48 protein-coding genes (2 of these 48 cut by a window edge) are annotated in these 57,671 nt (G+C 43.5%); 37 read left to right on the top strand and 11 right to left on the bottom strand.

The genetic code is table 11. The features are described from left to right. The 20 genes from U0035_RS00145 to U0035_RS00240 form a co-directional block, all read left to right on the top strand. Window positions 1-201: the final stretch of an alpha-L-rhamnosidase gene (locus U0035_RS00145; RefSeq protein ID WP_114791300.1), read on the top strand. It extends 2,520 nt beyond the left edge of the window; only the last 201 of its 2,721 coding nucleotides appear in the window; the start codon falls outside the window, past its left edge; the stop codon is at window positions 199-201. Between the two features lie 4 nt (window positions 202-205). After that, window positions 206-1,996 (top strand): glycoside hydrolase family 71/99 protein, encoded by a 1,791-nt coding sequence (locus U0035_RS00150; protein ID WP_114791301.1) that lies wholly within the window; start codon window positions 206-208, stop codon window positions 1,994-1,996. Window positions 1,997-2,013: 17 nt separating this feature from the next. After that, complete coding sequence (locus U0035_RS00155; protein ID WP_211316445.1) at window positions 2,014-2,982, top strand: DUF4886 domain-containing protein; 969 nt, start codon at window positions 2,014-2,016, stop codon at window positions 2,980-2,982. Window positions 2,983-3,072: 90 nt separating this feature from the next. Beyond that, on the top strand, window positions 3,073-5,868 hold the full coding sequence (locus U0035_RS00160) for an alpha-L-rhamnosidase (RefSeq protein WP_162817892.1): 2,796 nt from the start codon (window positions 3,073-3,075) through the stop codon (window positions 5,866-5,868). Between the two features lie 9 nt (window positions 5,869-5,877). After that, window positions 5,878-6,936: an L-rhamnose/proton symporter RhaT gene (gene rhaT / locus U0035_RS00165; RefSeq protein WP_114791303.1), complete on the top strand. Its 1,059-nt coding sequence runs from the start codon at window positions 5,878-5,880 to the stop codon at window positions 6,934-6,936. A gap of 26 nt (window positions 6,937-6,962) precedes the next feature. Further along, window positions 6,963-8,381 (top strand): FGGY-family carbohydrate kinase, encoded by a 1,419-nt coding sequence (locus U0035_RS00170; protein ID WP_114791304.1) that lies wholly within the window; start codon window positions 6,963-6,965, stop codon window positions 8,379-8,381. Window positions 8,382-8,639: 258 nt separating this feature from the next. Then, on the top strand, window positions 8,640-10,205 hold the full coding sequence (locus tag U0035_RS00175) for a sodium:solute symporter family protein (protein WP_114791305.1): 1,566 nt from the start codon (window positions 8,640-8,642) through the stop codon (window positions 10,203-10,205). Window positions 10,206-10,245: 40 nt separating this feature from the next. Beyond that, window positions 10,246-11,172, top strand: coding sequence for a dihydrodipicolinate synthase family protein (locus U0035_RS00180; RefSeq protein WP_114791306.1), 927 nt, complete (start codon window positions 10,246-10,248; stop codon window positions 11,170-11,172). 133 nt (window positions 11,173-11,305) lie between these two features. Then, entirely contained in the window at window positions 11,306-12,352 is a 1,047-nt protein-coding gene (locus tag U0035_RS00185; protein WP_162817893.1) for a LacI family DNA-binding transcriptional regulator, read from the top strand. A 176-nt stretch (window positions 12,353-12,528) separates the two neighbouring features. Continuing rightward, window positions 12,529-13,431, top strand: a complete 903-nt coding sequence (gene rbsK, locus U0035_RS00190; RefSeq protein WP_114791308.1) for a ribokinase — start codon at window positions 12,529-12,531, stop codon at window positions 13,429-13,431. A 42-nt stretch (window positions 13,432-13,473) separates the two neighbouring features. Beyond that, window positions 13,474-14,472: a GRP family sugar transporter gene (locus U0035_RS00195; protein ID WP_114791309.1), complete on the top strand. Its 999-nt coding sequence runs from the start codon at window positions 13,474-13,476 to the stop codon at window positions 14,470-14,472. Window positions 14,473-14,515: 43 nt separating this feature from the next. After that, complete coding sequence (locus tag U0035_RS00200; RefSeq protein ID WP_114791310.1) at window positions 14,516-16,630, top strand: exo-alpha-sialidase; 2,115 nt, start codon at window positions 14,516-14,518, stop codon at window positions 16,628-16,630. A gap of 14 nt (window positions 16,631-16,644) precedes the next feature. Further along, window positions 16,645-19,611, top strand: coding sequence for a SusC/RagA family TonB-linked outer membrane protein (locus U0035_RS00205; RefSeq protein WP_114791311.1), 2,967 nt, complete (start codon window positions 16,645-16,647; stop codon window positions 19,609-19,611). Window positions 19,612-19,622: 11 nt separating this feature from the next. Further along, window positions 19,623-21,245 carry a RagB/SusD family nutrient uptake outer membrane protein gene (locus U0035_RS00210; RefSeq protein WP_114791312.1) on the top strand — a complete coding sequence of 541 codons (1,623 nt, stop codon included), beginning with the start codon at window positions 19,623-19,625 and terminating at the stop codon, window positions 21,243-21,245. Window positions 21,246-21,257: 12 nt separating this feature from the next. After that, window positions 21,258-22,307, top strand: coding sequence for a sialidase family protein (locus U0035_RS00215; protein WP_170138308.1), 1,050 nt, complete (start codon window positions 21,258-21,260; stop codon window positions 22,305-22,307). After that, window positions 22,304-23,287 (top strand): nucleoside hydrolase, encoded by a 984-nt coding sequence (locus tag U0035_RS00220; RefSeq protein WP_114791313.1) that lies wholly within the window; start codon window positions 22,304-22,306, stop codon window positions 23,285-23,287. The genes U0035_RS00215 and U0035_RS00220 overlap by 4 nt, the downstream gene beginning before the upstream one ends. Before the next feature lie 33 nt (window positions 23,288-23,320). Continuing rightward, window positions 23,321-24,184, top strand: coding sequence for an AraC family transcriptional regulator (locus U0035_RS00225; protein ID WP_114791314.1), 864 nt, complete (start codon window positions 23,321-23,323; stop codon window positions 24,182-24,184). Between the two features lie 207 nt (window positions 24,185-24,391). Continuing rightward, the gene (locus U0035_RS00230; RefSeq protein WP_114791315.1) at window positions 24,392-25,414 is read left to right on the top strand and encodes a GntR family transcriptional regulator; all 1,023 of its coding nucleotides are present in this window, start codon (window positions 24,392-24,394) and stop codon (window positions 25,412-25,414) included. A gap of 200 nt (window positions 25,415-25,614) precedes the next feature. Beyond that, window positions 25,615-26,124, top strand: coding sequence for a hypothetical protein (locus tag U0035_RS00235; RefSeq protein WP_114791316.1), 510 nt, complete (start codon window positions 25,615-25,617; stop codon window positions 26,122-26,124). Between the two features lie 707 nt (window positions 26,125-26,831). Continuing rightward, window positions 26,832-27,161: a hypothetical protein gene (locus U0035_RS00240; protein ID WP_114791317.1), complete on the top strand. Its 330-nt coding sequence runs from the start codon at window positions 26,832-26,834 to the stop codon at window positions 27,159-27,161. Window positions 27,162-27,178: 17 nt separating this feature from the next. On the opposite strand, the gene U0035_RS00245 is transcribed toward U0035_RS00240, so the two are convergent. Further along, a complete protein-coding gene (locus tag U0035_RS00245; RefSeq protein ID WP_114791318.1) occupies window positions 27,179-27,427 on the bottom strand; it encodes a hypothetical protein in 249 nt (82 codons plus the stop codon). Between the two features lie 122 nt (window positions 27,428-27,549). Here U0035_RS00245 and U0035_RS00250 point away from each other — a divergent pair, with 122 nt between their 5' ends. Beyond that, complete coding sequence (locus tag U0035_RS00250; protein ID WP_114791319.1) at window positions 27,550-27,846, top strand: hypothetical protein; 297 nt, start codon at window positions 27,550-27,552, stop codon at window positions 27,844-27,846. A 43-nt stretch (window positions 27,847-27,889) separates the two neighbouring features. After that, a complete protein-coding gene (locus U0035_RS00255) occupies window positions 27,890-28,072 on the top strand; it encodes a hypothetical protein (protein WP_114791320.1) in 183 nt (60 codons plus the stop codon). Between the two features lie 48 nt (window positions 28,073-28,120). Here the strand turns inward: U0035_RS00255 and U0035_RS00260 are convergent, their stop codons facing one another. Beyond that, window positions 28,121-28,444: a transporter gene (locus tag U0035_RS00260; protein ID WP_114791321.1), complete on the bottom strand. Its 324-nt coding sequence runs from the start codon at window positions 28,442-28,444 to the stop codon at window positions 28,121-28,123. 160 nt (window positions 28,445-28,604) lie between these two features. Here U0035_RS00260 and U0035_RS00265 point away from each other — a divergent pair, with 160 nt between their 5' ends. The 3 genes from U0035_RS00265 (at window position 28,605) to U0035_RS00275 (ending at window position 30,794) form a co-directional block, all read left to right on the top strand. Then, window positions 28,605-28,826: a hypothetical protein gene (locus U0035_RS00265; RefSeq protein ID WP_114791322.1), complete on the top strand. Its 222-nt coding sequence runs from the start codon at window positions 28,605-28,607 to the stop codon at window positions 28,824-28,826. Window positions 28,827-28,916: 90 nt separating this feature from the next. Then, window positions 28,917-29,507, top strand: coding sequence for a hypothetical protein (locus tag U0035_RS00270; protein WP_114791323.1), 591 nt, complete (start codon window positions 28,917-28,919; stop codon window positions 29,505-29,507). A 36-nt stretch (window positions 29,508-29,543) separates the two neighbouring features. Next, window positions 29,544-30,794 (top strand): YeiH family protein, encoded by a 1,251-nt coding sequence (locus U0035_RS00275; protein WP_211316446.1) that lies wholly within the window; start codon window positions 29,544-29,546, stop codon window positions 30,792-30,794. A gap of 66 nt (window positions 30,795-30,860) precedes the next feature. Here U0035_RS00275 and U0035_RS00280 read toward each other — a convergent pair whose 3' ends face one another. Then, a complete protein-coding gene (locus U0035_RS00280) occupies window positions 30,861-32,312 on the bottom strand; it encodes a serine hydrolase (protein WP_114791325.1) in 1,452 nt (483 codons plus the stop codon). Window positions 32,313-32,599: 287 nt separating this feature from the next. Here U0035_RS00280 and U0035_RS00285 point away from each other — a divergent pair, with 287 nt between their 5' ends. The 3 genes from U0035_RS00285 to U0035_RS00295 all read left to right on the top strand — a co-directional run bounded on the left by U0035_RS00285 (window position 32,600) and on the right by U0035_RS00295 (window position 34,648). After that, complete coding sequence (locus tag U0035_RS00285) at window positions 32,600-33,445, top strand: TapB family protein (RefSeq protein ID WP_114791326.1); 846 nt, start codon at window positions 32,600-32,602, stop codon at window positions 33,443-33,445. Between the two features lie 16 nt (window positions 33,446-33,461). Beyond that, on the top strand, window positions 33,462-33,929 hold the full coding sequence (locus U0035_RS00290; protein ID WP_114791327.1) for a GNAT family N-acetyltransferase: 468 nt from the start codon (window positions 33,462-33,464) through the stop codon (window positions 33,927-33,929). 173 nt (window positions 33,930-34,102) lie between these two features. Next, window positions 34,103-34,648, top strand: a complete 546-nt coding sequence (locus U0035_RS00295; protein ID WP_162817894.1) for a cupin domain-containing protein — start codon at window positions 34,103-34,105, stop codon at window positions 34,646-34,648. A gap of 143 nt (window positions 34,649-34,791) precedes the next feature. Here U0035_RS00295 and U0035_RS00300 read toward each other — a convergent pair whose 3' ends face one another. The 5 genes from U0035_RS00300 to U0035_RS00320 form a co-directional block, all read right to left on the bottom strand. Next, complete coding sequence (locus tag U0035_RS00300; protein ID WP_114791329.1) at window positions 34,792-36,045, bottom strand: hypothetical protein; 1,254 nt, start codon at window positions 36,043-36,045, stop codon at window positions 34,792-34,794. A gap of 97 nt (window positions 36,046-36,142) precedes the next feature. Then, window positions 36,143-36,751 (bottom strand): YceI family protein, encoded by a 609-nt coding sequence (locus tag U0035_RS00305; RefSeq protein ID WP_114791330.1) that lies wholly within the window; start codon window positions 36,749-36,751, stop codon window positions 36,143-36,145. Window positions 36,752-36,769: 18 nt separating this feature from the next. Further along, a complete protein-coding gene (locus tag U0035_RS00310) occupies window positions 36,770-37,228 on the bottom strand; it encodes a cupin domain-containing protein (protein WP_114791331.1) in 459 nt (152 codons plus the stop codon). Window positions 37,229-37,621: 393 nt separating this feature from the next. Then, on the bottom strand, window positions 37,622-38,380 hold the full coding sequence (locus U0035_RS00315) for a LytR/AlgR family response regulator transcription factor (RefSeq protein ID WP_170138309.1): 759 nt from the start codon (window positions 38,378-38,380) through the stop codon (window positions 37,622-37,624). Then, window positions 38,380-39,456 (bottom strand): sensor histidine kinase, encoded by a 1,077-nt coding sequence (locus tag U0035_RS00320; RefSeq protein ID WP_211316447.1) that lies wholly within the window; start codon window positions 39,454-39,456, stop codon window positions 38,380-38,382. Before U0035_RS00320 ends, U0035_RS00315 begins: the two co-directional genes overlap by 1 nt. Window positions 39,457-39,609: 153 nt before the next feature. Between U0035_RS00320 and U0035_RS00325 the strand changes: the two genes are divergently transcribed. Beyond that, complete coding sequence (locus tag U0035_RS00325; protein WP_245957738.1) at window positions 39,610-41,472, top strand: UbiD family decarboxylase; 1,863 nt, start codon at window positions 39,610-39,612, stop codon at window positions 41,470-41,472. A 199-nt stretch (window positions 41,473-41,671) separates the two neighbouring features. On the opposite strand, the gene U0035_RS00330 is transcribed toward U0035_RS00325, so the two are convergent. Both U0035_RS00330 and U0035_RS00335 read right to left on the bottom strand, forming a co-directional pair. Beyond that, window positions 41,672-42,058: a VOC family protein gene (locus U0035_RS00330; protein WP_114791334.1), complete on the bottom strand. Its 387-nt coding sequence runs from the start codon at window positions 42,056-42,058 to the stop codon at window positions 41,672-41,674. Window positions 42,059-42,366: 308 nt separating this feature from the next. Further along, complete coding sequence (locus U0035_RS00335; RefSeq protein ID WP_114791335.1) at window positions 42,367-43,131, bottom strand: hypothetical protein; 765 nt, start codon at window positions 43,129-43,131, stop codon at window positions 42,367-42,369. A 252-nt stretch (window positions 43,132-43,383) separates the two neighbouring features. Here U0035_RS00335 and U0035_RS00340 point away from each other — a divergent pair, with 252 nt between their 5' ends. The 4 genes from U0035_RS00340 to U0035_RS00355 all read left to right on the top strand — a co-directional run bounded on the left by U0035_RS00340 (window position 43,384) and on the right by U0035_RS00355 (window position 49,710). Beyond that, a complete protein-coding gene (locus U0035_RS00340) occupies window positions 43,384-44,250 on the top strand; it encodes an alpha/beta hydrolase (protein ID WP_114791336.1) in 867 nt (288 codons plus the stop codon). A gap of 483 nt (window positions 44,251-44,733) precedes the next feature. Beyond that, window positions 44,734-46,095, top strand: coding sequence for a 3-keto-disaccharide hydrolase (locus tag U0035_RS00345; protein ID WP_114791337.1), 1,362 nt, complete (start codon window positions 44,734-44,736; stop codon window positions 46,093-46,095). A gap of 148 nt (window positions 46,096-46,243) precedes the next feature. Continuing rightward, entirely contained in the window at window positions 46,244-48,136 is a 1,893-nt protein-coding gene (locus tag U0035_RS00350) for a beta-L-arabinofuranosidase domain-containing protein (RefSeq protein ID WP_114791338.1), read from the top strand. A 140-nt stretch (window positions 48,137-48,276) separates the two neighbouring features. Further along, on the top strand, window positions 48,277-49,710 hold the full coding sequence (locus tag U0035_RS00355) for a Gfo/Idh/MocA family oxidoreductase (protein ID WP_114791339.1): 1,434 nt from the start codon (window positions 48,277-48,279) through the stop codon (window positions 49,708-49,710). Between the two features lie 168 nt (window positions 49,711-49,878). Here U0035_RS00355 and U0035_RS00360 read toward each other — a convergent pair whose 3' ends face one another. Then, entirely contained in the window at window positions 49,879-50,754 is an 876-nt protein-coding gene (locus tag U0035_RS00360; protein ID WP_245957739.1) for a helix-turn-helix domain-containing protein, read from the bottom strand. A gap of 249 nt (window positions 50,755-51,003) precedes the next feature. Between U0035_RS00360 and U0035_RS00365 the strand changes: the two genes are divergently transcribed. The 4 genes in view from U0035_RS00365 to U0035_RS00380 are tightly spaced (at most 30 nt apart) and all read left to right on the top strand, a layout consistent with a single transcriptional unit that may run on beyond the window. Continuing rightward, the gene (locus U0035_RS00365) at window positions 51,004-54,195 is read left to right on the top strand and encodes a SusC/RagA family TonB-linked outer membrane protein (RefSeq protein ID WP_245957740.1); all 3,192 of its coding nucleotides are present in this window, start codon (window positions 51,004-51,006) and stop codon (window positions 54,193-54,195) included. 23 nt (window positions 54,196-54,218) lie between these two features. Continuing rightward, on the top strand, window positions 54,219-56,114 hold the full coding sequence (locus U0035_RS00370) for a RagB/SusD family nutrient uptake outer membrane protein (protein ID WP_114791340.1): 1,896 nt from the start codon (window positions 54,219-54,221) through the stop codon (window positions 56,112-56,114). Between the two features lie 30 nt (window positions 56,115-56,144). Continuing rightward, window positions 56,145-57,338 (top strand): DUF5000 domain-containing lipoprotein, encoded by a 1,194-nt coding sequence (locus tag U0035_RS00375; RefSeq protein WP_114791341.1) that lies wholly within the window; start codon window positions 56,145-56,147, stop codon window positions 57,336-57,338. Between the two features lie 10 nt (window positions 57,339-57,348). Further along, on the top strand, window positions 57,349-57,671 hold the 5' end (the start) of the coding sequence (locus U0035_RS00380) for a DUF4998 domain-containing protein (RefSeq protein WP_114791342.1). 925 nt of this gene lie beyond the right edge of the window; 323 of the gene's 1,248 nt are visible here — the first part of the coding sequence; its start codon is at window positions 57,349-57,351; its stop codon lies off the right edge, out of view.

Below are 57,671 nucleotides of genomic sequence, written 5' to 3' on the forward strand. Positions count from 1 at the left end.
AAGGCCGCGATCGAATACCAGGTAACCATACCACCCAATGCTGTGGCAACGGTTTATATACCTACCAAAGATGTAAAGTCTGTAACAGAGGGCGGCCGCCCGATAAGCAAAATAGAGGGTATCCGCTTTGTCAGGATGGAAGCCGCCGCAGCTGTTTATGAAATAGGTTCCGGTAATTATGTATTCAGATCAAAATGGTAATATAATGAGAGCTTGGTTGATATGCTTTTCAATATTAGTGTTCCCGCCGGCTATCCGTGCGCAGGAGGCTTCTTCTGGTAGGCATCCCTATACTTCCAACGATGTAGTAGCGGTAGATCAGTTCGGCAGAAGCTTTGCAGCCATTGAAGGCTACAGGCCCGGTAAACAGGTGGGCATATTTTACTGGCCCTGGATAGGACATCCGTATGCTACTGGTATTTACGATGCAACAGTTATCAGCGCCATGCCCAACGGGCTTAAGTTATTGTACGATTTTAAGCATTTGAACGATTCTATTAGTCCAACCGGGCAGGCACATTTTTGGGGCCAGCCCATATGGGGGTATTATAATTCGGCTGATGAATGGGTCATCCGCCGGCAGATGGCGATGCTTGCAACAGCGGGCGTTGACTTTATCGTTTTTGATCTGACCAACAGGGTTACTTATAAATCGGTGTACGAAAAAGTATTACGTATTATAGAAGAATTGCAATCAGATGGCTGGGCTGTTCCCAAAGCTGTATTTTATACCCACTCCAAGTCCTTCGAAACCACATGGCAGCTATACAACGATCTGTACAAACCCAACCTTTATCCCAATGCATGGTATAGGGTTGGAGGTAAGCCTATGATCATAGCCTACACCCATGAAGCAGATGATATAGCCGAAGCGGTGTCCCGAAGGGACTCCAGTTATCGCCCGGTTGCTTATTCACAGGCAATAAAAGATTTTTTTTACTTTAAGAAACCGCAATGGCCCGGGGACTCCGTTTACCAGGATGGATTTCCCTGGATCGAATGGAAATATCCGCAGCCGCTGCATGGCAACACCATGAGCGTTTCTGTGGCCAGTCATCCCAAAGTGCCTATGTCGCGTTCCATTACATCGGGCTGGACCAACTGGGGGCGTGGTTGGGATCCCGGCAGTCAAAAAAACAAAAAAGAAGACATTCTAACAGGTGGCTTTTTTCAAAAACAATGGGATCATGCACTGACAGTTGACCCCGACACCGTTTTTGTAGGAGGATGGAACGAATGGGTCGCCTATAAACAACCCTACGGCGATGAGTATATGCTTTGCGATGCTGCCAACCTGGAATTTTCCAGGGATATTGAACCCATGCGGGGTGGATATGCCGATGCTTTTTATATACAAATGATAAAAAATATAAGGGCGTATAAGGGAATAACGGATAAGCATCAGGGGTACGCCCCTCTTACCATCGATATATCAGGTCATGCGGCGCAATGGGCAGCTGTAAAAGCCATCTATAGAAATATAAATATAAAAACGGGAGGCCGGGATCATTATGGAGCCTCCATGAAGATAGCTTATGCTGCGCCAGCTCCCGTTAATAATCTGCAGGAAATAAGGGTAGCACATGATGCTCACAATTTCTATTTTTTGATAAAGGCCGACAAACCTTTTGTACAAGTGCAGGATAGCACCGGTTTACTTCAGTTGTTAATAGGAAAAGATGCTCCCGCTACCAAAGGCTGGAATGGTTACGAATATATTGTCGAAACGGATTTAAGAAAGGGAGCAGCCCGCCTCAGTATGTTAGATAAAAACCGGAAGAAAAAGGAAACAGGGAGTGTGAGAATTGCCGTTCAGGAAAATCTTATACAAATGGAGATACCCAGGAAACTAATGGCAGCGAACCACAAAACTACCCAGATTTATTTTAAAGTTGCAGATGGTGTAGCAAAGCCTTCTGATATAATGGAATATTATATTTCGGGAAGTGTAATGCCCCTTGGACGACTGAGCTTTGTGTATCAACTTAACCAATAAAAATAAACAGGTCCGTTATGAAAAAAGTACAGTCTGTTTTGAGTACCGTTTTAAGTATCGCTTTTCTTATCACTGCTTTTCTAAATGAAACGCAAGCCAGGAAAACAGGAACGCAGGAGCTATTAATGAATAATAGCGGGGTAAATGACCCCGGTCTTCTAAAAAAGAAGGAAGCGCGTCAATTGAACAGGGAAGGTGTTGTACGGGTGCTGGCCATAGGTAACAGCTTTTCAGCCGATGCGTTGGAAAACTATCTGTATGATCTGGCTGAAGCCTCCGGTAAAAAAATAATAATAGGAAATTTAGCGATAGCCGGAGGCTCTCTGGCAGACCATATAGCGAATCTGAAACATCAGTCAGCTCCCTATATCTTCACAAAAATTGATTCAAGCGGGAAGAAAACAGTAACATTTAATAATGCCATTGGGCCCATTGTTAAAAGTGAATCCTGGGATTATATTAGTTTGCAGCAAGTGAGCCACCATTCGGGTAGGTATGAAACATTTGTTGAAACGCTCCCTGCTTTGTATGAATATGTAAAAGAAAATGCAAGCAATCCGCATGTAAAACTGGTATTACATCAAACCTGGGCTTACGCCCGAAATTCAGGTCATACAGGCTTTGCGAATTATCAGAATAACCAGCAGCTCATGTATGAATCCATCGTGAATACTTATAAAAAAGCCCGGAAACTCATAAATGCATATCATATTATACCTGCAGGTACCGCTATACAGAATGCCAGAACAAGCTTTATAGGTGACCGGTTTACAAGAGACGGCTTTCACCTGGAAGAAACCTATGCACGTTATACAGTAGCCTGCACCTGGTTTGAGCAGATCTTTGGTATATCAGTATTAGGGAATTTGTACAAGCCTGCTACTCTTTCAGACGAGTATAAAGAAATTGCGCAACATGCAGCTCATTTCGCAGTGAAACGGCCCGGTAAAGTCACCCCACTAAAGCATTATCAAAAAGAAAGGTAATAAATATCAAAAAGAAAATATTTATAAAAGGGTTCAATCATCATGCTCTTAAAGTTGGGCCTTAAAAAATGAACAAAAATGATGTCTATAATGAATAGCAAAAAAGCATTTCAACTCTTTCCTGCCTGGGTATGCCTGGCTTTTGCTGCGCTTTTTCACGGTTGTGCGTCAGGTCCTCAGGACCTCAGGGTAAACAATTTGTTGGTAGAAGGACGGGACAGTTTACTGGGCTCTGATATGCTGGCTCCGCGGTTTAGCTGGAAAATTCATTCAGGTAAACAGGACGTGAAGCAAGTGGCCTATCAGCTACTGGTGGCCAGTTCAAAAGAAGCACTGGACAAGGACAATGCAGACGTCTGGAACAGCGGTAAAATAGAGGCCGACTCATCATTGAATGTCGTTTATCAAGGCAAGCCACTTCAGTCTCACCAATCACTTTATTGGAAAGTGAAAGTCTGGACAAATCATAAAGAAGAAATTTTCAGCGCACCTTCCCTCTGGACGATGGGCTTATTGCAACCTGCCGAATGGCAGGCTCATTGGATTGGTTTGAACAGTTATAATAAAAGCGATCAGCCCGATAGTACCCTGACCCGCCTGGCGGCACGCTACCTGCGTAAAGAGTTTAGTTCGGATAAAAAAATTAAAGCTGCCACGGTTTATATAAGTGGAATGGGATTATATGAGCTCTTTCTCAATGGCAGGAAAGTGGGCAATGATGTATTGGCTCCCACTGTATCTGAATACAACAAAAAAATATTCTACAATACTTATGACGTAACACCTCTGGTAGCGCAGGGAACTAATTGTTTGGGTGTTACCCTGGGTAATGGACGCTTCTTTGCTGTACGTAATTTTCATGGAAAACCCAACCCGCTTACACAGATACCTCAGTCTCAATATGGACTGCCACAACTGCTGCTCCAGCTGCGTATCCGGTACGAAGATGGCTCTGTTGCCTGGGTACATTCAGACCAGAGTTGGAAGGTTACTGATAACGGGCCGATATTAGCCAATAATGAATTTGACGGCGAGGATTACAATGCCAATAAAGAATTGACGGGGTGGAGTAACGCAGGGTATAATGATCAGGCATGGAAGGCTGTGGATTTGATGTCTCCGGGAAAGAATGTGAGTATAGCAGCACAACCTAATGAAAACATCAGGATCAAGGAAGTATTACATCCGGTGTCGGTACACAAAACTCCGCGGGGAACATATATCCTGGATATGGGCCAGAATATGGTAGGTTGGGTGGCCATTAATGTAAGAGGTGAGAAGGGTGATAGCGTTCGGTTGCGGTTTGCCGAAACGATGAAGGGAAAAGACTCGCTATACGTGGATAACCTCAGGGATGCTAAAGCTACGGATACTTATATATTGAGAGGCGGGGGAACGGAAAGCTGGGAGCCGAAATTTACTTATCATGGTTTTCGTTTTGTAGAAGTATCGGGTTTGCGAACACAACCTGATGTAAAAGATTTTTCGGGAAAAGTCGTCTATGATGACATACCTACTATCGGAACCTTTGAAACGTCTAATGAAACGATCAACGCCGTTTTTAAAAACGCCTATTGGACGATCCGCGGTAACTACAGGGGCATGCCTACCGATTGTCCGCAACGCGATGAAAGAGTAGCCTGGCTGGGTGACAGGGTTATTAGCTCCTATGGCGAAAGTTTTATGTTCGACAACTCGCGCCTGTATGCAAAATGGCTGGAAGATATAGAAGACTCACAAAAAGAAAACGGCAGCATCCCTGATATTGCTCCCAGTTTCTGGGACCGCTATGCAGACAACGTAACGTACCCGAGTGCTTTTATTTTGATTCCTGAAATGTTACGCAGGCAGTTTGGCGACGAACGGAGTTTCGTGAAGCTATATCCCGCCATGAAAAAATGGACATTATATATGTGGGATACTTATCGTGATAATGATCTTGTTTTGAAAGATAATTATGGAGACTGGTGTGTGCCTCCCGAGTCATTAGAAATGATATGGACCCAGGATCCCAAGCGCATTACGGATGGCGGATTATTAGCATCGGCTTACTATTACCACTGCCTGGGTTTGATGAAGCAGTATGCAGAAAGGCTGGGCTATACATCAGATGTACGAAACTTTGATGATATAGCGCAAAGAGTATTAACGGCTTTTAATAAAAAGTTTTATAATGCAGGTTCCAAATCCTATGCTAATAATACCGTTACCGCCAACCTGTTACCTTTAAGTTTTGGAATGGTGCCTGAGGAAGATAAGGCAGCCGTTTTTGCTAATATTCGTGCCCGCCTCAAAGATTTTAACGACCATGTTAATTCGGGTATCATCGGGGGTATGTGGTTGATGAGAGGTCTTAGTGATAATGGAGCCGCAGATCTGGCTTACAAGCTGGCTACCAATACTACCTATCCCAGCTGGGGATATATGGTAAAACAAGGGGCTACTACCATCTGGGAGTTGTGGAATGGTGATGCTGCCAATCCTATGATGAATTCAGGCAACCACCAGATGTTGCTGGGAGATCTGATCGTATGGTACTATGAATATCTGGCGGGTATCAAAACCGATGACAAAGAGGTCGCTTTCAAAAAAATCATTATGAACCCGGTATTTCCGGAAGGGCTTGATTTTGTAAAAGCCTCGTTGAATACAAAGTATGGAGAAGTGAAAAGTCATTGGAAGAAAACTGCCGGTGCCCTGGAGTGGGAAATTACCATTCCTGCAAATACAACTGCCGAAGTAATACTACCGGGAAATAAAACAGCTATTACAGAATCGGGCAAAGCTTTGTCAGGATCAGTATTGGAGAGGGCCAAAGAGGCAGCGACTGGTAAAACAGTGCTTACTTTAGGTTCCGGAACCTACAGTTTCGTAGTAAAAAGATAAAAATATTATATGCAGGCAATTTTAGGAGTCGTATTTCATTTTTTGGGTGGATTTGCTTCAGGCAGCTTTTATATCCCGTATAAAAAGGTTAAGGGATGGGCCTGGGAATCGTACTGGATTACCGGGGGCATGTTTTCATGGCTCATAGTACCATTGGTGGCCGCGTATTTAACGGTACCCGGGTTTATGGATATTATTTTCAATACACCGGGAGATACTTTGTTCTGGACGTATTTCCTGGGAGCATTATGGGGCATCGGCGGTTTGACTTTCGGTCTGGCTATGCGTTATCTCGGTGTCTCATTAGGAATGTCGGTGGCGCTGGGTTTCTGTTCCGCCTTTGGTGCATTAATTCCCCCGATTTACCTGGACATGACTTCATCTGATGAAGCAGGTTCTTTCTCAGCCATGCTGAATAGTACAGGTGGTTTGATAGTACTGCTTGGGGTAGTCGTATGCTTATTAGGAATTGCTATTTGCGGAAAAGCAGGTATGCGGAAAGAAAAGGAGCTGTCGACCGATCAAAAGCAGGATGCTATTCAGGAATTTGATATTAAGAAAGGATTACTGGTTGCTGTGTTTTCGGGTATTTTAAGCGCTTGTATGAGTTTTGCCATTACCGCCGGTAAAGATATGGCCGTTGTGGCCGAGGCTGCAGGCGCCAACCCGCTCTTCCGGAATAATGTGATTTTCGTAGTAGTTATGTTGGGCGGCCTTACTACCAATTTTATATGGTGCATGATTCTCAACGCACGAAACAAAACTTTTACTGATTATAGAAATAAAAAGACACCGCTTCTGGGAAACTATATTTTTTCTGCTCTTGCAGGTACCACCTGGTTTTTACAGTATTTTTTTTACGGAATGGGAGAAAGCAAACTAGGTAATGGCGCCAGTTCATGGATTTTACACATGGCTTTTATTATATTAGTGGCCAATGCCTGGGGAGTTGCTTTGAAAGAATGGAAAGGGGTAAGTAAAAGGACAAGGTATACCATTATAGCGGGTATTGCGGCGATTATTCTGTCCGTTGTTATAGTCGGATACGGTAACTCCCTTAATAACTAAGCCGCGTTTTTTAAAAGAGTGTCAGTATGAGAAAGAGAATTCCAGTTGTCGCCGTTTTTGATATCGGTAAAACGAATAAAAAATTATTGGTTTTCGACGGTGATTATAATGTGTTAATGGAGGAAGTTACCTGTTTTAATGAAATAACAGATGATGAGGGCTTTCCCTGTGAGGATATCGGCGCTCTTTCCAAATGGATACTTCGTGAGTTCCAACAATTAAAGCGGTCTGAAGAATATCAGTTAAAGGCGGTTAATTTCTCCACTTACGGCGCCTCGCTGGTATATATTAACGAAGATGGAGAAAGGGTAGGCTACCTATATAATTATTTAAAACCTTACCCAAAGGAGCTCATGGATCATTTCCTCTCGGCCAGGGGCGGTATGGCACGCTTTTCCGAGGATACCAGTTCCCCGGTGATGGGACATTTAAACGCCGGACTCCAGTTATACTGGCTGAAGCACCAGAAAGCTGAACTATACAATAGCGTAGCCACTGCGCTCCATTTACCGCAGTATCTTAGTTACTTAATCACTGGTCAACGCAAAGCGGAATTAACCAGCCTGGGCTGTCATTCGGTGATGTGGGACTTTGATAAGATGAGCTATCATAGCTGGTTGCAGGAGGAAGAGCTATGTCCCCGGCTCGCTGCAGTTGCAAAGGGTAGTGAAGTGATTAGTTGCCTTAACGAGTTTACAGGGGAAGACATATGGGTTGGAACAGGTTTGCATGATAGTTCTGCTGCTGTTAACCCCTATTTGAGCAGGTTTAAAGATCCTTTCATGATCATTTCTACCGGCACCTGGGTCATTTGCATGAACCCTTTTAACAGTGAGCTACCCGAATCCGATGAATTGGAAAAGGGCTGTTTAAGTTATCTCACCTACCAGGGTGCCCCCATTAAAACCACTATGTTATTTGCCGGGAATGATCATGACACCCAGGTGAAAAGGATAACACAGCACTTTTCTATCGATGAAGCTTATCCGAAGACGATGATCTATGATGCCGGCGTTATAGAACAGTTAGAAAAGAAAGGCTTTCACCTGGCCTCAAAGCATGGAGAAGCAGATCTGGTAAGTGCAACTACGCCCTGCCTTTTTAACAGGAGAGATTTGTTTTCTTTTGATTCTCCTGAGCAGGCCTATCACCAATTGCTTATCGATTTAGTAATACAACAAAAGGCTTCAGCTGATATGGTTCTGCAAAATAGTGAGCTTGATAATATATATGTCGATGGAGGATTTTGTAAGAATAAAATTTATATGCAATTGCTGGCTAATATGTTTTCAACCAAAAATGTATTTGCAACATCCATGACGCAGGGTACAGCCCTGGGCGCCGCCCTGGCAATACATGAAAGCTGGAACGGCAATCAGTTGGCTGAAAACCTGATAAGCCTGAAAAGATGGATTGCAAACACCGATAGGTTAGTGAACCGATAGTGTCTTTGTTCCATGTGATAAGTACAGTACAGGCACCTCTATATCCTTGAATATGGCAGATTATTTAGCGCTGCCAACAATAAAAGTAATTCAGCGAAAACTCAACAAAGTGACTGTCCGGTAAAGGACGGTCATTTTTTATTAACGCCTGTGACCAACCAGGACAATATTCTACACCAATGTGAAAATATACTATAACGAATGCGACGGTTGTATAAGTAGGTTTGCTTTGTTCGATTGCTGATTTAAATGACCGATATGCAAACCTTGCCTGTTATAGATATAGTTGTAATCCTTATATACCTGGCGGCCATGGTATATGTAGGATATTTTTTTTCAAGAAAGAATAAAAGCCAGGACCAGTTTACCAAGGCATCCGGCCATATTCCCGGGTGGGCCATCGGTCTGTCCATCTATGCCACTTTCCTCAGTAGTAATACCTTCCTTGGTGTGCCCGGTAAAGCTTTTGGCGCTAACTGGAATGCCTTTGCGTTTAGTCTTTCCATGCCATTGGCAGCCTGGGTTGCCGTAAAATATTTTATACCATTTTACCGCAGGACGGGCGAAATATCTGCTTATACGAATCTCGAAAAGCGGTTCGGTCCCTGGGCAAGAACTTATGCCGTGGTGTGTTTTATATTTACGCAGATCGCGCGCATGGGATCTATTTTCTTTGGCCTTTCCCTGACTTTGCAGGCCCTGACCGGCTATGATATGAAAATGATCATGCTGATTGTTGGGATATGTATCATTCTTTACACAGTAATGGGCGGTATCGAAGCCGTAATATGGACAGAAGTGGTACAGGGTATTCTAAAAACGATAGGGGCCATACTCATTGTTTATCTCGTCGTGTCCCATGTAGATGGTGGCTTTGGAAAGATATGGGATCTGGGTAAGGCTGATGAAAAGTTTAGCCTGGGTAATTTATCTCCGGACTTTACTTCGTCTTCCTTTTGGGTAGTTCTGCTTTATGGCTTTTTTATGAACCTGAACAATTTTGGTATGGATCAGAACTATGTGCAGCGCTATCATACAGCTACCTCTCAGAAAGAAGCCGCTAAGTCAATATGGCTCTGTGTATGGATCTATATACCAGCCTCTCTTTTATTCTTTGTTATTGGCTCCTGCCTGTATGCTTACTACCAGCTTAACCCCGACTTGTTAGAACCTATACGTATGCAAACTGCTATAGAGCGGCTGGGAGCGGACGCTGGAGAGCACCAGGTAAGGGCACTTGCCGCAACACTGCAACCAGCGGACTTCGGCGATAAGGTGATGCCGAATTTTATGGTAACGATGATCCCTGCCGGTTTATTAGGACTGATCATTTCTGCGATACTTTCTGCCGGTATGAGTACCATCAGTTCAGGTATGAACGCCTCTGCTACCGTATTTGCTGAAGATGTTTACAAAAGATATATCAACAGGAATGTTACCGAAAAACAGGGACTTCGTTTGCTGCATACCGGTACGGTTGTTTTTGGTTTATTAGGAATGATTGCCGGCGTGCTGATGATTGGAGTAAAAAGTGTTCTGGATATCTGGTGGCAACTGTCAGGAATATTTGCAGGGGGCATGCTGGGACTTTTTTTACTGGGTATTGTCTCCAAACGTACTGGTAATCATGCAGCGCTGATTGCTACCATTACAGGTATACTGGTGATTCTCTGGATGACTTTTTCTTACCTGCTTCCCGATAGCTACGCTTCGCTACGTAACCCGCTTCATGCCAATATGATCATGGTGGTAGGTACGCTGGTGATTTTCCTGGTTGGCCTCCTGTTTACGCGGAAGAAGAAAGCCCCGGTTAAGGTTAGTTAAATCCCTGGCTATTTGTAATTATTTACTTTAATCTATTAAAATGATAACAGAAAAAAAATTTGTTCCTGTAATGCTCACGCCGTTCGATGAAAGCGGGGCTATCGATTATGACGCGTTGACATCAATTACTCTTTATTATCTGGATGCGGGTGCGAAAGGACTATTTGCCAACTGCCAGTCAAGTGAGATGTTTGACCTCAGCCCGAAGGAACGACTTCAGGTGATTGCTCATGTGGTTCGCATTACAGAGGGCAGGCTGCCGGTGGTAGCAGCCGGTAATTTTGGAGCAACTCTTAGCGAGCAGGCAGAATTTATAAAGCAGGTTTATAGCTTGGGCGTACAGGCCGTGATATTGCTGACCAACCAATTGGTAAAGGCAAATGAGCCGGAAGAAGTACTGGAAGCGAATATTATGGAGTTATTTTCCCTTACAGGGGCGATCCCTGTTGGCTTTTATGAATGCCCCGTACCGTATAAGATAATATTGTCCCCCGCATTACTGGCCCGGTTGGCCGGTACAGGCAGGGTGACCTATCATAAAGATACCTGTCTGGATTTAGCTGAAGTGGAAAAGAAAAATGAGTTGACCCAAACCCAGCCAGATTTTGGATTGTATGATGCTTATATGGCACATGCAGTGGATTCTTTAAAAGCAGGCTCAGCAGGGCTTTCCTGTATACAGGGAAATTATTTCCCCGAACTGGTTGTATGGTTATGTAACAATTACAACAACCGGGAGCTAACCGGCGATGTAAAGAGGGTACAGCAGTTTTTTATCGATGAAATGCAGGTCATGCATGAAGATTATCCCATAGCGGCGAAATATTTTCTGCAAAAACGAGGGCTGCCTATGAGCACTTACGTACGGAAGAAAGGGAATACGGCGGTGTCAGAAACTACCGTAGAACGTATGGATCAATTGTATAACAGGTATCATGCACTCGCCCGGAACCTCTCTATCCTTTAACCCCGCCTCTTATTTTTGAATATAGCACAGTCCACGCAGGGGCTGTGCTTTTTTGTTAAAAATAAGCGGACGGGGGATGCTTTTAGCGCAATATTTACTTTACCCGTATTTTTGCACAAACGATATCGCAATTTTGAAAAATACAACCATTAAAACGATTGCCCAAGTAACCAGTTTGTCGCTTACCACGGTATCGAGGGTATTAAATGGCTCAGCAAAAAAATACAGGATCAGCGAGGAAACGCAAAAGCTGGTGCTGAAGGCGGCAGCGAAACTCAACTACGCACCTAACCGGGCAGCAGTAAGCCTTCGGCTGAAGCGAAGCTTTTCGGTAGGGTTGGTCATACCCACGCTCTCCAATCCCTATTTTGCAGATGTTGCCAGCATGGTTAGTCATGCCTTAAGAGCTAAAGGCTATTCAGTGGTATTGATGGACTGTGATGAAGATGAAAACTCAGAGGTAGAAGCGGTAAGGCTATTGGTTGCGCAAAATATAGAAGGCGTTATCATTATCCCATCGGGGGCAGCAAGTGCCCATATAGATACGCTGCTTCAGAGAAAGATACCCGTAATAAGTATTGACCGTTATCATGAAGATATACCGGTATCATATGTGGCAACTCATCATTATGAGGGGGCTTATGATATAACGAAGTACCTGTTACAGGCAGGCCATAAAAGAATTGCATGCCTGCAGGGAAGCAATTCGGTGGTGTCGAATAATTTAAGGGTGAAAGGATACACAGATGCCATGAAAGCTGCGGGCTGTTCTGTTTTCAGCGTTGCGGGTAACAGTTTTACCAGCGAAAGCGGATATATTGAAACCAAGTTGCTACTGCAAAAAAAAGACCGGCCCACTGCAATTTTCGCGTTAAGCGATACCATCCTGCTGGGGGCATTAAAAGCATTGGAAGAGGATGATGTCCGTGTACCGGAAGATATGTCTGTGGTGACATTTGATAATTCCTCCTATCTTGATTTCCTGGCCTGCCCTATTACCAGTGTTGCGCAACCGGTAAATGATATTGCCAACATTTCCATCAAGATTTTATTGGAGCAGATTGAAGCCCATTTAAAAGGCACAGAAGTGCAACAGATGAAGCTGTTGATCAATCCCTCGGTGGTCTACCGGAAATCAGTAAAAAAAATAGGCAAAGGGCGCCCGGGCAGGCTTGTATAAAATTTTCATTTCTGTATACTATTTTATCATGTTTATTTTTAAATACACTGATATTCAATTGTTTGAAAGTTACTTGTTTCTTTCAGTCCGACGCTGGCGCCTGCCAATGGAAAAATTTTCATAATTTGCGCTAACGTTATCGCAAAAAGCCCGAACGATTTCTAAATGCTTAAAATATGAATAAGACGATTGTAATTATTGGTAGCTCCAACACAGATATGGTGATCAGGACGCCTTATTTCCCAACCAGGGGTGAAACCATTATCGGAGCCGATTTTTTAATGAATGCAGGTGGCAAAGGAGCGAACCAGGCGGTTACAGTGGCTCGGCTTGCAGGCAACGCCAGTTTTATATGCCGCGTTGGTAATGACCTTTTTGGTAATAACGCCCTCGCGCTTTTTCAAAAGGAAGGCATTGACACAACTTATATTTCCCGCGATGCAAGCGCGCCTTCGGGCATTGCGATCATCACTGTAAATGACGCGGCTGAAAATACAATAGTAGTAGCGCCCGGAGCCAATGCGCTTCTGGACACCGCCCAGGTAGATGAAGCATCAGAAAAGATACAATCGGCAGCTTATCTGCTGATGCAACTGGAGATACCCCTGGAGACCGTGATGCATGCAGCCCGGATGGGTTTTGATCATAAAGTACCCATTATATTGAATCCGGCCCCGGCGCGGACGCTTCCGGATGAACTGTACCAGTGGATATCTATTATAACGCCCAACGAAAAGGAAGCTTCATTGCTTACCGGGGTGGAAGTAGAAGATGAAGTGAGTGCGAGAAGGGCTGCGAAAATTCTGGCTGATAAAGGCGTGGCTATCATCATCATTACAATGGGTAGCCATGGTGCGCTATTGTATGATGGTTCCATATTCACGCATATTGCTACGCCGGTGGTTGACGCCATAGATACCACCGCTGCGGGAGATGTATTCAATGGGGCCCTGGTAGTGGCATTGAGCGAGGGCAAAGACCTTGCTGATGCCGTTTCGTTTGCCTGCGATGTATCAGCTATCTCAGTCACCAGGCGAGGTGCACAAAGCTCGGTTCCTTACCGAAGCGAAGTCTCTTAGCCCGTATTGCTTTTTTTTTCGCCATATAAAAATTGTGCTGCTATGTTTATTGTAGATAGTTATCCGCTTGCCGTGCTGCTATGTTTTGTTACGATGCTCTGCTGGGGGTCCTGGGGAAATACCCAAAAGCTGGCGGGCCGCTCATGGAGATATGAGCTATTTTATTGGGACTATGTAATCGGGGTACTCCTCTTTTCTGTTTTATCTGCCTTTACATTAGGAAGTATCGGAACCGGTGGCCGTAGTTTTGTAGCCGACCTGCTGCAGGCCGATACCAGGAACATCATGAGCGCCTTTATCGGCGGTGTGGTTTTTAATGCATCCAATATTTTGCTTTCTGCTGCTATTGCCATTGCTGGTATGTCGGTGGCTTTTCCACTTGGTGTCGGTATCGCTTTAGTGTTGGGTGTCATAGTTAATTATGCAGCTTCGCAAAAAGGAAATTCAACATTGTTATTCCTGGGTGTAGTGCTGGTGGTGATCGCTATTATATTAAATGCCGTGGCCTATAAGACCAAAGATAGCAATCAGAAAAGTTCGGCCAGGGGCATTCTTATATCGTTGATAGCGGGGATATTGATGGCTTTCTTTTACAGGTTTATTGCCGCCTCAATGGATCTCGATAATTTTTATGCGCCGCAGGCCGGTAAAATGACGCCGTATACGGCAGTGTTTATTTTCTCAACCGGTATTTTCATCAGTAATTTTCTGTTCAATACCCTGCTTATGCGGAAACCTTTTACAGGAGCTCCCTTAAGTTACCGGGATTATTTCAAGGGCGGCCTGGCTACCCATTTCACAGGTGTGTTGGGAGGGCTGATCTGGGGGTTGGGTAATTCTTTAAACCTTATAGCTGCGGGAAAGGCAGGCGCTGCCGTTTCTTATGGCCTGGGGCAGGGCGCTACCATGGTGGCTGCATTCTGGGGCGTGTTCATCTGGAAGGAGTTCAAAAACAGTCCCCCAACTGTAAGTATCAAACTGAGATGGATGTTCCTGTTATTCATCGTCGGCCTGGCATGTATTGTTATGTCCGGTCGCTGATTCCGGTATCAGTCTATATAATCACTAATAAATCATTTCACGTATGAAAGTAATAACGATTGCCTTGTTTATTGTCATACACCTTCAGGTGAATGCTCAACTGTTTTCCAATAACTATATGGCGCAACCATTTAATGCACCTAAAATTAATACTCAAAAAGCAACTGTTTATACGCCTGGCTCTGGCGACTACCAATATTCACATCATCCGTCAATAGCATTTTTTAAAGGAAAATTCTTTTGCATATTCAGTAATGGCCTGGTAGGAGAAGATGAGCCTGGGCAAAGGGTTGCTATAGCTACTTCAACTGATTTCTTTAACTGGAGCACAGTAACTGCATTAAGAGACCTCGGCATTGCTTATGAGCTTACACCCGGCGGACTACTGGTGGCCAATAATAATTTACTGGTAGCTTACTATACGCAACACGATTCTACAGCCGATTTCTCTCATCCTAATTCAAGGTTGTATGCGGTGAGTACCACAGACGGGGTGAACTGGTCGGCACCGGTTAATTTAGGCGTATCCATATTCCCCTGTCATCGACCCAGTATACTGGCTTCAGGCCGCTTGCTGTTAACCGGTAACCGTAATTTTTATTATAGTGACGATCCGACAGGATTATCCGGCTGGACACTGGCTTCGAATGCAGCTTTTTTACCGGGCCAGACAGCCAGGCTGGTAGAAGGTGCCATCCTTGAACATACTGATAGTATTTACACCTTATTCAGAGATGCCGGCAAAAGATGGATGTGGCAGGAGTCCAGCAAGAATGGATCCTCCTGGTCTACGCCTGTGAGGTCGGCCTTTACTAACGACGACACCAAAGCTCATTTTGGCAAACTACCCAATGGAAAATCTTACTATGTCGGCACGCCGGATACCCTGGCTTTTGGCAACCGCACCCCACTGGTATTATCCATATCGGATGATGGGTTTAATTTCAATGAGAATTATATCATTGCAGACGATTTTTACCAGATACAGTATAGTGCCGGCCGCGCCAAAGGAGGCCAGTTTGGTTATCCCTATTCTTTTATAAAGGATGATACCATGTATGTTATTGCCTCCCGGCGCAAAGAAAAGGTCGAGATCATACGGTTTGCACTTTCAGAGCTGGATAGCGCTGTTTCCATGCTCTCCAAAGATCTGTCTTTAAATCCGCAGCTGGATGGTACCCAATTGCCACTTGATGCCGGTTGGCTGGCTGGCACTATTACAAGCCCTGCTTCGGGAAGCCTTACGCCGAATGGTGAAATATTGATTAACTGCACTTCAGGTCAGTCTTATTCTTTCCAGGCGACACCATCAAGTGGAGCTGTTTTTAACCCCACGGGTGATTACACTATTGAGTTTCGATTGCGGGTAACACAGAATAATGGCCGTGGAATAGATATCTACACAAGGGATGGTCTGTCTACTCACACACTATTGTGCATTGATACCAACAGGGTATTTTTAAATGGCAGTGCCGCTTTTCATTACCTGGATGCTACGCAGTATCACACATATAGGTTAGTGGTAAAGCGCGATCAGAAGCAGATGTACTTTTTTATAGATGGTGAATTTATCCGAACCGTCAGCCGAAGTAACAATACCGGTACTCCACAGCTCTTGTTCGGAAAAACCAATGCGATAGCCATCACACAGGCTTATATCGATTATTTGTCCTATGATCTTACAGGCGCTTATCAGCCGCCCGCTCCGCCTGCTCTTGAATTAACCCTGGCCCAGGCTTATCTTCAAAACAAGCATTTACGCGTTAACTGGGGAACAAGCTTCGAACAAAATTGTGCTTATTATGAAATAGCGTTGTCTGCTGATGGCAAGAACTTTAAAAAAGTGGGGAAAGTAGATAGCAAGGCTGTTAATGGCTTCTCCAACAATCAGCTTGATTATGAGTTTGTACTTCCCCTCCATAACATGCCCGTCCTCGGGGCTTCCTTCCTGATGTTTTTAATGGCTGTTGCCCGCATCGGCAAGAGGCGAATGATTATGGGGTTGGCATTGCTGCTGCTAACAGGCTTCATGATGGTATCCTGCAAAAAGAATAAGGACCGTTTTGATGATCCGGCAGGTAACCTGTTCCTGAAAATTATACAGGTGGATAACCAGGGACGGCCATCGGCTTCAAAAGTGATTATGATAACCCAATAAACAACGAAAGCTATATGAAAAGAAATTATTGTTTGATGATATTAATGCTACTACTGTATGGGATACAGTTGTATGCACAGCAGGGTGGGCCCGCGATAAAAGGAACGGTTACGAACCAGTTGGGAGAGCCATTGCCGGGAACTACCATAGCCATTGCGGGTAAAAATAACTCAGCCATAGCCGACAATAACGGGGTTTATACCCTGAATGCGATTGCCGGGGATACATTGATCTTTTCGGCTGCCGGGTATGAGGAAAAGCGGATACAGGTTGGTTCCGGTTCCATAGTCGATATTAGCCTGGTTCCTGTGAATAATAGCCTCGATGGTGTGGTGGTGATTGGTTATGGTAAACAGTCCCGCAAATTTGTAACCGGCGCTGTTTCCAAAACAGAGATCGTAAAAGACGTACCGAATACCAGTATTACACAGTCGTTACGCGGAAGGGTGGCTGGAGTACAGTTTACTGATAACGGAAGGCCGGGTCAAAACGGAACCATTTTGATCAGGGGGCCGCGCTCCTTAAGCGCCGGTAATAACCCGCTGATCGTTGTCGATGGAATTATATACAACGGGGTGCTGTCAGATATAAATCCTAATGATATAGAATCAATGGAAGTGCTCAAAGATGCCAGCGCCTCGGCTATATATGGGTCAAGAGCCGCAAACGGTGTGATCCTTATTTCTTCGCGCCGGGGTACAACAGAAAAGCCGACGATCAACGTAAATACCTTTACAAGTATTTCATCGCCCGGGTATAAAATAAAACTACTGACACCCGAACGCTATGTTCAAAAGATACTTGATGCCCGAAAGGAGCTGGGACAGGAAGCAGACCCCGCTAAAATAGCCAGCTACCTGGCGCCTAACGAAGCCGAAAATTATTTGGCTGGCCGTACAGTTGACCCCTATGATGTTGCCACACAGGATGGAGCGGGCATTCGTTCAATAGATCTTAATATGGCGGGTAAAACACAAAGAACCAATTATTTTATCTCGGCCTCCTTTAACGATGAAAAAGGGATCATCCTGAATGATCGCCAAAAGAGAACCACGTTCAGGGTGAACCTCGAAAATAAGATTACTAACTGGTTTACGGTAGGAACCAATACTATGTATGGCCGCAGGGATTTTTCGGGTGTGCTGCCCAATATGGATGCCTTCTACCAGTTAAGCCCTTACGGCAGTATTTATAATGAAGATGGCTCAGCCAGGCAGTTTGTGGTTGATGGGGAGACCGTGGCTGGTAACCCGCTTTATGCACCTTATTTCAGAAGTAACCAGAGAATACAAAACAACCTGTTTGCTAATTTCTACGGGATCGTTCAACTGCCTTTTGTTCAGGGTTTGTCTTACCGGATTAATATAAGCCCCAATATTCGTTGGGTAAACGCCTATGATGCAGCGAGACAGGATACTTCACTAGCCAATAACACCAAGTCTGCCAGTAAATCCAATACCAATTATTACGATTGGATGATTGAGAATATATTGACTTACAATAAAAAGATCAATAAAGCCAACCATATTGATGTTACCTTGCTTTACTCAAGGAACTCCCAGTTCGTAGAGGCTACCGGTGCCAATGCGACCTTACTTTCATCTGATGTATTGGGCTGGAATAACCTGGGACTGGGTGAGACGCAAACCGTCAGCTCATCATCTTCTAAAATACAGGGTGTATCTTATATGGCGAGGATCAATTACCGGTTAATGGATAAGTACCTGGCTACTTTTACGATCAGGAGAGATGGTAGCTCTGTATTCTCCGAAAACCATAAATACGCCGTGCTTCCGTCCGGTGCCTTAAGCTGGATTGTTTCCGAAGAAGGATTTTTAAAGAATAGCCCGGTGGTGGACCTGCTAAAGCTGAGGTTGTCTTATGGTGCTGTGGGTAACCAGGCTATCAGCGCCTACCAGTCGCTTAGCAAAATCGGAACGCAGCGGTATGTATATGGAGATGGGGGCACTACCAGCCTGGCTTATTATCCCATGAATATGGCCAACAGTGATTTGAAGTGGGAAACCACTTACAGTACCAACATAGGTTTAGACTTTGAGTTATTGAAAGGAAGAATAGGAGGAACGATAGAATATTACCATATGAAGACGAAGGACCTGCTGGTAACAAGAGATCTGCCGAGGATGACGGGTTTTACCAGTGTATGGACCAATCTGGGGCAGGTAGATAACAGTGGTATAGAAATTACATTAAATACCAGCAATATCCGGACAAAAGACTTTGAATGGCGCTCATCTGTTACCTTCTCCAATAATAAAAATCGCATCGTACATCTGTATGGCTCTGATACCGATGGTGATGGTAAAGAAGACGATGATATCGGTAACCGCTGGTTTATTGGTCAGCCTATATATTCTTATTTCGATTATGTCTTTGATGGTATTTACCAGGAAGGCGATACGGATATACCATCAGGATACAAACCTGGATACGTGCGGGTGAAAGATATTAATGGCGATGGCGTAATTAATGCGGATGATCGCACTATTATCGGTCAGGGACAGCAGCCAAAGATTCGCTGGGGCTTGTTAAATGATTTTTCCTATAAGGGGCTGACGCTTTCTGTATTCCTGAATGGCATGAGTGGCTGGATTTCCGATTTTGGATTGATAGGCAGGGGACCGGTAGAACGCTCGCTGAACTTTATAGATTATGGCTGGTGGACGCCTGAAAATAAGTCCTCTACCAGGCCCTCATTGTTTCATGAAAACAAATACGGGCATAACTATTACCTGAGCCGCAATTTTGTTCGTATACAGGATGTAGCATTATCTTATAATTTTTCACGGGGCTTCCTTGATCGCGTAAAAGTTAGCAATCTCAAGGTCTTTGTAGCGGCTAAAAACCTGTACACTTTCACCAACTGGATCGGGGCTGATCCGGAAAGTGGCCAGACATCCAGGGATAACCTGTATCCTATGCCGCGTACCATTTCAGTTGGTCTTAATCTTGGATTTTAAATTTAGAAAATATGAGAACCTATATAATTATATTTTTAACATGGTGTGTGCTATCGTCCTGTAATAAAGATGCTTTTCTGAACGAGACACCGCTTTCGGACCTGAGCCCTGAAAATGTTTTGAAAGATGTGAATGGTTATGAAAATCTGATCACATCCTTACATTACTATACCCGTGAAGAGTTGACTGGCGATGATTTGTACCGTTACTTTGATATGTTTACAGGTACCGACCTTTGCACTTCCGGACAGCTGTCTGTTACGCAGTTCGTGAATTATGAAACTTATCTGACGCCCGCCACTGCTGCTGCATCAAGAACCTATAACTGGTGTTATACTTCCATTCTGCCTTATGCCAACCTGATCATTGAGGAGGCATCCAAACCGGAGAATGCCGGTGTGTTTTCTTCTGAAGCGCAGAAGAATGCGATCATTGCAGAAGCCAGGTTTTTCAGGGCTTATGGTCATAATATCCTGGCTAATTTGTATGGGGATATCTGTATCATGGACCGATTTTATAAGGAGCCTAAAACCGATTTCGTGCGTTCGTCAAGAGCAGATGCTTATAAGCTGATTGCCGAAGACCTCGAATTTGCTTCTCAATGGTTACCTGTTACAGTAGCAAAAAATAAGGAGGGCAGGATCGTTAAAGGAGCCGCTGATCATTTACTGGCAGAAGCGTATATCAGCCTGGGCCAATATGATAAAGCCATTGCAGCGGCCGATAGAGTGATTAATTCGGGAACCTACAGGCTCATGAAAGAACGCTTTGGTGTGAATAAGGACAAGCCGGGCGATGCCTTCTCCGATTTGTTTATACAGGGAAATCAAAACCGTAGTACCGGCAACATGGAATCCATCTGGGTATGGCAATTTGAAGAATTTACACCTGGAGGTGGTGGTAGCCTCGGTGGTAACCACTCGCCAAGAGGTTGGTTGCCCTTTATGGTGCAGTTTACCGATCCGGCTGGCCGTTTAGGATTCGCGCTGAACGCTGATAGCTTATTGAGAGGCGTGGCTATTATGCGGCCGAATCCCTACTTTCTTTACGATCTGTGGCTGAGCGATTGGAATAATGATATGAGAAATTCTGCTTATAATATTAAGAGAGAGTTTTGGTATAATAATCCGGCTTCTACTTATTTTGGCAAAAAGGTAGAACCTCGTAATACGCCGTTAGATACCATGCAGCGTTTATATCCTTATGTGAGAAAAGTAGAGGGCAAGTCCTGGCAGGGAGTGCTCACCAATGGCCGTAGCGGGAAAGATATGATCATTTACCGCCTGGCAGAAACTTATTTGCTTAAAGCAGAGGCTTATCTTAGAAAGGGTGATCAGGCAAATGCTGCGGCCAGCATTAATGTGGTGCGGGCAAGAGCCAACGCCAAACCGGTATCAGCATCTGACGTAACATTAGATTATATTCTTGACGAGAGGGGAAGGGAACTGATGGCTGAAGAACCCAGGAAGCGTACTTTATGCCGGATGGGCATGTTGGTGGAAAGAGTTAAAAAATACAATATGAAAGCAGAAACCAGGAACAGCATTGCAGAGAAGCATAATTTATATCCCATCCCTCAAGGTGCTATTGACGCAAACTTTTCAGTAAAACTTACACAAAATACCGGTTATTAAATTCAAACTAATATGATACGTTTACCTATTATTTTAATGCTACTACACTTTTCCGGTATAGCTGCATGGGCTCAGCAAAGCGCTGTATTACAATCAGAATTTTTATATGAGAAGGCGCCGTTTATTGAATGCCATGCCTCTACCATTGAACAAACGCCCGGAGGCTTGGTAGCTGCTTATTTTGGTGGCACCAAGGAACAAAACCCCGACGTAGAAATCTGGGTATCGCGCCGGGTAAAAGGCAAATGGGTGGCTCCTGTTTCTGTGGCTAATGGTATACAACATAGTGCCAAGCGCTATCCCTGCTGGAACCCGGTATTATACCAGGTACCTAACGGGCCACTCTTATTGTTTTACAAAGTAGGGCCCAGTCCACAAACCTGGTGGGGAGAGCTGATTACTTCAAAAGATAATGGCAAAACCTGGTCCGAACCGCGCAGACTACCGGAAGATATATTGGGACCCGTTAAGAATAAACCGGTACTGTTAAAGGATGGTGTATTGCTTTGCCCTTCCAGCACAGAAGTTACATCGGGTGGAGGATGGCGTATGCATTTTGAAATGACAAAGGATTGGGGTAAGACCTGGTCTAAAACTGCAAGTATTGATACCACATCAGCAATCAATGCCATTCAACCCAGTGTATTGTTTTATCCAGGTAACCGGCTGCAGTTGCTGGCGCGTAGCAAAGATGACGGAGTTGTAAGCAGTTGGTCAGATGATGGAGGCCGGACCTGGTCTGCGCTACAGGCCAATGTGCTACCTAATCCTAATTCAGGAACGGATGCGGTTACGCTAAAGAATGGAGTTCAATTACTCATTTATAATCATATTGGTAAAACAGGTAATCAATGGGGTGGCAAAAGATCTCCCTTAAACCTGGCAATTAGTAAAGATGGTACAAACTGGAAAAATGTGGTTACGTTAGAAAGCGAACGTGGTGAGTTTTCTTATCCGGCCATCATACAGGGTAAGGACGGGCTGGTGTATATCACGTATACCTGGAACCGCCGTAAAGTGAAATTTGCGATTGTTGATCCTCAAAAACTCGAAAATTTATGATAATAAGAAATTTGATACAAAGAGCCGCCTGCCTGGTACTGTTCGCAGGTGCTCTCTTTCATACAAATGCACAGCAACCGGCGAAGGTTATTCTGGACACAGATATCGGACCGGATTATGACGATGTAGGCGCCATGGCGGTACTGCATAGCCTGGCTGATAAAGGTGAAGCCGAGATACTCGCTACCATATCCTGCAATCATCATTATCTTACGGGGCCAACCCTCCAGTTATTCAATACTTATTTTAAAAGGCCCGGAATTCCTGTGGGAGTTCCTAAATCCATGGCCTTAAGCATGGGCGCTTCTCAAAAATGGCCACAGGAGCTGATGACAAAATATCCGCATCGGAACAAAGCCAATGATGAGTTTCCGGATGCGGTGAAAGTTTACCGGGAACTATTAGCTAAAGCAGCTGATACGAGCATCACCGTGATAGCGGTAGGTTTTCTTACTAACCTTTCCGATCTGCTGCATTCACCTGCCGATAAGATCAGTCCTCTAACAGGTAAGGAGCTGGTTGAAAAGAAAGTAAGACACCTGGTGTCTATGGCCGGGCGGTTCCCTTCGGGTAGAGAGTTTAATGTTTACAAGGATACGGTATCGGCTGCTTATGCAATTCAAAACTGGCCTACACCGGTTTATTTTAGTGGCTGGGAGATTGGAAACGAAGTTCATACCGGTTTAAAGCTGTCGCAGAACAAAAAGATATCTAAGAGCCCGGTGAAAGACGTGTATGCCAGGTGTATCCCTATGGCACCGATAGATTCATCGGGCAGAATGAGCTGGGATCAAACGGCCGTGCTGGCAGGGGTGAGGGGCGCTGCAAATTATTTTAATACAGTGCGGGGAAGGTTCGTATTGCTCGATAATGGGAAGAATGTCTGGGAAAATGACCCCGCCGGAAAGCATTATTATTATACCTTTAAAATGTCTCCTGCCGGGTTGAGCGATATTATTGAAGAATTAATGACCAGGTAATCCTCATTTTTACTAATCCATTAAATCATCATCATGAAAGCTTATTTTCATAAAGTAACCCAACCTTTTCAAAGTAGCTTCCTGGTGCGTCACGATGTTGCGCCCAACTTTGGTCGTGCGGTTCATTACCATACCGACCTCGAGCTTCATTTAACACTAAAGGGTGAAGGCGTACGTTTTATTGGTGATAAGGTGGCCAGCTTTGAAGCAGGTGATATATTATTATTGGGTGAAAACCTGCCACATGCCTGGCGGGCCAGGGAGAAAGAAGGAACAGGTGTTGAAGCGGTCATCATACAGTTTAAAAAGGATTGCTTTGGACGAGATTTTTTTTCTATTCCTGAGCTCGCGCATATCCGCAATCTATATGATATATCCAAAAAAGGACTGCAATTAAACGGCAACTGCAGGCAACAGGTGGAGACATTGATGATGCAGGCCCTAACGGCTGAGCATTTCAAGCGGGTGCTTATTCTATTAGAGATCCTGCACCTGATTGCAGACTCCAAAGAATACGGACTCATCGCCAGTACAGAGGCGGAGTACAACGTAGACCAGGAAGATGCATGCCGGCTGGACAGGGTACATGCGTACACGCTCGAACATTTTAAAAGAGAGATTAGCCTGGCGGAGATAGCAGAGGTCTGCAACTTAAGCATTACTTCATTTTGCAGGTATTTTAAAACAACCACCAAAACAACCTATTTCGATTTCCTTATACAGGTTCGCGTAAACTTTGCGTGCCGGATGATCATTGAAGACCGGTATTCAATAGCAACTATTTGTTTTGAGTGTGGGTTTAATAATGTTGCTAATTTTTACCGCCATTTTAAAAAGCTAATGCTCATGACACCGATAGAATATAAAAGAAAGTATGCTAAACAACTGGTGGCTTAGGAAAAGTGATAGCATCCTCAGGATAATAGCTTGCATTACATGGCAGCACTTCCGGATGAATCCTATATGATTATTGCCGCCTCAGACAATGCGTTTCTTTGCTTGAATGTTAAGGGATGGATAATCTTCCCTGCTTAAACATTTAAGGATCGCTTAATACTATTAATTTTGCCTGCTATCACAGCGATTGTCAGCAAATGAAATAATATGGGAACCAGAACCGAAAAAAAGTTGAGCATAACAAAGGATTGGCATCTGTCGAAAGTACAGCAGGTAGCCGATACCATCAGGAAGGAAATTGTAAAGGGAGGCCTGAAGAGAGACGATCAGCTGCCTTCCATCAATGATTTTAGCAGAACTTATAGTGTAGCACGCGATACGGTAGAGAAAGCCTACCAGATATTGAAGGACGAACGATATATTGTTTCTATTAAGGGCAGGGGATACTTCGTTAAAGGAATTCCTGCTAAGAAACTCAGGGTGTTATTGGTGATGAACAAGATCAGCGCCTATAAAAAAATTGTCTATAATAGTTTCGTTAAAACATTAGGCGACAAGGCGGTTGTGGATTTGCAGATACATCATTACCGTTTGGATATACTGAAGGATATCGTGGAAACCCGGATGAATCAATACGATCACTTTGTGATCATGCCACATTTTACACATGACACAGACCCCAGGAAGGTACTTGCTTTATTAAAAAGCATTCCTTCAGGAAAGCTGACAATTCTTGATAAAAAGGTAACAGGACTGGATAATCCTGTAGAGGTTTACCAGGATTTTGAAAATGATATTTTTGAAGCCCTGATATCCCAACCGGAATTAATAAATAAATATGATAACCTCGTGGTAATTTTACGAAGCGATGAGTTTCATCCCCGCGAGATTATAAAAGGGATCAGGCGATTTTGCAGGAAGTATAAGAAAAGCTTTACAGTAGCCTCCGGTGCTGAAGATTTAGAGCTGCACCCTGCGACGCTCTATATAGAAACTTCGGAGTCTGATCTGGCTCACCTAATGAAAAAGGCGAAAGAACGAAGGTTCAAACTCGCAAAAGATATCGGCATCATATCCTTCAACGAAACGGTTTTAAAAGACCTGCTTCAGGTTACTGTTGTAACTACCAATTTTGATAAGATGGGCGAAGCTGCAGCAATAACTCTCTTAAACAGGTATCCGCAGCGAACGAAAGTGCCTTTTAATTTCATCAAAAGAAAAACCGTGTAGCAACGCTGCAGGATGGGCACACAGCCGGCCTGATCTGCTTATTAAAGGACTTAGACTATTGCCATCTGTTTCGAACGCCTCTTAAAATAAAAAATGGGGTTAAAATTCCACAATCGCAAAGCTAATCTTGCATAGTCTTTGTTATACATGCGATATAGCAGATCTTTTAATTTGCAGCCCTTAACCTTTAAATTTAATACATGCCTATTCTTACCTTACCCAGCGGACACAGCGTTGCCTGCGATATCTCCTTTCTTTCAGAAGGCAATAAAAATGTTTTACTCACGTATTCGTCGTACGGGGAGCCAGGGACTTACCGGCTTCGGTATAATGAATATGCCGAGGAATATGTAGATGATTCGATGCCCGGTAACAGTCCTACGCCCCGGGTTATTATAGAACAGTTCAACGAATATTTAAAGTCGGGTATAAAAAATCCGGGAATGGCCAGGCAATTTATGGCGACAGATGACAGGTCTCAGTCTTATGCAGATTGTAATCTGCATTTTATAAAAACAGATCGGGGAATTGTTACCGATGGTAATATTGATGTGTACCTGCTGGATGCTCAGAAAGGCACCATTATAACACAGGTCAGATTGGGAAAAGATAAATCCGGATGCAGGGTGAATCCCGGTTATCCTGAGATTGACACCAAATTTCTACAGATGATTGCATCTGAGGCCGGGCGTTATCGGCTGGCTGTATAAATAATTAAGTAACTTTTTCAGATTTCCTGTTTTAATTGAGCCGGTCGGTTGCAGAGCCAACTGGCTTTTTAGGTTGTAATACTTTTCCAGAAGCCGGTGTGGAGTAGCAGGTCAATTAATTTAGATCCTCGCTGATCAATACAACCTCGTGGAGACGCCGCTGCAATATTTGTAGATCTCTTTATAAGAGCCGGGTAGATTTACCAATCTCTTTATTGCAGTAGACTTAAGTCCCCCACATGTCATTTATAAAATCTGACTCGACAGTTCCCCCTAATTGTGCAATCTATTTTTTCAGGAACTTTCCCTGCGCCAGCCCAGCCAGGCGTATCTCCAGCAGGCTGCCCTGACCTGCTTATCCGATAAAGATTACATTCTTTTCGTTCTTCTGAATACTTCAGGGTTAGCGAATTTTCGCAGGATAAGTATATCCACCGAGTAGCGATCAGATAAGTATGATGATATCGAGTTAAACCACAACCCGCACGCCGGTTAATTAATTGACTTCCGAAAATCCATAACATAAAAGAAAATAGGGGCTTATTCATTTGAGCAAAGTCGGTTTGCATACTACACATGCATAAAACGTGGACACAAACGTGTAGCGCTTTCAACAGTATGTGGAACGAGTTTACTATTTATGGCTTTTTGGGTCGATTGGTATACTACTTGCATTTGGTAAATAGTAACCTCTAAAATCTTATACTATGACACAGATGATTATACCCATGGAGATGCAGGTGCGCCTGGATTATGAACGTAAAGACTGGCCTCCGCTGGTACGCGAGCTAAGGCCTATTATATGGGAAGAAGGTCCCAGCTATTGTTGTTTACTTGGTCCGGATTTCAGGGAGGGTATTTTAGGCTATGGCCCTACGATAGAAGAAGCCGTGGCGGATTGGGAACTGCATGTACAGGAGCGTCTGGAGCATCATGAGCCCGGTGATGAAATAGCCGCATTTATTGAAGAGACGCTCCAGGTGCCCGGAATCAAAAGTGGTACGGGCGATCGCAACCCCATCCGCTACGAGGCATAGCGGCAAATGATAGTTGATCAGGTCGCTTTGCCTTTATGGTCCCAGTGATCCTTTATGATTTGCCCATCCTGTTTTACCAATCGCCTGGCAAAACGATCGCCCTTAATCCTGCCGTCGGCCTGCTTTTTTCCTAAGAACAGCAAAATTGGAAAGCCCTCTTCATCCGTTTTAAATGCAAGGTCGTGGTTGCCAAAAGTTTTTTCGACGATGCTTAAAGGCGGGTAGCGCTTTTGCAGTATTTTTTGAATTGGAGGACCGAGCTTCATATATAATTATTATAAAGTAAGAATATTGTGAGTACATCTAAAGTTTACACAAAGCGTGCCTTTTTTAGGAGATGATCATCGATTGGAGTCATTGACAACAGCTATACAATAAACTCATTATTATGAAACAAATGGATATACCTGGAAACCGGGTTATTGATATTAATTACGAGAGTGACAATTTATCAAAAGCAGTAAAGGATCTGAGGCCGGTAGTTTGGGCGGATGAACGGGGATATTGCTGCCTTTTAGGCCCGGATCCGCAGGAAGGTATTATGGGCATCGGCAATACTATAGAAGTCGCATTAAATGATTGGGAACAACAATTACGGGAACGGGTGCGTACTGCTGGTGTGTCCGACGATCTGGCTCAATATGTGATCGATACTCTGCGCATCTCGAAGGATGACGTATGGTAGATTCCAGACAGCCATGCTTTTTTTAATGCTTTAAAAAATAGATATGAAAAAATTACTGGTAATCACTTTTTTGGCAGGGCTCTTTAGCTGCGGTAATGAACAAGGTGGAGGCGAACCCCAATTTGTAGATAGTAATAATACCAAGATCAGGGATGGCCGTACAGGACCAATAGCCGATACGGTCTGGAGTGGTAAAGAAAATGAATCAGATACTCTTATAGATTAAAGTGCTCTAAAACGTTGCAGATACTCAAACGGTCTGCTGGCTAAGTTGTCAGGGAAGTCTGAATGCAATTCCTCCAGCAACAAATTGATTGGGTTCATGATAGGCAACACTTGCCCCTCCGGATAAATAAATCTGCACATGGTTTCCCGGCTGGTAGGCCCAACCACCTCCTATATTATTGTGCCCTGATTTGCCTACACCATATTGTGCATAATATTCCAGGAACAACTCCGGCGGATCGCAAATATGATAATGTAAAGACCCATTAGCCAACCAAACCCATTCTGTAGAAAACACCTCCTGTTGGGCACCTGCATTATAATCGAGCTTCCATTTTGACGATAGCTTATTTTCAAACGCTATTAACAGGATAGGTGGCCTATGTGCTCCGGTACTACTGGTTCGATAGTCCCGAAGCTTAAAGAAAAACTGCTTTTCAGATTGTGTTTTCGAATGGGTTGCTTAACCTATGCTATATCCGGTAAAGAAAGAATCCCTTTGGATCGTATAGAAAATAATAGAAATTAATTTTTTGCCAATTGATAATTTATTAACTGAAACCGGGTGCCAGGTATGGCTGGGGTTTGCTGAATTCATAGCAGGATTTTTACTATTGTTCAGGCGTACCACTGCTGTCGGAGCGGCATTGGCTTTTGTGGTATTTGGCAATATAGCCATCTCCAACCATGCTTATGATATCGGCGAACAGGTGCCCAGCGCCTTAATGTCGCTGTTGGCTTTATTCGTTTTATGACAATATCTTCCCTATATTTATCGCGTATTAGTTAAAGAGGAGAATGTAATAGTACCTGTTTATTTATTTGCCTGGTATGAAGTAAAGGCTGTGCGAACGAATGATTTTTATAAACTGCCCAATACACCGGGATTAGCAGATGTAAGTGGTATATACGGGGTGAGCCAATTTAAACGGAACGGGATAGAACATTCTTATAATCCTTTGGATACAGCCAGGTGGCAGGATGTGATTTTTGAAAAATGGTCTTCGATGGGGGTGCGATACGTAAATAAACCACAGCAGATGGCCATGTTTTCTGCAGGCAGCTATCCCAGGGTGGGAGAACCTTACGACGGAAAACTGCATTTCGATTGGAGAGGGGATTTGAGAAGATACCATCTTGAAGCCAACGGAACATTTTCAAAGGAGCCGAAATGGCCAAGGGATGTAAAAATAGACTGGGAATTTGCAGGAATGCAGGGCAGGACGTTTTACTATTATGAAGCTGATACGGTCAATCATTTGCTTCAGTTGATGAATAAGAACCGCTATCACAGGGAGGAAAAGATGGTGCTGGAATTTGCTCGCCCTAATTCCAATACCATTATATTAAAAGGAATGGATGATCGAAAGGATTCTCTTTATATCGTATTAAATAAGAGTGATCATCAGGATCCTTTACTCAACAAAAATAAATAGACGGAACCAACAAACAGGTTTCGCGAAACGATGAATATGAAAAAATCAAGTGTACTTACTGAAGATTGGTCGGCTGTAGTTATAGGCTTCTTCATTATTGTTGTGACTGTTTTCGGGCTTCGGCTGGCGGCTCCCACCTTTAAATGGGCTGATGCTGCAGGCCTGCTGTCAGGTGTGTTGTCTGCTGAGAATTTTTTGAAGATATTGATCCTCTTCTTATTTGTATATGTCATGGCGATAGCCGGGGCTGTTTTAATGGGCAAGCCGGTTAAGGGAATCGCCCGGTCGCTGCCCGTAGTCTATATTATCACTATACTGGCATCTGTTGCGGGTGGATATGACGGCATTAAAACCCTGAACCTCGAAACGGTGATCTTTTGTTTGTTCTTAGGCCTGTTGATCCGCAACCTGGTAAAACTTCCCGAATGGTTTTATCAATCATTGTCTTCAGAGTTTTTCGTTAAAATTGGTCTTGTCTTGTTAGGTATCAGCGTTATATTTTCCGATATCCTGAAGGCCGGCTCCTTGGGTTTGATTCAATCCCTGCTGGTGGTACTTTCAGTATGGTATTTTTCTTTCTGGCTTTGCAAGAAAATGAAGGTAGATAAAGAGCTCACCATGATGCTCTCCAGTGCTGTGTCCATCTGCGGCGTATCTGCAGCGATTGCTACATCAGGTGCTATTAAAGGCGATTCCAAAAAATTGTCGCTGGTGGTTTCGCTGGTATTGATCACAGCCGTGCCGATGATGATCTTTATGCCCTGGATCGCACATCAATTAGGCCTGAGTGAAGAAGTGACCGGAGCCTGGTTGGGTGGAACTATCGATACAACAGGAGCTGTAGTGGCATCCGGCACATTAGTGGGCGAAACAGCGCTGAAAATAAGTACGATTGTAAAGTTCTCCCAGAACGTATTGTTAGGTATTGCTGCTTTTGCTATTTCTATTTACTGGTCTTACACCAAAAAAGACGTTAGTGAGCAGGAGAAGCCCACGCTTAAAATTATATGGGAGCGCTTTCCCAAATTCGTATTGGGTTTTATACTGGTGTCTGTTATTTTTTCTTTCTTTGTGAGCGCAGAGGTAACGGAAGCGGTTAAGCCCCAGCTGAAAAGCATACAGGGCTTCTGGTTTGCCTTGGCTTTTACCTGTATCGGCCTGGAAACTAATTTCAGGGATCTATTTGGAACGCATAACCGCAAACCCTTACTGGCCTTCCTGGGTGCGCAAACCTTTAATATTTTTATCACATTGGTGATCGCCTATTTCCTGTTTAGAAATGCTTAATAGCGGTATTATGGAAATGGTAAATGGCGTTTTAATCAACGGCAGATCCGGAATGCGTGTTGAGGCCTAATCGACTCTTATGGCTTCAAAATCTTTTCCACCCTGGAGAAAAACAATTTTAGAAGCTTTTTTACCTGCCTCGTTAATAAACTTAAATTTTGCGTCGGGGATTTCTGCAAATTCAAGCTCATTACCGGTTGTAAAGCGTGCTTTGTAGTTGACTGCCGGAAACCTGCTTTGACGGAAATAAAGATCATTGTTCACTAAAGCTACCTTTATGGTATCACCCGGTAATTGGTAATTTCCTGTATATAATTCCATTTGATCTGCAGGAACCGTTACAGTTTTCCTGATTGATGGCGTATAAAAACCTTTCCAGTTGTATACCCTGGCCACACTATTTAAGAGCTCGCTTATTACAGAGAAATCCTCTCCATTGGTCATTATAACGATACCATCGCCACCTTCTAAAGTACCATAGGAGGTACATAGAAAAGCTTCATTACCGCCGTTATGAATAAAAAATCTACGATCGCCCCGGGAAATAATCACCACACCCAGCGCTGACTCCTTGCCCAAAACAGGTGTCATGCGGGTTTGCATCATGGATGGAGATAATACTTTTTGGGAAGCGCCCTTAAGGGTTAGCTGGCATTCTATAATATACTTCGCAAGATCGGTTGGTGTAGTCCAGAGGCCAGCGGCAGCCTGCTCCGGATAGATATGATATTTCCCTTTTACGGGTTTTCCATTTGTATAATACCCTGTGGCCAGGTTGAGCGTGTCAGAAATAGGTTGCTCAAAACTGCTGTTGCTCATACCCAGGGGTTTCAAAACAGCATCTCTCATATATTCATGATACCGTTTACCTGTAATATCTTCTACGATCAGCTGTGAAATGGTAGTGCCGCCGCCCGAATACTGTAATTTGGTGCCAGCTTCAAATTGGGATCTTACAGCCTGTGTATTGGCCGGAGAATGGCCATCGAGTATTTGCTGTAGTACCGGTAGTTTGCTGCCACGCTCATATCCCGGAAAACCGTGAACCCCAAGGCCCGCGGTATGACTCAGCAAATGATAGATATTGATTTTCGTCTTAACTGAATTAGAGTCATAGGGAAACTTCCAGCTCTTTAAAAGTGTATTAACGTCTGCCTCCGGATCTATTCTCTTTTCTTCTACCAGTTTAAGGATGCCCATGCTGTTGAGGCTCTTACTGATAGAAGCTGCCTGGAAACGCGTGTTATTCGTAACTTTACTACTAGAAGCCTCATCTGCCCAACCATACCCTTTTGCCCAGTGAATTTGATAGTTTTTAATCACCGCGATGCTCAATCCTTTGACGCCTGTCTCCTTCATTCTTTGCTCAATGTTTAGAGCGGGAACGGTTTCACCATAAACAATATCAGGTGCCAAATGATTTTCTACTTTTTGAATAGTATCATTAACAGACGGCAAATTATTTTGGGCTATACCCCCAACCGGTAAAAGTAAACATACTAATAGGTATCGTTTCATGCGAATCTTTTTACAGCTTATCTAAGGTAACAGAAAGTACCGGTAATACATGCCTTTTTTGTTTGGTTATTTTGATGTATTCTGTTGGCAACTGACCAGCTTATGCGGCGGGATCTGCATACAATCCGGTTCTAATCATTGCCATGTTAAGAACAAGACTATCTTAAAGTATAGTCAAACATCTATCAATCCTGTTATCGGGCAACAAATGCTGGTTTACGGCGCCGGTTCTTCAAAAGACATATACCCGTGGCTACATTTGTGCATAAAGTAAAAATCTAACAACCATGTATTATCCATCAGTTAACAACCTGCTTCGCCTTGGAGTAGCTTTCTTTTTAATGATCAGTATAGGTACTGGCTGCGAACAGGCCGTGGAAGACTTGGGCGATCCGCAAAATTCTGATAAAACTTCGGGTTTTATTCCCGGTGGAAACAGGAAGTATATTTATAGTGTTGAAAGTGACGGAGGCGCCGGTGGCACGGTAACACAGAGCGTTTCGGGTACCAGGGATTCGGCGGGCATCACTGTTTATAACCTGCAGTCAGTGATACAGGCAAGCGGTGCTTCTATGACCCTGAACAATAACCTGTTTGTTATCGGTGGCAAAACATATACCGAAATAAAGGTACCGGATGCCTGGTACCAATATGTAACCTTATTTAACCAGATGCCTAATGTAAGAGTGACAAAAGCTGTAGTGAATGGATACCCGGCCTACATGGTGATGGACAATGCTTTAAAAGACGGCGGTAAAATTGCTGTTTCAGGTCCGCAGGTGCAGGAGCAATTGATAGAATATACAAATAATGGCAACCTGGGCTCTGTTAAGCAGGAAATAGTACATATAACGGGAACGGGCAAAGTAGAAACTATTAAAGTTCCTGCAGGTTCTTTTGTGTGCAGCCGTTTTTCTTATGAAGTGGCTACAACGATCACTACCAGGGTCGGTCATACACAGGAGACGGCCAATGGTAACGAAAAGATAACAGTCTGGATGGCACAAGGTGTAGGTATAGTAAAGCAACAGTCTGACGCAACCCTGGTATCAGTTATTCCCCTGCCTACCGGGGAAATTAAAAAGATTGTAACCAATACCGCTTCCACTACCACACTTCAAAATATTCAGTAACCCGGCAGTAAGAACCATGAATCGTATTGACATTAAATTGGTAGCTTCTGATGACTACAGGCTATTATCGTTAATCGCTGCCTGGTACCAGGCAGAATGGGGCATACCAGTAACAGATACCGTTAATAATTTACGTGCTGTAACCGCCGACAGTTACCAGTTTCAAATGGTCCTTTCTGTAAATGGCAAAGCGGTCGCCACAGGTGGGATCTACAACCATGTTAGCCTGCTCAACCATAAACCTGACCTAAACGTATACAAAAAATGGCTGGCCCAGGTGTACACCCTACCCGGTGAAAGGGGCCGGGGCTATGGCATTCTTCTTTGTAAACAAATCCAGGATCATTGCAGTGCCCTTGCATTTGAGAAGATATATTTGTTTACCCACACAGCCGGGCCTATGTATGAGAAATTAGGCTGGTCAACAATTCAGCGTTTAGCGATAGGTAACAGGAATATAGCTGTCATGGAAAAGGCCCTCTAAGCCCTGGGATCTCGTAGCTCATACTGAAACATAGCGGAACACACATAGACGGAGTAAAGGCTTAGCCCGGCTGTAAGTAACAGCTGAGCTAAACCTTGTTCATCGCCAAAAATGCGATAAGCGATATTGATAAGCAACGGACCTGTAACGATTTCAAATTTTTAATATTTTATATGGAAAGAACAATTGTAAATCCTGTGATCAAAGACCAGGTTACGTTTAAACAAACTGCAAAAGATATAAAGGGCGGTATAACCCGTTTGGAAGTTACGTTAATGCCGGGTGGAGGTACACCGCCACACTATCACAGGAATTTTTCTGAAACCTTTATCGTTCATTCCGGCGCTTTAACCATTCAATTAAAAAATAGAACCCTGGTCCTTGATGCGGGTCATCAGCTAACGGTAGAGCCGGGACAGTTACACCGTTTTACCAACACCACTGCAGCAGCTGTACATTTTACTACGATTGTAGAGCCTGGATCGGAAGGTTTTGAAAATGCCCTGCATATTTTATATGGATTGGCCGGAGATAATCAAACTGACGACAAGGGTAATCCCAGGAGCTTGTTGGCCCTGGCTGTTATTTCCCATATAAGCGATATGCGACCAGGCGGTGCAGGCGCTTTAATGATACCTTTCTTGGGACTGCTGAATTTTATTGCCAAAATTTCGGGTTATGATAAGAAGCTGGTAGCAAGATATTGTATAAATGCTTAATCATATGATTAGAAAAGCGTACCAGGATAGGGCAGATGGTGCTAACACAATCCATGTAAGTGCACTGATGCTTATTAATTAAAAAGTCCGGGGCATTAAACCGCTCCGGACTTTTGCGAAAAGCAATAAAACATGCAGACAATTTAATAGGTTCGCCGTATTCGGAATGATCCATACATACTCCTCGCACTAACATCACAATTTTCCAGCTTGTAAAGCGTACCCTGGAAACTACCCTGTACAATACCCCCGCCACTTTCCCCGAATGTTTCAAAAACAATAGAGCCTTCTGCATATACTTTTTCGAAAGTTTCGCATTCGGTGTAATCGCTCTCATAGGTTTTAAACTGATAGGTGCCCGTGCAGGTTGCCTTTTTAGGATCTGTGAGTTTGCCGAAACTATATTTGCCCAACACTGTTCCATTGGTATGAAAAGAGATAGCATCATTACCCGCGGTAGCCGTCATAATAGCCTGGCCATTGAACACGCCAAGACTAAAAAATATACCGGTACATTTCTGGCCGCTAATGGTCCATACTACATATTCCTCGGGCATTATCGTAAGTTTTCTTCTTACAATAACCAATCCGCCGTTGCCGGGCCTTTTGGGATCTGATCGCTTTACAAGGTTTTTAACCGTTACTTCAATGAGCGCTTCAGACTTTTTATCGGTGTCGGGTGCTTTGTATTTGACAACTGCACTTTTTCCGCCTGAAATGGAACCGCCGCCTGCTACCACTTTCCAGCCGACGATCTGGTCACGTTTTATGTCAGATCCCAAAACCACACCCGAGGCTACGTCTTCGTCCAGTATATGAGCCGTTAATTCAATCTCTTCACCGGAACCTACTTCATTTTTAGGAGCGTGAATAGATACTTCTCTCAAAATGCCCCAGTCACTGAAGTGAGTTGTTGAAACTTTCAGGGTTTGAGCCGCGGGGTCCAGGGCACAATCCAATACCTTATGCCATAATCCATCATTGCTTTGAAAACAGGGGTAAAGAAGCGCCGCATCGGTTCCGGCAATATCGGCATCTGTATATTTAAAAGTGATTTCGACCGGTTTTTTAAGGGTGATGTTTTCTGGTAAGATCCGGAATAAGCGCCCGGTGGCAACTGCACTATTAGGTTGGATTTCCTGAATCGAAAATTCAGTTTCGGCGTCAACAGCGCCGGCAGGTACCCGGACCGAAATGTACTGATCGGGTATGGATATCGAACCGCCATTGACACCAATGCTGGCTTTCGTTGCCACACCTATTGGTTGACCGGGCATAGTTTTTAAAGGAACTGAGGGACCGGCGCCGGTATGGGTATCATTCTTTTTACAGGAGATAGTAAAAATAAGCCAGCCTGCCAGGCATAAAAATTTTATCAGGCTCTTGCTTTTTGTCATAAAGGATTTGTTTTGATTCATAAAAAATGGCCTGCTCCTGGTTGCCGGAGCAGGCTGTTGGCAGATCGTCCTGCCATTGAATGCCCGCGTCAGGCGGCTAAGAAGTTGATTTGTTAAGATGGAGTTTCAGTTTAATATCTACCTCCGGAAGAATGTATAGCTGTTGCTCCGGATCGTTGTAGCTATTCATTCCCCATTGAAGACGCTTTAGCTTGAAGCTGCCCTCTGCAGAAATTTTTTCTTTTTCTGTTTTGATTACGGCAGGGATTTCTATGCTGTGAGTTTGCCCTATCATGGTAAAGTCGCCGGTGATCATCATATTAGCGTTTGAGCCGGTTTGACTATAGGGCTCAACCTTCGTTATATGAAAGCTGGCATCGGGATGAACTGCGAGGTTGAAAAAATCAGGACTTTTCAGGTGATTTAACAAGGCTTCCCGTTCAGCTTCATTGGTGAGATCAAAATTGCTGATACTGGCAATTGGAATGGTGAAGTCTCCCCCTGTTATTTTACCTTTTCCATCGGTTTGAAGATGGCCCGATACTTTAAAAGCGCCTTCATGAAAATGGGTAGGTGCACTGCCTTTCCATTCAATTGCAGAGTTTTGCTCGTTCACTTTATAATCAACAGCCGAAATCGACTCTTTGTCCGAACAGGCTGTAAGAATCATAATTGTGAAAAACAGGTAATAGATTTTTTGCTTCATTTTTTGTTTGTTTAAAGGTTATATAAAATTTATCTGGTAGGTATTAGTGGTCACATCCAGCATTGCCTTCAGCCTTTCAGCTGATGGCGCCCGGGGAACGGTAAGCGTTTGTGGTAAAGACTCAAGAGGTTCGCTGAATTCTATAAAATAATTCCAGAGTTTACCTGGGGTTATAAGGTTAATAAAGACGGCCTGACCTGTAATGATCTTAAACGAATGAGAAATATTACGTGGAGCAAACAGGGCATCGCCCTTTCTTAGCGTGGTACAGCGATTGGCAATAGTAACGCTCAGCTCCCCGTCAAGCACGTAAAAGGATTCATCTTCATTGGTATGTATGTGGGGTGGTGGTTCAGCACCTCTCGGCAATGTAAATTCAAGTAATGAGAACAGGTTACCCGTTTGTTCCGGTGTAATCAGTGACCTGAAATATCCCCCCTGGTAGCTTCTGTACAAAGGTTCTTTTAATGTATCCATTTCATTTTTTCTTTTTGATATAAATAGTGGTTGAACAGGTAAAGAATTACCGCCGGGTAAACAGCGGTAACCGTGCAGCAGTAACCATCCTGCGGGTGGGCCAGCCAGGGCGTCATGCTCTTGTTACCTGTTTTTTAAAAAATTTGTGTATGGTGCTTTCAAGGGCTTTTCGCGGGATGCGAACAGAATGTAAGTACCATTTTTTATTTCCTTGCGCTAAGGAGATGCAAGATTGAGATTATTTTAATATCTATACAAATACCAGCGATGTATACGCTGTTTAGGCGGCAAAGGATAGGTTTTGTAGACGGATGTTTACGGGCATTTTTTTAATGAACATATAATAGCTAAGTGCCGCTTCAGGCAATTATAGCAGTTTGTAATTTCCCTGGTCTATTCCGGCTGGGGCCGGTATAAAAACCCGGTGTCGGGATTGAACTGTTGTGCGCAGATTTGTTTATAATTACGTCCGATAGGAATCTGAGTGCCTGAAATAACAATATGGTTAGGGTTATAACCTTCAACCCTGTTTACAGGTATGATAAAGGACCGGTGAATGCGCATGAATTCACCAAGGGGAAGCAGTTTTTCGGTTACACTGATTTTTTGCTTGGTTTGAAAAGATTTATCCGCGGTCACTACTTTGATATAGTCTTTTATGCTTTCGATCCACAAAATATCGCTGGTGTTTATCTTTAGAAGCCGGCGTTCAACACGGATGTACAGGTAATGAGCAACGGGCGGCGTTGACGCATCTGCAGGGGTTTCAATCGATTGAGTGGTTTTAAAGTCTGCGCTTAAAAAATGCCTGACCTTATCAATAGCCTGTAGAAAGCGTTTAAGTGGAACCGGCTTTAGTAAATAATCTATGGCATTCAGATCAAAACCTTCAATGGCATATTCCTGGTAAGCGGTAGTGAAAATGATCAGCGGGGGCGATTTCAGGCTCCTGACAAGATCTGTCCCCAAAAGGCGTGGCATTTTTATGTCGAGGAATATCAGGTCTACCCTGGTATTTTGTATCATTTGAAACGCCTCCAGGGCATTGCTGCAGGCACCTATGATTTCAAGCTCTGGTATATGCGTTGCATATCTCCTGATAATTTCCAGTGCATGGGGTTCATCATCAACTATTACCGTGCGGATCTTCATTATGAATGTTTACCCTTTAAATATAACTGAATATTTAACTCGGCAATAAAGCAGTCTGCTTCATTTAAATAAGTGAATGTATGTCTTCCCGGATATAGCAGGTCCAGTCTTTGTTGCAGGTTATGTAAGCCTATGCCATTGAATTTCGGGCTGCTATTATTTATGACGGGTTGTTCTGGTTTGCTATTGGCTACCTTAAATATCATGGTGTCTTCATGAATATATAAATCAATATTGATCCAGGGCATTTCGGTAGTTTCGGCGGCACCATGTTTGAAAGCATTTTCTACAAGAGGTAACATGAGCAGGGGTGCAATTTTTAGATCATTTGCAGGACTGGTCATATTTACGTTTAGTTCTAATCTTTTTTCGTAGCGAAGTTTTTCTAAACTGATGTAATTGCTTAGGATCTCAATATCTCTTTTTAATAATACCTGCTCGCTGGTACATTCGTATAAAACATACCGGAGTATATTGGATAGCCCTAGCACCACCTCCGGGGTTTGAGGTGAATTGTTTAATGAAAGCGCATAAAGATTGTTTAACGAGTTAAAAAGAAAATGCGGATGTAATTGTCCCTTTAAAAAGTTAAGTTCTGATTGCAACAGAACCCGCTTCCGCTCATTCCATAAAATGAATAGCTTAACTGTTACACATATCCAGGCTACAGTATTGGTTCGCTCTATCGCGTTTACAAAATCACCAGGGTGAGTAAGTTGTTTCCACCTGGACAGGCTGAGCGATGGCCAGGTAAAGCTGCTGTCCCGTATCGTATAAAATTTAAATATATAGGGATTGGTAATGTACACTTCCACAAACCGGTATAGGATTGCGATCAGCGGCATCGTAAGCAGCAAAAGCAAAAAAGTCTGAATATACTTATCACGAAAGAAAAACCGGGGCAATATCCAATTTGAAATAAGAGAGAAATAACACATATGTACCGGTAACAGTATCAGAACTACCACTATTCCGAGTTCGTAGCTTCCATAGGCGGTACCGTAAATAAACAGCAACAGGCTAAAGGATATCAGCCAGTAAAATAAGGGTCGGAGCGCCTGAAGTCTGTTTGTCAAGAAGCCTGTTTTGAATGATCGTAAAGTTAAGCTCCTCTGTCAATATTTTTAATATTGGTAGATAAAAGTATGCTTTGGTCGACGAATGCAGGGAAATCATGGTATTTACAGCAATAATGATAATGTGTTGCCGAGCTGATTTTAATTCTATTTTTGCCGCAAATTGTAGAAAGCATTATGGGGTATAGCAGTTTGGCGGCATGTGTTACAGACCTGGAACAAAATGGTCACCTGGTACGTATAAAAGAAGAAGTAGATCCTTACCTGGAAATGGCGGCCATCCATATGCGGGTATACGATGTGCAGGGGCCTGCTCTTTTTTTCGAAAATATAAAAGGCTCCCGGTTTCCCGCAGTCTCCAATCTTTTTGGAACCCTGGATCGTTCGCGCTTTATGTTTCGCGACTCGCTGGATCATGTGAAGAAACTGGTAGATGTAAAGATGAACCCCATGTCGGTGCTCAAAAAACCTTTAAGTTATATCGGCTCTTCTATGACTGCGCTGGGGGCGTTGCCCTGGAAAAAAAGAGCCAATGCCCCGATCTTGTATGGGCAGACCACCATTTCGGAACTGCCACAGGTGGTAAACTGGCCCATGGATGGTGGTGCCTTTGTTACCATGCCGCAGGTATACTCAGAAGATGTAATGCAACCGGGTATTATGCATGCCAACCTGGGTATGTACCGTATCCAGCTTTCAGGCAACGAATATATTGCTAATAAAGAAATTGGCTTACACTACCAGCTGCACCGGGGTATTGGTGTGCACCAAACCAAAGCCAATGCTTTAGGTAAACCCTTAAAAATATCAATTTTCGTAGGCGGTCCGCCTTCACATCCCTTATCGGCGGTAATGCCATTGCCTGAAGGATTGTCTGAGATGATCTTTGCGGGAGCGCTGGGTAACAGGCGCTTTCGTTACTTCTATGACGAAGAAGGATTTTGCATTTCTGCTGATGCAGATTTTGTAATTACGGGAACGGTATATCCCAACGAGAATAAGCCGGAGGGGCCTTTTGGAGACCATATAGGTTATTACTCCTTGACGCATCCTTTTCCCCTGATGAAAGTGCATAAGGTATACCATAAAAAAAATCCCATCTGGTCGTTTACTGTGGTAGGGCGCCCGCCCCAGGAAGATACCAGTTTTGGTGCATTGATCCATGAAATAACCGGTGCTGCCATTCCGCAGGAGATCAACGGCCTGCATGCGGTACATGCAGTAGATGCAGCAGGCGTTCATCCGTTGTTATTTGCAATAGGCAGTGAACGTTATACTCCTTACCAGAAAACAGAACGTCCGCAGGAGCTCTTAACCATAGCTAACCAGATATTGGGAAAGAACCAGCTAAGCCTGGCCAAATACCTGTTCATAGCTTCTTATGCCGACGATCCGGGGTTAGATATTCATGACGTACCAGGCTTTTTGAGTCATATATTAGCACGTATTGACTGGACCCGCGATGTGCATTTCCAAACCAATACCACTATCGATACCTTGGATTATACCGGTGATGGGTTGAATGCAGGCTCGAAAGTAGTTTTCGCAGCTGTGGGTGCTCCGCAACATCAGTTGGCTAAAGAGCTCCCGGCAGGTATCAGTTTACCACAACCGTTTACCCATGCAAAAATGGCTTTACCTGGAGTTATGGTGGTAGATGGCGCGGCATTTACAAATTATGCGCAGGAAGCAACGATCATAGAAAACTGGACAAAACATATTGCCGCCGATTCTCTTACCGGGATACGGTTGATTGTAATAGCTGATGATGCAGGCTTCACTGCCGCCACAGATGATAACCTGGTTTGGGTAGCATTTACCCGCAGTAATCCGGCTTATGATATTTATGGGGTTGACAGTTTCACCCAATTTAAACACTGGGGATGCCGGGGACCATTGATCATCGACGCCCGTACCAAACCTCACCATGCGCCCGCATTGATAAAAGATCCGGCTGTGGAACGCAGGGTAGACCGGTTGGGTGAAAAGGGAGCCTCCTTACAAGGAGTTATTTAAAGGGATCCTGATAGACAGGTTGATATCAACTTTGACAGAAAAACATTAAGGAATTAAGGTCATTAAGATGAGTATACCTGCTGTTTCTTAACGCTTCATTTCCTGAATGTTTTAATGGTTTAACGTAAATGCAGATCCGGGGGAGGAGAAAGCACATTTTCAGCGGGCTGATCATGATAAACTACGCGCTGTCTTCCCACTACATATAAAATACGTTGAATTTATGACCATCCGGATCGGCAAATACGAATCCATAATAGCCGGCTCCAAATGCTTCCGGTTGGGACACTATGGTTCCACCGGCATCCTGCACGGCTGTTGCCCAGGAATCCACCTCTTCTTTGCTATCTGCCGAAAGCGTGAAAATAATTTCATTACCGGCTCTGGCATCAATCGCAGGCCCCTTCATATTGGGTTCCAGTACGTCTTTCAAAAAGAAATGTATGATAAAGTTGTCTTCGCCGAAGGAGAAACTGGTTAGCTGTTCTGAGGCTCCGTTAGGGCGAAATCCCAGTTTTTTGTAGAATCGGGTGGTGCGTTCTAAATTAAGTACACTAAAATTGGCCCAGATTTTTTTTGTTTTCATATAGAAAGAGTTTAGAATTACAGCATTACTTCAACAGCCGGATCATTGATCCATCTATCTCCCTGACCAGTTCCCGGCATCTTTACCAAGATAAATAATATAATGGAAACGGGTAGTTTAAACCCGTGTTTATAGTTTGGCATCCTTATTGCCTATCATAGAACAGAACTTTTATCCTTAGAAAATTAATCCGTTAACTATGAAACGCAAGTTGATGTTGAGCATCGGGTGATGCAAAATGGTATTATTTGATGAATCAGCATATTACTGGAAGTGAAGCGGGCTTTGTCCGCTTTATTTTTTTTGCGCTATTGTTGCTCTTGCAGGGCTGCAGCATGTTTAATCAACTCTTTTTCCTTTTTCAACACAACACCTCCGGCGGCTTTTAAAACCTTCCATGTATCCCGGGTTTGTTCAAGAACCAGCACTTCATGTTTTGCATTGGTTATCAGGCAAAGATCGGGTGCATCTTCTGACCTGTAGAACGTAAAATGGTAAGAGGTTTTTCCTATCTTTTTATCAGCTGTGATGTCTTCTTCTTCAGCAATTGTTATTTCAGGCTCGGGGAGTTTTACTTTCTCAGCCCGGGGTGAACTTTTCTTCTCCTTTGTTGAATTCAGCTTTACTTTTTTGGGGTCGTAATCCGGAACCATCAGGCTTATTGTTCTGCTTAGATCCCCGCCAAACACATCTTCCTCTTCAACAAATTTATCCTTGAATTTTTGTATCACAGTGCCTCCCGGGGTCTTCTTAATAATGAATCTTCCCTTTAGTTTTTTACCATCCAGTATGAATGAAAAAGATCTGTTTTTTATACCATTCTTTAGCTTCTTTTCTGCACTTCCTTTATTATCACCCTTATTTACCGTATAAGTTCCCTGGTCGTAAACCTGCTTTCGCGGAATATCTTTTGGCGATATATCCCTTAACCGCGTAACCTTACGTGCAAAGCGGTTGTCCTGCGATGGCGGATAATAACTCCACCAGCAATAATAAATGCTACCTGCTTCCAGGCAAATGTGGAACTCTTTTGAATTGGGTTGATATACTTTAAATTGAGGAAGATCTTTCATAATAGTATGAACGTATTTGTATTACTAATGATGCTATACCTACACAAGAACTATTCCACAGCCAGGCCAGGCATCATGATAGCTTAAAGTTGAGTTGTTATCATTAACCATGGGCAATGGGACTGAAAATATGGTGATCCGTTGATGGCTGTAATGATGTTTAAACTGTAATAATGATTGTTCATGGTATTGACATTATAGGAGTAACAGGATTTTTAATATCTTGGCTGCATCAATTGTAAACAATTAACGATGCATAAAATAGTAGCCCTTCTTCTTGCCAACCTGGCTGTACTCACATCTTTTTCACAGGAAAAAATAAATCTATACCCGGATGGCCAAATTCCTTTTGCCAAAGCAGGCACTGAAATTCCAACGATAACAGTATTCCGGCCTTCAAAAAATACGGCCAAAGGAACGGCTGTTATTGTATGCTCGGGCGGCGGTTATGGAGGAAGAGCTAATAAAGTAGAAGGGATCCCGGCTTGTACAAAACTGACAGAAGCCGGGATAACTGCTTTCCTGGTAGATTACCGCGTACCCAACGATCAAAAGATGGATCATAAGGAATGGGTGCCGCTAACCGATGCGCAGCGCGCGATTCAATACGTGAGAGAAAATGCCAGGCTTTATAAGATCGATGGCAACAGGATCGGTATCATGGGCTTCTCCGCTGGCGGTCACCTCGTATCTACAGTGGGAACTCAGTTTTTCGAAACAAAATTGCAGAATACAAAAGGAACCAGCCTGAGACCGGATTTTATGATACTGGTGTACCCGGTGATCAGCTTTGCAGACAGCCTGGCACATTTGGGTTCCAGGAAAAACCTGGTAGGACCAGATATAACATCTGAGGAAATCCGTAAGTATTCAAGTGAGCTGAATGTAACGGAACAAACGCCACCCACGTACATTACATCGGGGATGGATGATAAAGTAGTGGACGTGAAAAACTGCCTGTATTTTTCTGCAGCGCTAAAACAAAAAAACGTACCGGTAGAACTGTTTTTATACGAAAAGGGAAAACATGGCTACGGTGTGTTCAATAAAGAAGCACAACTTCAATGGATTGATGACTGTATCAGCTGGATTAAAAGGGAGCCGTATAAACGGAAATAGTAGTTGTCAGATGTTTTTTAAAACTAACGTTTATAAACAAGTTAACCTGTTTTAGCATTTATAGCAACCATTAACTACGTTGGCATCCGGATCTTTCCTGCTTGCTCTTTTCAATAGGTATAATTATTTATTGTTATCCAGGTTTAACACACGCAATCCATGCATTAAAGTATTTCTTATATGAATATGCTTATTTGACTTTAATGATGTTGAGTTTTGTTGAATGGCGATTAGCCTGTTAAGAAAGTATAGGTTTTCAACGCGAAAGTGAAATAAAGCAATAAGCGATTGCAATATTTTTGTGCTGGGTGTGACTGTAAAGATTTGCCATAGTCATTGTTTAAAATAAATGAGCACTTTGTTGCTGAATAGCTTTTGGAGCGGACAAGATGCTCGTGGTTGCAGATGCTTTTTTACTGCTGCATGAAATAATAAGTCTAACGATCAAACAAGAGGGTTAAAACAATATACTAAATATTATACATGAAACAAATAATAGGCACAGCCTTATTACTGGCATTTGGCATCGGCTCGCATGCCCAAAAAGGCTGGCAATCGCTATTTGATGGGAAAACGCTTGCTGGATGGAACAAGGTAGCCGGCGCCGCTAAATATATGATAGAAGATAATGCTATCGTTGGGGTAACAGTGGTGAATACGCCTAATACTTTTTTGCTTACCGATAAAACATACAGTGACTTTATCCTGGAGCTGGATGTGAAAATAGAAGATAATGCTACTAATTCGGGCATCCAGTTCAGGAGTAATTACGATGCATCAGCTGCCAATGGTAAAGGAAAGGTTTCCGGATATCAATACGAGCTGGACCCCTCGCCCAGAGCCTGGACCGGTGGCATATATGACGAAGCACGCAGAGGCTGGCTGTATCCGCTTGACTTAAATGATGCAGCTAGGGTAGCCTATAAAAAAGGGCAGTATAATAGGGTGAGAATTGAATGCAAGGGAGCAGTAACACAAACCTTTGTCAATGGTATACCGGCAGCCATTTTGGTGGATACGATGAACACCAGTGGGTATATAGCCTTACAGGTGCATAGCATAGGGGCCAGCAAGGTAGATGGTCAAAAGATATATTGGAAGAATATCCGGGTCAATACCAGCGATGTAAAGTTGTCACCTGTTAAAAATGTTTATACGGTTAACAATATCCCAAACAATTTGTCGTCGCCGGAAAAAAGCCAGGGCTGGTCTTTGCTATTCGACGGAAAAACCATGAAGGGGTGGCGGAGCGCTAAAGGCAATAGCTTTCCTTCGAAAGGATGGGGCATCGAAAACGGGGAGCTTAAAGTACTCCCTTCCGATGGTGCTGAATCTATGAATGGCGGAGATATTGTAACCAATAAAGAGTATGCAGCATTTGATCTCACTTTCCAATTTAAATTAACACCCGGGGCTAATAGTGGCGTCAAATATTATGTGACTTTAAAAGAAAAGAATGAAGGATCCGCCATTGGTCCCGAATACCAGATATTAGACGATAAGCTGCACCCCGATGCCAAATTGGGAAAAGATGGTAATCGTACGATGGCCTCGCTATACGATCTTATTGCATCTAAAAAAGACCCCAGGGCTTTTAAAGCCATTGGTCAATGGAATACCGGACGAATACTGGCGCAGGAAAACGGCCAGGTTACTTATTTTCTGAATGGAATACCGCTGGTTCAATTTGTAAGAGGTTCAGAAGATTTCAAAAAATTAGTAGCCGGGAGTAAATACAAAGAGTGGCAACGCTTTGGAGAAGCTGAAAAAGGTCATATTCTCTTACAGGATCATGGGAATGAAGTAAGCTTCAGAAGTATAAAAGTTAAAGAGCTATCAAAGTAATTATTTGATTAACGATAGCGGTTTGTGAAACTGAAGATGGACTTTTTTGCATGGTCAAGCTGGCAGCTGATATTAATGAACCTCGGGAAATCAATAAAAGATCATCTATTATAAGGAGTGATGCCTTAAGTATTTTAAATTCACGGTTATGATACAATTGCTTTTCACCCCTCGTCCCAGGAAATCTTTCGTTTTTATCATTTGTTGGATGCTGATAACAGGCAACCTCGTTGCACAGGTAAAAGATGAGCTATGGCCACTACCAGCGAACGCCGTTCAGTTAGAAGGATATCTTAATACCTACATGACCCGGTCACTGGTCAATTGGAATAAAGGTGTGGTGCCCTACGCGTCTTTTGCAGGATTTTTCCGAAACGGGAGACCTCAATTTGCTTTAGGAGAAATGTGGGGTAAGTCGGTGCGTTCAGCATCTATGTTTTACCGGTACAAAAGTGACGAAGAATTGAAGCATATTCTTGAAAAAACCGTAAAAGACCTTATGTCAACGCAAAGACCTGATGGAAGCATCAGCTGCGTTGAACCGGCGTTTCAGCCGGATGAAAGCGATCTTTGGGAGCGCAAGTATGTATTGCTGGGCCTCTTAAGTTACTACAACTATGTGGCGCGGGATAATGCTGTACTTAAAAGTATAGAGAAACAGGCGGATAATATCATGACGCTGATAGGTCCTGCTCCCAAAAAAAATATTATTGATGTTGGGTGGAGCGCTAAAAATATAGGTTTCGAGGAAACGCATATTGAATCGAGTTCTTTACTCGAGCCTTTTATGCAACTGTATCAACTTACAGGAAAAAAGTCTTACCTGGATTTTGCAAAATACATTATACAAAGTGGCGGTAGCAAACACCATAATATTTTTGAAGCGGCTTTTAATAATACAGAGCCGTATAAAATGTGTGGTCATTACCCAAAAGCCTACGAAATGCTTTCTGTGTTTGAAGGACTTGCAGATTATTACAGAACGGCGGGAGATCCAAGACACAGGCAAATGCTGTTAAACCTGTACAAAAATGTCAGGGAAAAGGAAATAACGATCATTGGCAATGGCGGGGGAGATTTGCCGCATCATCCTGCCGTGCAAGGCGAAGCCTGGAATAATACTGCCTCCGAACAAACCAACCCGAAGATGGACCGGATGATGGAAACCTGTGTAGGTGTAACCTGGATGAAATACAGCAGCCATATATTACGCCTGTTTGCCGATCCTCTGGCGGTGGACGATATAGAGAAATATATTTATAACGGATTAATTGGTTCTATGAAACCTAACGGACAGGGATTTAGCTATGTCAATCGTTTAAATGGTTTAAAAACAATCAACACCGGTTGGGGCACAGATATTGGTAATTTAAGAGTTACCTGCTGTAATTTAAATGGTCCGATGGGATTGGCTTACATTCCCTATATCGCTGTGATGAATTCAGGTTTGGGCCCTGTTATTAATCTGTTCAATGCAGGAAAGGTGCAAATGCAAACACCCAAAGGGCAGCGGCTTTCAATTACGATGAAAACCGATTACCCCGTTTCAGGGAAAGTTTCCATAAAGATTTCGACACCTCAAAAAGAGAAATTTGCATTAAGAATCAGAATTCCCGGATGGAGCCAATCCAATACTGTAACAGTCAATAAACAAAAAGTAACAGTAGAAGCGGGCACTTATGCTAAAATAGAAAGAAACTGGAATGATGATGAGATCGAACTAAACCTGGATATGCGGTGCAGAATATTGGATGCGCCCAGAGGGAGCAATAGGGACGGGGATTTTTTTAAAGCATTGGTACGGGGCCCGGTGGTATTATCAAGGGATGAGAATATTGATAGCCTATTCAACAGGCCGGTATCTGTTTTAAGCAATAACGGTTACGTACCATTAACGATTGAGAAGCCTTCATTGCCGGGTACGCTGATGCAGTTCAGAGTACCTGTAAAAGGTGGATTTATATCTGTCGTAAATTATGCATCTGTAAATAGCTGGGATGGTAAGAAGATTGCTACCTGGTTACCGATGCAATTGAATTAATCCGATATGCCTTGAGTTTTAATATTCAGAAATTTAATTAAGGCAGGGGCTTAAAGGCGTTCGAAACGCGTAAAACCAAAAATGCATCTGTAAAATAAGCGATAACTAAATATTCACAACAAAAGTAAATAGTAATAATAATGGCCATTACCGAGCATACCAATAGCCGCAGGAAATTTATTAAACAATCTGCAGTGGGCGCAACGGGGCTCCTGCTCTTGCCTTCGTTCCTAAAAGCCTCACGGGGTCTGATGACGGGCGCTAATGAAAAAGTGAATCTCGCCTGCATAGGGATTGGAAACAGGGGTGGAGAAATTATTGCAGAGTTCGGTAAAACCGGGCTGGCCAATATTGTGGCCTTATGTGATGTAGATATGGGCGCTCCTCAAACCGTCAAAGTGATGAACATGTTTCCAGCCGCGAAAAGATTCCAGGATTTCAGGAAAATGTTTGATCAAATGGGTAACCAGATAGATGCTGTTTGCATCGGCGTGCCCGATCATTCTCATTTTCCCATTACCATGCATGCGATGATGCTGGGGAAACACGTATATGTTGAAAAGCCCATGGCACGTACGTTTCGCGAGAATGAGCTGTTAATGAAAGCAGCCCGGAAATATAAGAATGTAGTGACACAAATGGGTAACCAGGGGCATTCGGAAGCCAATTATTTTCAGTTTAAAACATGGGTTGAAGCAGGTGTTATCAAAGATGTAACGAAGATAACCGCACACATGAATAGTCCGCGTCGCTGGCATGGCTGGGACCCTGCTATCAAAAACTTTCCCGCAATGGAGTCAACTCCAGCCAGCCTGGACTGGGATTTATGGCATAGCGCTGTCAGAAAACAACATAACTATAACAGAGATTTTGTCAACGGTCAATGGCGATGCTGGTACGACTTTGGCATGGGGGCACTCGGCGACTGGGGCGCTCATATACTGGATACTGCGCACCAGTTTCTGGACCTGGGTCTGCCAGAGGAAGTCAATTCATTGAAATCAACCGGTCACAATAATTTTTTCTTTCCCATGTCGAGTACCATTGAATTTAAGTTTCCTAAAAGAGGAGATAAGCCGCCTGTAACGATTACCTGGTACGATGGTATTGATAATCTTCCGCCCATACCCGAGGGCTATGGCGTTTCGGGGCTCGATCCCAATATACCACCACCAAGCACAGGTACCTTGGAGCCGGTTAAACTAAACCCCGGTAAGATCATCTACTCTAAAGACCTTACGTTTAAAGGTGCATCACATGGTAGTACCTTATCGATTATTCCGGAGCAGAAAGCTAAAGAGCTGCAGTCGCAGCTACCGCAGGTGCCTCTGTCAACTTCCAATCATTATAAAAACTTTTTACTGGCCTGCAAGGGGCTGGAAGAAACCCGGTCTCCCTTTGAAATAGCAGGCCCGCTGAGCCAGGTTTTTTCGCTGGGTGTATTAGCACAGCAAACAAACGGGCAACTGAAGTTTGACAGGGCTAAAAAGAAAATCACCAATCATAGCCTTGCCAATTCTCTCCTCGAAGGAGCTCCTCCAAGGAAGGGTTGGGAACAATATTATAAAGTTTAAGTCATTTTACGGGCGATAGCATTTAAAAGCACTTTCTTTGGAACCCCCGGCGTACCTGGTTATCATCCTGATAATCGGGTACGCTTTTTATAAGGCAGGCCCGCAGGTTTTAAATCTGAGAAATAGCCTGGCCGATTCAACACCATTCAGGAAATAACCTGCCTCTCATTAGTCGACCTTGTTGCTTAAAAAACGTTTGCGATAATCTTTGGGTATCAGTCCATGAATCTTACGAAAGTGCCGATAGAAATTGGACAGGTTATCAAAACCGCTTTTATACCCTATTTCAGAAATTGAAAATTGATTTTCTGTGATCAGCTTACAGGCATGCGCAATCCTCACTTCCGTTACATAGTCGGTAAAGGTTTTTCGTGTATGGGTCTTAAAATACCTGGAAAAGGCGGGTACACTCATATTCAGCTGTTGGGCAATGGTCTCCACATATATTTTTTGCTTGAAGTTTTTTAAGATAAACTCTATTGCCTGCGTGATCTTTTGCGTATTGTCATTGCTCCTGGCCGAAAAGTCAAAAGTTAACAGCTGTTCCAGTTCTTTGCTTTCAGAAAGAATGATCAGCATTTCCAGCAGGCTGACCAGGCGTTGCGGCGGTGTCTCATCCCGCATAGCATAGAGTTTGCTGATGATAATTTCTTTGGTGGTTCCCTGTATTTCCAAAACATAGCAGCACTTTTCCAGTAGTATTTTTACCTGCTTCATTTCAGGTATCAGCAAAAAATCTCTACCCAGGAAGTCTTCAGTAAAGTGAATAAAAATAGACTGCGCCGAAAGTGTATGTTTCTGATGATAGAATACATCATCATTCCTGTAAAAATGAGGAACCTGCGGGCCTATCAGGCAGAGATCCCCATCCTCAAAGCGGTTAACATTATCACCTATAAATCTTGTTCCGGTACTCTTATCTATTAGCACCAGCTCGAATTCTTTATGAAAATGCCACTGCATGGGGAAAAATTCCATAATGAGCTCTTTATAGATGAAGCTGGCATCAGGGTTTACAGGTAATTTATGGAGCTGAGGTTTCAAATCAATCGTTTTTATCAGGAAAACAGGTGTGCAGTGTAAAAATATTTGTTTTGTATGTTAAGCAGTCAATATATTGCCGTTTATTGTTAATAAAGTATACAATTTATGCAAAATAGTGAAGGAAACGGGTGTTTTAAAAAGATATTTTTGTCTTCCAATAACGATACTTGTTCCTTAATTGTTAAAGCGATTTTTTGTCATCAGTAATACAATCCATTGAATTGTATTAACAACCAAGAGTAAATTTTTATGAAGAAAAGATGTCTGCAGTCCGGCTCCGGAAGGGCTCTTTTATTGATGTGTCCCGGATGGACAAAACTATTCCTGCTGTTTATAATGGCACTCAGCATTGAATCATTGCACGCCAATGAACCCGCTCCCGGCTTCGTTAATGTCTGGTTGCAATTACAGGTGTCAGGTAAGGTAATGAGCGATGAGGGTAATGATCTTGCCGGTGTGAATATACTGGAGAAAGGTACCGGTAACGGAGTGGTTACCGACAGCAGTGGCGCATTTATCATTACTGTAAAAGATGAAAAAGCCGTGCTGGTATTTTCAGCTGTGGGTTTTGTCACGCAGGAAGTGGTAGTAAAAGATAATAGCGCCAAGTCGATTGTACTGGTAAGAGAACAAAGCAATATGGATGAGGTTGTGATCGTGGGTTTCGGTAAACAGAAGCGAAGTGATATGGTAGGCTCGGTAACCTCCATCAATGCGGAAGAGTTTAAGAAGAATCCATCAAGCAACCTTACTACGGCACTGGCGGGAAGAGTAGCCGGTATTATCGCCTATCAGCGAAGTGGTGAACCTGGCCAGGATAATGCAGATTTCTTCATCAGGGGTGTTACCACCTTTGGCTACAAAGTAGATCCGTTGATACTTATCGATAACATGGAAGTAACAACCACGCAGCTGGCGCGTTTAACACCTGATGATATCGCCAGTTTTAGTATTATGAAAGATGCCACGGCTACGGCAGTATATGGTGCCAGGGGTGCGAATGGCGTTATTCTGGTTACCACCAAGCAGGGCCGCGAAGGAAAAGCTGTTTTATCCTTACGGGCAGAGAATTCTATATCCACGCCCACTACCGATGTGGAGCTTGCCGACCCGGTAACCTTTATGAAACAATATAATGAAGCGGTATACACGCGTACACCTTTGGGGCAGTTGAATCCTAATACTGTTTTATATTCTGATGAAAAGATCATGAATACCGAATTGGGAGTCAACCCTTATGTGTACCCCGCTAACGACTGGCGTAAGATGATGTTTAAAGATTATGCAATGAACCAGCGTATGAACATAAATATAAGTGGTGGCGGTGGTGTAGCCCAATATTTCGTTTCGGGTACCTTTAATAAAGATAATGGCGTTTTAAAAACCGATCAGCGCAACAACTTCAATAACAATATTGATCTTAAAAGCTATTCGCTTCGTTCCAATGTTAATATCAAAGTAAACAAAACAACCGGCCTGGTAGTACGCCTGAGTGGTAATTTTGATGATTACACCGGACCCATTTATGGAGGGGCGGCCATGTATGAAAGGGTAGTGAGGTCCAATCCTGTTTTATTCCCCGCTTATTTCCCTCAGGATGAGCAAACGCAATACATCAAGCACATTATGTATGGAAACTTTGGTAACGGGGATTACCGGAACCCTTATGCTGATATGACACGTGGGTTCAGGGATTATTCAACTTCTACCATGGCTGCACAACTCGAACTGAAACACGATTTCTCTTATGTAACAGAGGGGCTGTCATTCGAAGCGATGATGAATACGAACCGCTATGCTTATTTTGATGTGTTGCGATCTTATAACCCGTTTTACTACACCTTGAATGGCTATGATAAGTTTACTGATACCTATGGGATCAGCAATCTGAATCCCGCCACGGCTACAGAATACCTGAGTTATGAGCCGGGCGATAAGGTAGTGAATTCAACCTTCTATATGCAGTCGATGCTGAACTATAAACGCACGTTTAATGAAAAGCATGGACTGAGTGGCCTGGTGGTATTTATGATGCGCGAGTACCTTAATGCCAATGCTTCAGATCTGCAGCTATCATTACCTTTCAGGAACCTGGGCGTATCAGGCCGCGGTACTTATTCTTACGATAATAAGTATTTTCTCGAATTTAACTTTGGTTATAATGGTTCCGAGAGGTTTCATAAGTCCAAAAGATTCGGGTTCTTCCCTTCGGCCGGTATGGCATGGACCGTTTCCAACGAGAAGTTTTTTGAGCCAATAAAAGACGTGGTAACGAGCCTGCGTTTAAGAGCCACTTATGGTTATGTGGGTAACGATGCGATCGGTTCGCCACAGGATCGTTTCTTTTTTCTTTCCAATGTTAACATGAATGATGCCGCCCGCAGAGCTATTTTCGGAAGAGATCAAACCTGGTCGGCCAATGGTATTTCTTTGAGCCGGTATGCCAATGAAGACATTACCTGGGAAACAGCTGCAAAGCAAAACTACGCGATAGAGTTAGGCTTATTCAATAAGATCAATATCCAGGCTGATTTCTTTTATGAGTACCGGAATAATATTCTCATGACAAGAAGTTATGTACCGGTTACTATGGGACTTTCAGCACCTATACGCGCCAACGTGGGGGAAGCCTCCAGCCAGGGGGTGGATATTTCATTGGATTATAAACATAACTGGAATAGCTGGTGGCTGACCGCAAGAGGTAATTTTACTTATGCTACCAACAAGTATCGCAAATTCGAGGAACCTCAATATACTGAACCGTATCGTTATAAAGTAGGCAACTCTATCAACCAATGGTATGGATACATTGCAGAAAAACTCTTTGTAGATGACTATGAAGCTTACAACTCACCCGCCCAGCCTTTTGGCGAATATCGTGGCGGTGACATTAAATATCTTGATGTAAACAGGGACGGAAGAATATCTGAAGCAGATATCGTTCCGATCGGTAATCCTGTTGTTCCGGAAATTGTTTACGGTTTTGGTTTCTCTTTGGGTTATAAAAGCTTTGATTGCTCGGCTTTCTTCCAGGGCCTGACCAATGAATCTTTCTGGATAGATGTAGCCAAAACCTATCCTTTCGTGGATCAGACGCAGTTGCTCGGCGCTTATGCCAATAGTCATTGGTCGGAGGATAACCAGGATGTGTATGCGCTTTGGCCAAGACTAAGCACCACCATCATTAATAATAATACACAAACCAGTACCTGGTTTATGCGCGACGGTACTTTCCTTCGTTTAAAACAAGCAGAGCTCGGCTATACACTACCCGCTAAACTGCAGAGCAAGATCAAAACTACCAACTTCCGCATATTTGTTAACGGTAGCAATTTGCTCACCTTCAGCAGGTTTAAGCTCTGGGATGTGGAAATGGCCGGTAATGGGCTGGGCTACCCGGTACAGCGTGTATTTAATATCGGACTTAACGTGAATTTTTAGAAGCATCAATAAAGGAAATTGTTATGAGAAATAAAAGATCTATCCATCATATTTTCAGATTAGCAGTATTGCTGATCCTGGTTTCAGGGTGTAAAAAATACCTCGATGTGGTGCCGGATAATATAGCTACTCTTGATAATGCATTTACTGTAAGAACGCAGGCGCAAAAGTTCCTGGCAACCTGTTATTCTTATATGCCCCGTAACGGCGATTTCGCGTCTGATCCGGCTATGCAGGGTGGCGATGAGATATGGCGTATTATTACCAATGGAGGAAATATGTTCAACATAGCCAGGGGATTAATGAACGCTACCGATCCTTACGGAGACAACTGGCAGGCGATGTACCGGGCTTTAAGGGACTGCAATATTTTTTTAGAGAATATCGATAAAGTGCCTGATATGGAAGCGCCCGAAAAAGCACGCTGGGCCAGTGAAGTGAAATTTTTAAAAGCTTACTATCATTTTATATTGGTAAGAATGTATGGGCCCATACCACTGGTAAAGCAAAACCTACCCATTTCGGCTACACCAGAAGAAGTAAAAGTGATGAGGGATCCGGTAGACTCCTGTTTCAACTATATTACCCAATTGATTGATGAGTCAGTAGAATACCTGCCTGTCGCTATCAACGACCCCATGAATGAGCTCGGAAGAGTGACGCTTCCCATTGCACTCTCTATTAAAGCGAAAGTGCTGGTTACTGCCGCAAGCCCTTTATTTAATGGCAACCAGGACCAGGTAGACCTAAAAAATCCAAACGGAGTAGCCTTATTCAATACGACCTACCAGGCGTCCAAATGGGAACGGGCCCTGCAAGCATGCAAAGAAGCGGTAGATGTATGTGAGAGCGCTGGTTACAAACTTTACCTGTTTGCGCCAACGGTTGGTGTCAATAATCTGTCAGATACCATTTCAACTCAAATGAGTATCAGGAACTCACTGTGCGAAAAATGGAACAGTGAGATTCTTTGGGCCAATACACAAACCAATTCCAGTAGTGTACAGGTTTTGGCGACTACATTTGTTGATCCTTTGTTCTTAGATAACTGGCCATTAAGAGGGGAGCTCTCGCCACCTATGAAAATTGCAGAACAGTTTTATAGTGCCAATGGTGTGCCCATTGAAGAAGATAAATTCTGGGACTATAGTTCGAGATATACTTTAAGGGAAGCTACAGAACAGGATCAGCTTTATGTAAGACGAAACTATTTAACGGCCCGCCTTCATTTTGACAGGGAGCCGCGTTTCTACGCCGACCTGGGTTTTGATGGCGGAGTTTGGTATGGGCAAGGGAAATACGATGATGCCAAACCGGATGAATTGTTTTACCTGGAGGCGATGGGAAGCCAGCGTAATGGCAGTAACCTGGCAGACAGAGGGACCATTACCGGATATTTTATCAAAAAATATGTACACTTCCAAAATGTGATTGGTGCAGGTACTGCTTATTCAGTTACTAACTATCCCTGGCCCATTATGCGGTTGGCCGATGTTTACCTCCTGTATGCAGAAGCCTTAAACGAGGTAAATGGTCCGGGCGAAACCGCTTTTCGTTACATAGACCTGGTAAGGGAAAGAGCCGGACTGAACGGGGTTGTGACCTCCTGGGCAACCTATTCGAACCAGCCGGATAAACCGCAAACAAAAGAAGGGTTAAGAAGCATTGTTAAACAGGAACGATTGATCGAACTGGCTTTTGAGGGACAAAGGTTCTGGGATCTGAGGCGGTGGAAAGATGCGGCATCGGCGCTGAACCAGCCCGTTGTTGGTTGGGACCTGAAGCAGAAAGTGGCTTCGGCTTACTATCGCCCTAAAGTGATCTTTGACCAGCGCTTTGGCACCAGGGATTATTTCTGGCCCATAAAAGATGAATATATATTAGTGAACAGGAACCTGGTGCAGAACACCGGTTGGTAAACAAATCTGTGAATCTTATAAGAAGGTAACATGAAAAGTAGAAATAGTATATTAATAACCTTATTAGTAGCAGGTGTTATAGTAATAACTTCCTGTGCGAAAACAGAGCGTCTGGACCACCTGGATATGTCTAAGCCGGCACCCGCGCAGGTATTTGATGTGGTGGTGCAGCCTACGCCCGGCGGCGGCATTATAAAATATAAACTGCCTGATGATGTTAATTTATCTTATGTAAAGGCTGTTTATGAAGTAAGGCCCGGCACTGTACAGGAAGCAAAAGCTTCCAGGTATTATGATACCATAAGGGTTGAAGGTTTTGGGCACATGCTGGATCACAGTGTAAAGCTGATCAGCGTGGGACGTAATGAAAAAGAATCAGACCCGTTAGAAATAAGCGTAAGGCCACTTACTCCTCCGGTATTGTCTGTTTTTACTACGATTGATCTTTCAGCAACTTTTGGCGGTGTAAAAGTGGCTTTTGAAAATCCCAGCAGGGAAAACCTGGCTATTGTGGTAATGTCTGATTCAACAGGCAAAGACACCTGGGCCCCGGTTACAACTTTCTTCACCAGTAGTCCTAAAGCCGCTTTTTCGGCAAGGGGCATGGCCAGTAAGGAAAGAAGGATAGGTATTTTTATAAGGGACAGATGGGGCAACCGTTCAGATACATTGGTTAAAGCCATAACGCCTTTGCCGGAAACCTTTATATCAAAAACCAATTTCAAGCTGGTGAAGCTTCCAACAGATACCTGGCAAAATACTTTTAACTACAACATAGAAAAAATATGGGATGGCGTTACCAATAACTCGGAAAACGTATGGATCGTTTCGGCTACTTATGCCGTACCTCAGTGGTTTACGCTGGATATGGGCCTCACAGCTACATTCAGCAGGATGAAAGTGTACCAGCGCAGGGCCTATCCCTATATCGCGCCCATGATCAAATCATTTGAAATTTATGGAAGTAATAACCCCGATCCCGATGGCGGATGGAATAACTGGCGACTGATGGGTTCTTTCACTTCGGTAAAACCCTCCGGGTTGCCCTTCGGATCTACAACTGCCGAAGACGTGGAGTATGCAGTAGTTAATGGAGAAGATTTTGACTTCGAGCCGGTAAATACCTTCCCTGCAAGATATATACGTTTTAAAACATTAGAAACCTGGGCGCCCGGCGGCGGGGTACAAACTTCCGAAATTTCATTCTGGGGTGAAGTAAATTAAACTGTTTAACATGAATAGGAAAATATTATTAACGGCATTAGCAGGCTTGCTCTTCTTTATAACTGGTTGTACAAAAATGGATAGTACCTATGAGCAGTATTTAGAAAAAGGCGGTATCATTTATCCCGGCCGGCCGGCGAAAGTTATATTAAACGGGGGTGATAATCGCATTAGGATCAGCTGGCCTAAAGGCCCGGATCCCAGTATTGTGAAGGTAAAGATAAGCTGGAACGTAGGAGCCGACTCGATAGTCGTTCCGGTAAGCGCAGGTATGGATACCATCAGCTGTATGATCAATAACCTGCCTGAGGATAGCTATTCCTTTACTATCAT

The organism is Niabella yanshanensis, assembly GCF_034424215.1.
Taxonomy (GTDB): Bacteria; Bacteroidota; Bacteroidia; order Chitinophagales; family Chitinophagaceae; genus Niabella; species Niabella yanshanensis.

Bases quoted from the DNA above. Each gene is read 5' to 3' on its own strand.
- U0035_RS00170 (WP_114791304.1), top strand. From the start codon at position 6,963: ATGAGAAAGAGAATTCCAGTTGTCGCCGTTTTTGATATCGGTAAAACG.
- U0035_RS00215 (WP_170138308.1), top strand. From the start codon at position 21,258: ATGATACGTTTACCTATTATTTTAATGCTACTACACTTTTCCGGTATA.
- U0035_RS00150 (WP_114791301.1), top strand. From the start codon at position 206: ATGAGAGCTTGGTTGATATGCTTTTCAATATTAGTGTTCCCGCCGGCT.
- U0035_RS00355 (WP_114791339.1), top strand. From the start codon at position 48,277: ATGGCCATTACCGAGCATACCAATAGCCGCAGGAAATTTATTAAACAA.
- U0035_RS00375 (WP_114791341.1), top strand. From the start codon at position 56,145: ATGAAAAGTAGAAATAGTATATTAATAACCTTATTAGTAGCAGGTGTT.
- U0035_RS00365 (WP_245957740.1), top strand. From the start codon at position 51,004: ATGAAGAAAAGATGTCTGCAGTCCGGCTCCGGAAGGGCTCTTTTATTG.
- U0035_RS00350 (WP_114791338.1), top strand. From the start codon at position 46,244: ATGATACAATTGCTTTTCACCCCTCGTCCCAGGAAATCTTTCGTTTTT.
- U0035_RS00300 (WP_114791329.1), bottom strand. From the start codon at position 36,045: ATGACAAAAAGCAAGAGCCTGATAAAATTTTTATGCCTGGCAGGCTGG.
- U0035_RS00225 (WP_114791314.1), top strand. From the start codon at position 23,321: ATGAAAGCTTATTTTCATAAAGTAACCCAACCTTTTCAAAGTAGCTTC.
- U0035_RS00295 (WP_162817894.1), top strand. From the start codon at position 34,103: ATGGAAAGAACAATTGTAAATCCTGTGATCAAAGACCAGGTTACGTTT.
- U0035_RS00240 (WP_114791317.1), top strand. From the start codon at position 26,832: ATGACACAGATGATTATACCCATGGAGATGCAGGTGCGCCTGGATTAT.
- U0035_RS00230 (WP_114791315.1), top strand. From the start codon at position 24,392: ATGGGAACCAGAACCGAAAAAAAGTTGAGCATAACAAAGGATTGGCAT.
- U0035_RS00200 (WP_114791310.1), top strand. From the start codon at position 14,516: ATGAAAGTAATAACGATTGCCTTGTTTATTGTCATACACCTTCAGGTG.
- U0035_RS00175 (WP_114791305.1), top strand. From the start codon at position 8,640: ATGCAAACCTTGCCTGTTATAGATATAGTTGTAATCCTTATATACCTG.
- U0035_RS00245 (WP_114791318.1), bottom strand. From the start codon at position 27,427: ATGAAGCTCGGTCCTCCAATTCAAAAAATACTGCAAAAGCGCTACCCG.
- U0035_RS00370 (WP_114791340.1), top strand. From the start codon at position 54,219: ATGAGAAATAAAAGATCTATCCATCATATTTTCAGATTAGCAGTATTG.
- U0035_RS00285 (WP_114791326.1), top strand. From the start codon at position 32,600: ATGTATTATCCATCAGTTAACAACCTGCTTCGCCTTGGAGTAGCTTTC.
- U0035_RS00345 (WP_114791337.1), top strand. From the start codon at position 44,734: ATGAAACAAATAATAGGCACAGCCTTATTACTGGCATTTGGCATCGGC.
- U0035_RS00210 (WP_114791312.1), top strand. From the start codon at position 19,623: ATGAGAACCTATATAATTATATTTTTAACATGGTGTGTGCTATCGTCC.
- U0035_RS00250 (WP_114791319.1), top strand. From the start codon at position 27,550: ATGAAACAAATGGATATACCTGGAAACCGGGTTATTGATATTAATTAC.
- U0035_RS00330 (WP_114791334.1), bottom strand. From the start codon at position 42,058: ATGAAAACAAAAAAAATCTGGGCCAATTTTAGTGTACTTAATTTAGAA.
- U0035_RS00310 (WP_114791331.1), bottom strand. From the start codon at position 37,228: ATGGATACATTAAAAGAACCTTTGTACAGAAGCTACCAGGGGGGATAT.
- U0035_RS00280 (WP_114791325.1), bottom strand. From the start codon at position 32,312: ATGAAACGATACCTATTAGTATGTTTACTTTTACCGGTTGGGGGTATA.
- U0035_RS00315 (WP_170138309.1), bottom strand. From the start codon at position 38,380: ATGAAGATCCGCACGGTAATAGTTGATGATGAACCCCATGCACTGGAA.
- U0035_RS00335 (WP_114791335.1), bottom strand. From the start codon at position 43,131: ATGAAAGATCTTCCTCAATTTAAAGTATATCAACCCAATTCAAAAGAG.
- U0035_RS00160 (WP_162817892.1), top strand. From the start codon at position 3,073: ATGAATAGCAAAAAAGCATTTCAACTCTTTCCTGCCTGGGTATGCCTG.
- U0035_RS00340 (WP_114791336.1), top strand. From the start codon at position 43,384: ATGCATAAAATAGTAGCCCTTCTTCTTGCCAACCTGGCTGTACTCACA.
- rbsK (WP_114791308.1), top strand. From the start codon at position 12,529: ATGAATAAGACGATTGTAATTATTGGTAGCTCCAACACAGATATGGTG.
- U0035_RS00290 (WP_114791327.1), top strand. From the start codon at position 33,462: ATGAATCGTATTGACATTAAATTGGTAGCTTCTGATGACTACAGGCTA.
- rhaT (WP_114791303.1), top strand. From the start codon at position 5,878: ATGCAGGCAATTTTAGGAGTCGTATTTCATTTTTTGGGTGGATTTGCT.
- U0035_RS00255 (WP_114791320.1), top strand. From the start codon at position 27,890: ATGAAAAAATTACTGGTAATCACTTTTTTGGCAGGGCTCTTTAGCTGC.
- U0035_RS00180 (WP_114791306.1), top strand. From the start codon at position 10,246: ATGATAACAGAAAAAAAATTTGTTCCTGTAATGCTCACGCCGTTCGAT.
- U0035_RS00305 (WP_114791330.1), bottom strand. From the start codon at position 36,751: ATGAAGCAAAAAATCTATTACCTGTTTTTCACAATTATGATTCTTACA.
- U0035_RS00195 (WP_114791309.1), top strand. From the start codon at position 13,474: ATGTTTATTGTAGATAGTTATCCGCTTGCCGTGCTGCTATGTTTTGTT.
- U0035_RS00235 (WP_114791316.1), top strand. From the start codon at position 25,615: ATGCCTATTCTTACCTTACCCAGCGGACACAGCGTTGCCTGCGATATC.
- U0035_RS00275 (WP_211316446.1), top strand. From the start codon at position 29,544: ATGAAAAAATCAAGTGTACTTACTGAAGATTGGTCGGCTGTAGTTATA.
- U0035_RS00205 (WP_114791311.1), top strand. From the start codon at position 16,645: ATGAAAAGAAATTATTGTTTGATGATATTAATGCTACTACTGTATGGG.
- U0035_RS00220 (WP_114791313.1), top strand. From the start codon at position 22,304: ATGATAATAAGAAATTTGATACAAAGAGCCGCCTGCCTGGTACTGTTC.
- U0035_RS00155 (WP_211316445.1), top strand. From the start codon at position 2,014: ATGAAAAAAGTACAGTCTGTTTTGAGTACCGTTTTAAGTATCGCTTTT.